This is a genomic window from Nocardioides sp. GY 10127 (assembly GCF_004919085.1).
Lineage (GTDB): Bacteria > Actinomycetota > Actinomycetes > Propionibacteriales > Nocardioidaceae > Nocardioides.
Window position 1 is genome coordinate 56,224 of the sequence record NZ_STGL01000009.1, and the last position, 56,175, is coordinate 112,398.

Consider the following 56,175-nt stretch of genomic DNA (forward strand, 5'->3'; position numbering starts at 1 on the left):
TTCAGGGTCTGACGCCCGCGGGCGGCAGATCACCCGGTCAGGACGCCGCGGAGCAGACATGTCTGCTCCGCGGCGTCCTGCGTGTCACTGCCCGCGGGCGAGCGTGACGGGGTTGGGCTTCACCGCGTAGGGCTCCGGGGCGTACCAGGAGTCGGTGACGAGCGGGGAGTCCTCCGTCGGACGGTTGGAGACCAGCCGCCGCTGCAGGTGGGCCCCGCCGTGGTCGTGCCGGGCGTAGTGGTCGACCAGCAGGTCGCCGCCCAGGTCGTTGGCGAGGTCGCGCCACACGGTGTGCACGTGCTGGCCCGCCGCCACGGCGTTGTCGGCCTCGAGCAGCAGGTGCTCGGTGGAGACGCGGTAGTAGTGCGCGGTGTCCGGGGCGAGCCCGCCGGCCCAGGCGAAGACCAGCTTCGAGGGGTCGCCCGCGAGGACGTCGCGCCGGTACTGCGCGGTGAGCTCGTCCGGCCCGGTCTCGACGTAGCGCAGCAGCAGCTCGCGGGCGGCCGTGAGCTGGTCGCCGGTCATGTCCGAGCCCCGCAGGCCCGAGGGCGCGGCCTGGACGAAGGCCAGCTTGCGACGGTCCTCGTCGGAGATGATGTAGCCGGGGATGCCGAGGTCGACGTTGTCCGACCACTCCTCCGCACCGACGCGCGGCACCTGCCGGGTCACGAAGTCGGCCGGGGCCACGTCGTGCACGTGGGCGGCCGCGCGAGCGTCCTCGCTGAGGGAGCCGAGCAGGTCGAAGGCCATCCGCCCGTTGAGGCCCAGGGGGTCCAGGACGCCGGCCGGGATCGGCATGGCGCCCATCGCGAACGGGGTGATGGTGAGGAAGCGCTGGGCGACCACCGTGAAGCTGAGCGAGAGGTGGTGGCCGGCGATGCGCCAGCCCCAGGTGTCCTCGAACGCGGGGCGGCCGAAGAAGCTGAGCCAGTAGCCGTCGGGGTCGCGGAAGTCGCCGGCCAGCACGCCGAAGCGTCGCTCGACGACCTCCATCTCCCGCAGCAGGTTCTCGGTGGCCATCACCGAGAGCACCTGGCTGTAGCCGCGCATGGAGAGGCCCGTCTTGATCAGCGTCTGGGCCAGGGTGCGCTGGTGGCCGACGAGCTTGGACAGCGGCACCCCGGCGCGGTCGGGCTTGGGGATGAAGTCCCAGTCGACGCGGCGCGGGTCCTCCATGTCGGGGCTGATCGCCTGGGCCCGCAGCGCGGGGTCCAGGGAGTCGAGCAGCGCCCAGGTGGCGAAGAGCATCTGCCGGATGGTCTGCGGCGCCTGGTAGGTCAGGCCCCCGGACGTCGCCGGGGCGGTGGTCTCGGGGCGGGTGTCGGTGGCGGTCATGCGGGTCCTCGCTTCGGTGGGCGGACGTCGGGAGGGGAGCGGGCTCAGCCCGGCAGCACCGCGAGCAGGTCGCAGAAGACCAGCGTCGGGCTGCCGGTGGCGGCCGGCAGGACCATGCGGGCCGGCCGGTCGTCGGGGTCGGGGAACATCGCCGTCCACTCCTCGTTGAGCGCGACCCGGTCGGTCGGGTCGGCGAGGTGGACGGTCATCCGCAACAGGTCCTCCGGGCCGCCGCCGGCGGCCTCGAGGACCGCCCGGACGTGGCCGAACACGTGGTGCACCTGCGTGGCCAGGTCGGGCGGCATCTCGTGGGTCCCCGGGTCGCGGCCGGTGATCATCCCGGTCGCGAGGACCCGGTCGATCACCGCCGCGACGGGGATGGGGTTGGCGTGCGAGAACCCCGGGAGGGACAGGCTGCGGCGGGGCATCAGGACGCGCTGTCCGGCTGCTGGGCGACCACGCGGTTCTCGATGACCCCCAGGCCCTCGATCTCGGCGCGGACGACGTCCCCGACCTTGAGGAAGTTGCCGGTGGGGGCGCCGATGCCGGCCGGCGTGCCGGTCGCCAGGACGTCACCGGGCATGAGCGTGAAGACCTGGGTCAGGTACTCGATCTGCTCGTAGATGTCGTAGATCATGTCGTCGGTGCGCCAGTCCTGGCGGATCTCGCCGTTGACCGTGAGCTGCATCTGCAGGTCCAGCGGGTCGGCGACCTCGTCGTCGGTGGTCAGCCACGGGCCCATGGGGCCGTGGGTGTCGAACGACTTGCCCAGGGTGAACGTGGGCGAGCGCTTGGCCAGCCAGTCGCGCACCGAGACGTCGTTGGTGACGACGTAGCCGGCGATGACGGAGCGGGCGTCGGCGGCCTTGACGTCCTTGCACCGCTGGCCGATGACGACCCCGAGCTCGATCTCGTAGTCGAGCTCGTCGGAGAGGTCCGGCTTCACGATGTTCTCGTGCGGGCCGACGATGCAGCTGACCTGCTTGTTGAACCACATCTGCGAGGTCGGCACCGGGATGCCGGCGGCGCGCGCCTCCTCGGCGTGCGCGGCGTAGTTCATGCCGATGCCGAGGTACTTCTGCGGGGAGTCGATCGGCGCCTCGAGGACGACCTCGTCGAGCGCGTAGCGGGCGCCGACGCAGGCCTGGGCCTCGGGCAGCAGGCCGTCGAGCACGGGCAGGACAGCGCGCAGCGACGTCCCGAGGACGCTGGTGACGTCGACGACCTCGTCGCCCTCGACGCGGCCGAGGCGGCTGGGGCCGTCGGGGAGGTGGAAACGGGCGATCTTCATGAGGCGTCCTCGGTGGTGTCGGTGCTGCTGTCGGTCGGGGTGCTGTCGGGCTCGTCGCCGCGCTCGGCGGCCATCGAGGCGAGCTCGGACTCGGTGGGCGGCCAGATGTGCTCGCCGTCCGGGGTCATCTGGAAGCTGAGGAAGCGCCAGCGGCCGTCCTCGCAGCGGCGCAGCACCTGGATGGCGGGGCCGGCGACGATCCGCTCGGTGCCGTCGGGGCTGGAGAGCCGGTTGACGATCCGGCCGGTCACGATCGCCACGTCGCCGACGAGCCGCACCAGGAGGGGGCCGCGGGTCATGTCGAGGTAGGCCTGCCGGGTGGCGACGTGCTCCATGAGCTGCGCCTTGTCGTGGGTGAGTCCGGGAGCGTGGACGTGCACGAGGCTCTCGTCGTAGAGGTCGTCCAGGGTCTCGAGGTCGACCTCGAGCAGCGCCTTGCGCCGGGCGGCCTCGACGGCCAGGACCTCGGCGCGCACGGCCTCGTCGGCCACCACGACGGGGCCGGGTGAGGTGGAGGTGGGGGTGGGCATCAGATCAGTCCTTCGTAGGAGCCGCCGTCGAGCTGGAGGTTCTGGCCGGAGACGTAGCCCGCCTGCGCCGAGCACAGGTAGGCGCAGGCGTCCCCGAACTCCTCGGGGGTGCCGAGGCGACCGGCGGCGATGGTGGAGGCGATGCGGCGGCGGGCCTCGGCGTGGTCGACGCCCTCGGCCGCCATCCGGCGCTGGATCATGAACTCCTGGCGGGGGGAGTCGATCCGCTCGGGCAGCAGGTTGTTGACGGTGACGTTGTCGATCGCGACCGCCTTGCTCACCGACTTGGCGATGGCGGTGAGCGCCGCGCGGGCCGACGTGGACAGGCCCATGTCGGCGGCCGGGCTCTTCACCATCGCGGAGGTGATGTTGACGATCCGGCCGAACCGCCGCTCGCGCATCCCGGGCACGTAGGCTCGGATGAGCTCGACGGCGGGCACGAGCGTGGCGTCCACCGCCCCGCGCAGGGCCTCGGCGTCCCAGTCCTCCAGCGCGCCGGGCCGCGGCCCCGCGTTGTTGGTGACCAGGACGTCGGCCGCCGGCACCGCCTCGAGGATGGCCGCGCGCCCGGCGTCCGTGACGAGGTCGGCGGCCACGTGGGCCACCACCGCGCCCGGCAGCTCGGCGCGCAGCCGCGCCGCGGCGTCCGCGAGCTTCTTCTCGTCGCGACCGTTGAGCCAGACGTGCGCCCCCTCCCGGGCCAGCGAGCGCGCGCAGGCGAGCCCGAGGCCCTGGGAGGAGGCCGCGACGAAGGCGGTGCGGCCGGTGAGACCGAGGTCCATGCGGGGCGGGCCTCAGCGGGTGGCGGCGGCGTACTCGGTGCGGAAGCCGGTGGTGTCGCCGGCCTCGTAGCCGGGGCGCGGCTGGCCCACGAGGGAGTGGTACTTGCTGAAGATGGCGTCCGCCTCCTCCATCGGCAGCACCTCCTCGATGTCGCTGAAGGGCTTGCCCTCGGTGCGGTCCTCGACCATCCGGCGGATGACCTCGTAGCCCTCGCCGCGGTGGGCCATGACGATGCCGTTGACGACGTTGATGCGGGCCGACTCGAAGGCCTTGAGCGCGGCGTCGACGTCGTCGGTGGCGGCCAGCGCGGAGGCCAGCGCGCCACCGTCGACGATGGCCTGGCAGGCGCCGTTGCCGCCGCGCGGGTACATGGCGTGCGCGGCGTCGCCGATGAGCACGACGCGGCCGTCGATCCAGGTCTCCAGCGGGTCGTGCCGGATGAGCGGGAAGAGGTAGACCTCGCGGGCGTTGCGCATCATCTCCTGGACGTCCAGGAACGGGAGGTCGCAGTCGTCGTAGTAGCCGAGGATCTCCTCGACGGTGCCGCGCTGGTTCCAGTCCTCGACCGTCTCGTCGCGGACGGCCTCGACGACCCAGTTGACCAGCACCTTGCCGGTGCCCTCGAAGTTCTCCGCGATCGGGTAGACGATCATCGAGGAGCTCTGCGGGGCGCCGATGTGCAGGATCGTGCCGCCGGAGGCGAAGGGCTCCATGAGGGTGGTGCCGCGCCACATGGTGATGCCGGAGTAGACCGGGTCGGACGACTCGGGGTGCATCTGGGTGCGGATCGCGGACTTGATGCCGTCGGCGGCGATGACGAGGTCGGCGGTCACCTGGGAGGTGGTGCCCTCGCGGTCGACCATGTCGAGCGTGACGCGGCCGTCGGGGGTGTTCGTGTACCCGGTGCAGCGCAGGCCGTTGACCACGGTGTCCTCGCCCATCCGCTCCAGCACGGTGCGGTAGAAGAGCATCTGCAGGTAGCCGCGGTGCACGAAGCGCTGCTCGTGCAGGTAGCCCATGTGGACGCCGCACAGCTCGGCGTAGATCTCCTGGCCGTACTTGTTGTAGAAGATCGACTCCTTGGCGTCGACCGACATGGTGCGGAACTCCTCGAGCAGGCCGAGCTCCTCGATCTCCTTGGAGCCGTAGACCTTGACGTCGATGCCGACGCCCAGCGGCTGGAGCTCGGGGACGGTCTCGTAGATGGTCGGGGAGTAGCCCTGCTGGTGCAGGCGCAGCGCGGCGGCCAGGCCGGCCGGGCCGGCGCCGATGATCGCGATGTCGAGGCTGGTGTCGGTCATGGGAGTCCTCGGTTCTTGTCCGTGGTGCGGGTGGGTGGTGCGGGTCGGGGTCAGGCGTCGAGCTCGGCCAGGAGCTGGGTGAGCGCGGCCCAGGAGCGCTCGGTGGCGCGGGCGGAGTAGGCGGTGACGCCGGGGTGCGGGTGTGCCGCGGCCCGGGGGCTGGTGAAGGCGTGGACCGTGTCGCTGTAGACGTGCAGCTGCCAGTCGAGGCCGGCGTCCTCGAGGGAGCCGGTGAGGGCCTCGCGCTGGGCGGCGGTGGCCATCGGGTCCTCCTCGCCGGTGCAGAGCAGGACGCTGGCGCTGCCGTGCGCCGACCAGTCGTCGGCGAGCAGGTCCAGACCGCCGTGCACGCTCACGACGCCGTCCGCGTCGCCGCCGGTTCGCAGGTACTCCAGCGCGCCGGAGCCGCCGAAGCAGAAGCCCAGCAGGCAGACGGGGCGCCCGGCGGTCTCCGGCTGCTCGTCGAGCTGGGCGCGGGCGGCGCGGACGCGGGCGAGCCACGTCTCCCGGTCGCCGGCCAGGCCGCCGATCATCGGGCCGAACTCCTCGGGGCTCGTGGGCTCGGCCCGCTCGCCCCAGACGTCCGCCACGAGGACGGGGTGGCCGAGGGCGGTCAGGCGGTCGGCGACAGCCAGCATGTCCTCGCCGGCCCCGTAGGCGTCCGGGAGGACGAGGACGGCGGTGGCCCCCTCGGGCGTGGAGGCGGGCTCGACCACGTGGCCGCGCATGAGCGCGCCGTCCACCGTGTACTCGAGGTCGCGGCGGGTGCTCCCGGGGTGGGAGACCTCGCGGCTGAGCAGGTCGTTCGTGGCCATGTCGTCCTCTCGTGCGAAGGCGTGCCGGCGACCGCGGAGGGCGGTGCTCGGCGCTTCCTGCCCCGCGTGGCGGGGCCTTCCGGACGTCCGTGCACGGGTGACCGCGGTCACCCGGAGACGGACGCAGAGGGACCCTAGGCCAGATCGTGTACGATCTCAAGCACGATTTGACAGGCTCGAATCTGGGACTTGCATCACAGGAAATCGCATATATGGTTTCGTACACGATCGTCCCGAGTGAGCGCCGTCACGCTCCTCGCCGGCCCTGGGCTGACCGCCCGGGACCCACCCGGAACAGCCCCGGGCGCCCGACGCCCGACCCGCACGCACGCCACTCCCGCTCTCGCGAAGAGGAGCCCCACGCATGTCCGAGCAGTCCTCCGCCACGGCCGTCGCGCCGCCGGGCAAGCCCGACCCGGCCCCCGCCCCCGCCCGGTCCCCGCACAGCGGCGCCGGCTGGTTCGCCGCGCGCTTCGCCGTCATCGGTGTCTGGCTGCTGCTGGCCGTCCTCTACGGCGTCCTGCGGCCCGAGACCTTCCTGACCGCCGGCTCCTTCAAGGTGGTCTTCGGCTCCCAGCAGGCGCTGGTGTTCCTCACCGCCGCCCTGCTCTGCACGATCGTCGTGGGCGAGTTCGTCGACATGTCTGTCGCCTCGAACTTCGGCCTCGCCGCCGTGCTCGTCACCGTCCTCAACGTCCAGCACGAGTGGGGCGTCTGGTCCGCCGCGCTCGCCGCCGTCGTCGCCTCGACCGCCGTGGGGTTCGTCAACGGCTGGCTGGTGGTGAAGATGGGGGTCAACACCATCGTCGTCACCCTGGGCATGGGGACGTTCCTGCTCGGCGTCTCGCTCTGGCTCACCGACCTCATGCCGGTGAGCGGGCTCCCGTCCGACTTCAAGATGATCGCCCTGCAGCAGGTGGCGGGCCTCCCGATCAGCTTCTTCTACGGCCTGGCCCTCATGCTCGGCTTCGCCTACGTCCTCCAGGTCACCCCGCTCGGCCGCAACCTGCGCTTCGTGGGGGAGAACCGCGAGGTCGCCCGCCTGGCCGGCGTCCGCGTCACCCGCGTGCGCTGGGGCGCCTTCACCACCGCGGGCCTCATCGCCGGCCTCGGCGGCGTCATCTCCGCCGCGGCCACCGGCGGCTTCGACCCCAACTCCTCCCAGGCCTACCTGCTGCCGATCTTCGCGGCGACGTTCCTGGGCACCGCGATCCTCCAGCCCGGTCGGTTCAACCCCATGGGCACCTGGATCGCCGTCTACTTCCTCGCCACCGGCGTGCTGGGTCTCCAGCTGCTGGGCGCGACCTCCTGGGTCTCGAGCGTCTTCTACGGCGGCGTCCTCGTGCTCGCCGTGACCCTCTCGACCCGCCTGCACCAGCGGGCCCGCTGACGCCCTCGGAACGTCCGGTCCCGTCGCTCCACCCGGCACCACGCACCACCGGCTCCACCCAGCACGTCTCAGCACGACCCAGCACCACCCGTCACCGCGCGTCCCTCGTGACGCACAGCTGAAGCACCCAGAAAGGGCCCTTCCGATGACCCACCTCGCCAGGCCGAAGAAGTCCGGCCTCGCCCGCGCCGCCGTGGCGGCCGTCGCGCTCACCACGCTCAGCCTCTCGCTCGTCGCCTGCGGCAGCGACTCCGGCGCCGACGACTCCTCCAGCGCCTCCGACGACTCCACGATGTCGGCCGAGCTCGAGGCCCTGACCAAGCCGGTCGACTCCTACGACCTGCCCTCGGAGAGCCTCGACGCCTCCTCCCTGGCCGGCGAGACGATCTACTACATCCCGATCACCTCGCAGTCGCCGCAGTTCGCCGTCACCCAGGCCGCGCTGAAGAACGCGCTGGACGCCGTCGACATCTCGCTCCAGGTCTGCGACGGCAAGGCCACGCCGACCGACGTGAGCGCCTGCGTCACCCAGGCCACCGAGGCGAAGGCGGGCGCGATCATCACCGACGCGATCCCCTACGCGCTGGCCGCCAACGCCTTCGACGACGCGCAGGCCGCGGGCATCCCGATCGTCAACACCAACCAGCTCGCGAGCGACGACTACCCGGCCTCCGACACCCTCGCCTACATCGAGGCCAGCGGCTCGGCCATGCAGGAGGCGCTGGCCGAGTGGGTCATCGCGGACTCCGACGGCTCCGGCCAGGTCCTCATCAACCAGGGCACCGACGGCCCCGCGCCGGCGGTCTTCGTCGCCGCCGGCCAGAAGGTCTACGACGACTCCTGCGACGGCTGCAAGGTGACCGTCAACGAGGTGTCCTCGGCGAACTTCTCGCTCATCACGCCCTCCACGAGCGCCGCGCTGGTCAAGGACCCCTCGATCACCTACGTGGTCTCCCAGTTCGAGCAGTACCTCCAGCCCACCGAGGCCGGCGTCCAGCAGACGTCGCGCACCGACATCAAGGGCCTCACCGGCTCGGTCCAGCTCAGCGGCCTCAAGGCGCTGGCGAGCGGCGACTTCCTCTACGCGGCCGCCGGCCAGGCCTCGGCCTTCTCCGGCTGGGCCGACGCGGACGTCGCGATGCGGCTCATGCTCGGGATGGACGTGCCGACCTACACGATCCCGGTCCGCCTGTTCACGCGGGACACGATCGACGACGTGACCCTCACCGACGCCGCCGAGGCCTCGGGCGAGTGGTACGGCCCGACCACCTTCCCCGAGGACTTCGAGAAGCTCTGGGGCGTGAAGTGACCTCGTCGGCCGACGCCACCCCCGCCGGCCGCGGTGCCCAGGCACCGCGGCTGGCGGTGGAGGACCTGTCCATCACCTTCGGGCGCACCCAGGTGCTGCACGACGTCGCCTTCGACGTCCGCCCCGGGGAGATCCACGCGCTCGTGGGCCAGAACGGCTCCGGCAAGTCGACGGTGGCCAAGATCCTCACGGGCCTCTACAGCCCGGACGCCGGCAGCCGGGTGAGCGTGGACGGCCACGCCCTCTCGCTGCCGGTCCGCCCGGACGAGGCCCGCTCCCGCGGGGTCGCCGTCGTGCACCAGAGCCTCGGCCTGGTCAAGGACGCGACCGTGCTGGAGAACGCGCGCGTCGGTCGACTCACCGGCTCGAGGTTCCTGCGGCGCATCGACTGGAAGGCCGAGGCGGCGGCGACGGAGGCGGTCTTCGAGCGCCTCGGCCGCCGCATCCCGCTCGACGTCCCGGTCGGCAGCCTGCGCGAGGACGAGCGGGCGACCGTCGCGATCGCCCGGGCGCTGCAGGACATCTCGCCCGGCACCGGGCTCATCATCTTCGACGAGTCCACCCGCTCGCTGGGCCGCGATGCCCTCGAGCAGTTCTTCGCCATGCTGGACGGCGTGGTCGCGACCGGCACGGCCGCGCTGCTCATCACCCACCGCCTCGAGGAGGTCGTGGACGCGGCCGACCGCGTGACGGTGCTGCGTGACGGCCGCGCGGTCGTCGCCGGCCGCGAGGTCGCCGGCCTCGACAAGCCGGGGCTGGCCTCCCTCATGCTCGGCCGCAACGCGGCCGACCTGGAGGAGCGCGAGCCGGCCCACGTCCGCACCGAGGAGAAGCCCGTCGAGGTGCGCCGGCTCACCGGCCTGCGCGTCCGTGACGTCTCCTTCGACGTCCGGCCCGGGGAGGTCCTCGGCCTCACCGGCCTCGGCGGCTCCGGCTACGACGACGTGCCCTACCTGCTCACCGGCGTGAGCGCCGCGACGGAGGGCACGGTCTCGCTGCCGCGCGGGCCGGTGCGGGTCAAGAAGCTCTCCCCGGCCAAGGCGGTCGACGCCGGCATGGCGCTCGTCCCCGAGGGCCGCGAGCACGCGGGCCTCGCGGTCGCCATGACCGTGGCGGAGAACATCGCGTTCCCGCAGACGGCGCCGCGCGCCGGCGTCCTGCCGCTGGCGGCGCACGCCGAGCGCACGCGCGCCGAGGAGTGGATCGAGAAGCTGGACGTCCGTCCGCCGCTGCCGCACGCGGTCGTCGGCAACCTCTCCGGCGGCAACCAGCAGAAGGTGCTCCTGGCGAAGTGGCTGGCCACCGACCCGGACCTGCTGGTCCTGCACGAGCCCACCCAGGCCGTGGACGTCGGCGCCCGGCAGATCATCGTCGCCGCCGTCCGGGCGGCCGCCGCCGAGGGCCGGGCCGTCGTGGTCGCGGGCTCGGACGAGAACGAGATCGCGCTGCTGTGCGACCGCGTGCTCGTCTTCTCCGACGGCGTCGTCCGCGAGGAGCTGACCGGCGAGATCATGCCTCAGGACGTCGTCTCCGCGATCTACACCGACGCCCCCCGCAGCCGCCTGCGCGAGCGCAGCGCCGCGGCGGGCTAGGCCCACCGGCCGCCTCCACCCGCAGCTCCACCCGCCGTCACCACCAGTCGTCACCACCTCCCCGACGCCGCGACGACGCGAGCGCCAGCACCCAGGCTCGAGAACGAGCGAAGAGAGAAGGAACCACCGTCATGACCGTGGTCGACATCAACATCCACCACCTGCCCGAGGACCTCTTCAGCAACCCCAAGATTCTCAACGGCTTCCTCGACAGCGCCCCACGCGGGTTCGGCGAGATCGCCCGCGTCGAGGAGATCGCGGACGGCCGCCAGCAGCTCATCCTCGAGAAGCCCGCCGGCTACCAGAACCTCAACTACGTCGACGGCGACTACTCCGCCGAGGCCAAGCTCGCCGCCATGGACGACGCCGGCGTCGACTACGGCATCATGCGCGTGCCCGTGTGGCAGGAGTGGCTGGGCCTCGACACCTGCCGCGAGGTCAACGACAACGCCTCCGAGATCGTCAAGCGCTCGAACGGTCGGCTCTTCTCCACCGCGTGCGTCCCGCCGTGGGGCGGCAAGGAGAACATCTACGAGCTCGAGCGCTGCGTCGGCGAGCTCGGCGCCGTCGGCGTCCAGCTCGCCTGCCACTACGGCCAGCTCTACCTCGACGACCCGGTGTTCGAGCCCTACCTCAAGGTGATCGAGAAGCTCGACATCCCCGTGATCGTCCACCACACCCCGCTGCCGGTGGAGTGGAAGTCGGTCATCGACTACCAGAACCTGCGCCGCGAGTACGGCCGCATCGTCGACCAGGCCACGGCCGTCGGCCGCGAGCTCTTCAGCGGCATGTTCGACAAGATGCCCGGCCTGCGGTTCGTGCACACGATGTTCGGCGGCAACTGGTTCGCCAACACCGCGCTGCTGACCCCGCACCAGTCGAACAAGAAGGAGGCGATCAACCGCCTCGACCCGACCGGCGGCGACAAGATCGCGCAGTACCTCGAGAACAACCTCTACTTCGACATGACCCACCCCCACTCGTGGGGCAAGGACCAGGTCGAGTGCGCGATCAAGGTCAACGGCGCCGACCACTACATGTTCGGCTCCTCGTTCCCGGTCTTCTACGGCTGGATGAGCCAGGGCGTGGACTTCCTCAAGAACACCATCGAGGTCACGGACGCCGAGCGCGAGGCGATCCTCTCCGGCAACGCCGCGCGGCTGTTCAACCTGCCCATCTGAGGCTGCTCCCGCGAGGGCCCCGCGGCGTCGGCCACCGGCCGGCGCCGCGGTCCCGCCGCACCTGATCCACGCGTGCCTGATCCACACGCACCTGACAGACCTGCACCAGACCGAGAGGAGGACCCGATGGGGTCCGCACCCGAGGAGGACATCGACGGCTTCTTCACCACGGCCCGCACCGCGGGCCGGGCGGAGGCCGTCGAGCTGCCGGAGGGCAGCTACCTCACCTTCCTGCACGACCTGGACGACCCGATGCTCGCCGACGTGCGGGGCATGTCCTACGAGGAGTTCACGGCCGACCGGTACCAGGCGCCGTTCCTGCGGGAGCTGCTGGAGTACTGGGACGGGCTGTACGCCGAGCCGTTCGTCGGCCTCACCAGCGACGGGACCGTCCTCGAGGGCGTCTACCCGCTGCCGGCCGAGCCGGTCGCCGACGCCACGCAGGCCAAGGCGGCCGAGGCGCTGCTCGACGTCCTCTCCCCGGAGGAGGCGGAGCGGCTGCGGTACCCCTTCGACGCCCCGGACTGGCGCGGGTGGAGCAACCCCGAGTTCGTCTTCCACCGCAACGGCCTGCGCCTGGAGGACCTCGACACCGAGAAGCAGGACGCCGCGATGGCGCTCGTGCAGGCCTCCCTCTCGCCCGCGGGCTACGCGCGGGTCGTGGAGGCGATGGACCTCAACGGCTACCTCGGCGAGCTCGTCGACCTGCCGACGATCATGAACAACCGCAGCTACTGGTTCTCGCTCTTCGGCGACCCGGACCCGCTGCGCCCCTGGGGCTGGCAGCTCTTCGGCCACCACGTCGCGCTCAACTTCGTCTCCGTCGGCGGCCGGCACGTCATCGCGCCGGTCTTCCTGGGCGCCGAGCCCGCGCTCACCGAGGGGCAGCGGCCGCCGCTGTTCGAGACCCGCGAGGAGACCGCCCTGCGGCTCGTGGCGTCGCTGACGCCCGCGCAGCGCGAGCAGGCCGTCGTCTTCGACTCGGTGCTCGACGAGGCGATGCCCGAGGGACGCATCCACCCCGCGGACGAGCGGCACGTGGCCGGCGCGTTCCGCGACAACCGGGTCGTCCCCTACGAGGGCGTCCGGGTCGCCGACCTGGACGCCGAGCAGCAGGCCCTGGTGCGCGCGGTCGTGGAGGACTTCCTGCTCCTCCTGGTCGACGACCAGCGGGCGCTCACGATGGCCGACTACGACGCCCAGCTCGGCGAGACCTGGTTCTCCTGGTACGGCGGCACGGACGGCAGCAAGCCCTTCTACCTGCGCGTGCAGAGCCCGGTCGTCATCGCCGAGCTCGACCACCACGCGGGCGTGTGGCTCTCCAACCGCCTCCCGGCGCGCTTCCACGTCCACACCACCCTGCGCCACCCGAACGCGGGCGACTACGGGACGGCCCTGGCCCGCGCCTGGGCCGAGCAGACGGACTGATCAGCCGTGGTCGACGTCGAGCCCCGCACCGGCGGGCACAGCAGCACCGGGGGAGGCGCCCTCGGCACGGGCGACCGCCTCCACGGTGTTGATCTCGTGCTGCCGGGCGGCGGCCTCGACGGCGGCCGGGTCGGCGCCCGCCTCGATCAGCTCGAGGATGCTGTCGTGCTCGGCGACGGCCGCCTGGGCGCGTCCGGGGGCGTACCAGAAGGCCGAGCGACGGATGACCTCGAGCCGGGCCCACTCGTTGCGGACCATGCCGAGCAGCCGCTCGTCGCCGCAGCGCGAGGCCAGGAGCAGGTGGAAGTCGCGGTTGAGCCGGCCGAAGCGGGCCGGGTCGAAGGCGGCGAGCGCCTCGTTCATCTCGCGGTTGAGCCCGCGCGCCTCGGCGAGCTGCTCGGGCGAGAGGTGCGGGGCGGAGAGCGCCGTGGCCCAGCCGCCGATGCGGGCCAGCAGGTTGAGGCCGCGGGCCCAGGCGTCGGTGTCGAAGGTGCGGACGAGGGCGCCCACGTTCGGCACGATCTCGACCCAGCCCTCGGCCTCGAGCCGTCGCAGGGACTCGCGCCACGGCACCGAGGAGATGCCGTGAGCCCGCACCAGCTGGTCGATGACCAGGCGGTGCCCGGGGGAGTAGGTGCCGTCCATGATCCCCGCCTTGAGGATCTCGAAGCACTGCTCGGCCTTGCTGGCCACGAGGTCGGCCTCCCCTCCGGGGGCTCGGCCCCTGCTCGTCGTCCGCGCGGACCTGCGGCCCGCGACCGGCGCGAGGGGCGGAGAGCGTCGGCGCTCGCACTCTAGCGGCCGTCCGTGCCGCCGCCGCGCACAACCGGCGCACAACTTCTCCGGACACCAGACACGATTTCGTATACGATGCACGACCATGGAAGGCGGAGCACCCCGATGACCCCCCCGACTCAGGCCGACGAGGCCACCACCGTCCTCGTCGACGCGGCCTGGCCGCGGCCCGGCAAGATCCTCGCCGTCCACGCCTCCTACGCCTCGAAGGCGGCCGAGACCGGCCGCCACCCGGCGCAGCCCTCCTACTTCCTCAAGCCCGGCAGCTCGCTGGGCCTGTCCGGCGGCAGCGTCGAGCGCCCGGCCGGCACCGAGCACCTGCGTGCCGAGGGCGAGATCGCCCTCGTCATCGGCACCACCGCCCGGCACGTCTCCCTCGAGGACGCGTGGTCGCACGTCGGCTGGGTGACCGCCGCCAACGACCTGGGCCTCGCCGACCTGCGCGTCGCCGACGGCGGCTCGCTCGTCCGCTCCAAGGGACGCGACGGGTTCACCCCGCTCGGGCCGGTGCTGCTGCCGGCCGACTCCCTGGCCGGCGCGGTGCTGCGCGTGCGCACCTGGGTCAACGGCGAGCTCCGCCAGGCCGACACCACCGACGGGCTGGTGTTCACGCTGTCGCGGCTGGTCGCCGACCTCTCCCAGCACCTCACCCTGGAGCCCGGCGACGTCGTGCTCACCGGCACCCCGGCGGGCTCGTGCGTGGTGCACCCCGGCGACCTGGTGGAGGTCGAGGTGGACGCCCCCGACGCGGTCGGCACCCCGACGTCCGGACGCCTCACCACGCGCGTCGAGGCGGGCAGCGTCCCCTTCGACCCCGCGCTGGGTGCCCTGCCGGTCGCGCCGCCCGCGCCCGTGCTGACCCCCGCGCTGCGCGAGAAGCTCGAGCAGGCCCCGGTGGCCGGGCTCTCCGCGCAGCTGCGGAAGAAGGGCCTGGACAACGTGACGGTGGACGGCGTGCGACCGCTCGTCGCCGGGCGCCGGTTCGTCGGGACCGCCCGGACCCTGCGCTTCGTGCCCGGCCGCGAGGACCTCTTCAAGGCCCACGGCGGCGGCTACAACCCGCAGAAGCGCACCTTCGACTCGGTCGCCGAGGGTGAGGTCATCGTCATCGAGGCCCGCGGCGAGACCGGCTCGGCCACCCTCGGCGACGTCCTCGCGCTGCGTGCCCACGCCCGCGGCGCGGCCGCGATCGTCACCGACGGCGGCGTCCGCGACGCCGTGGCCGTCGGCGAGGTGGGCATCCCCGTCTTCACCGTCGGGGCCCACCCGGCCGTCCTCGGCCGCAAGCACGTCGCGTGGGACGCCGACCTCACCATCGCCTGCGGCGGCACCACCGTGCAGCCCGGAGACATCCTCGTCGGCGACGACGACGGCGTCATCGTCATCCCGCCCGCGCTGGCCGAGGAGGTCGTCGACGCGGCCCTCGCCCAGGAGGACGAGGACGCGTGGATCGCCGAGCAGGTGCGGGCCGGCCACCCGGTCCGCGGGCTGTTCCCGATGAACGCCGCCTGGCGGGCGCGCTACGAGGCCGAGCGGGCCGCGCGATGAGCACCCCCGCCCCCGGCGTCTCCTCCGCCGCGGCACTGAGCAAGTCGCAGCAGGCGTACGAGTGGATCCGCGCGCAGATCGTCGCGGGCTCGTTCGGCGCCGGCTACCGGCTCGTCCTGACCGACCTCGCCGACCAGCTCTCCATGAGCGTCGTGCCGATCCGCGAGGCGATCCGCCAGCTCACCGCCGAGGGTCTCGTCACCTTCGAGCGCAACGTCGGCGCGCGCGTGGCCAGGGTGGACGCCGAGCAGTACCGGTGGGCCATGCAGGTGATCAGCGTCGTGGAGAGCGCGGCCACCGCCCTCGCCTCGCGCCACCTCACGCCGGACGACCTGCGCACCGCGCGGGAGATCAACGAGCGGCTGCGGGCCGGCGTCGGCGACGCCGCGCCCCGGGCGCTCAGCGAGCTCAACCAGGAGTTCCACCGGACCCTCTACGGGCCCTGTCCCAACCCGCGGATGCTCGAGCTGGTCCAGCGGGAGTGGGAGCGCCTCGGCGCCATGCGGCACTCGATCTTCACCGCCGTCCCCGGCCGCGCCGCCATCTCCGTCGCGGAGCACGACCGCCTGCTCGACCTCATCGAGGCCGAGGCGCCTCTCGAGGAGGTCGAGGAGGCCGTCCGCAGCCACCGCGTCAACGCCCTGACCGCCTTCCTGACCTCCACCCGAGGAGCGTGAGCCGTGCTGCCCACCGAGACCCTCTCCGCGCTCGCCGCCGAGCTGGCCGAGGCCGACCGCACCCGCACCACCGTCCCCCGCATCACCGCGCGCCACCCCGAGGCGACCGTCGAGGACTCCTACGCGATCCAGGGGGTCTGGCGCGACCAGAACCTCGCCTCGGGGCGCCGGCTGGTCGGCCGCAAGATCGGGCTGACCTCGCGGGCCATGCAGGCCGCGACCGGCATCACCGAGCCCGACTACGGCGTCATCTTCGACGACACCGTGTGGGAGAACGGCTCGACGATCCCGTTCGACCGGTTCTCCAACGTCCGGATCGAGGTCGAGCTGGCGTTCCTGCTGGCCGAGCCGCTCAAGGGCCCGCACTGCACGCTGTTCGACGTCCTGCGCGCCACCGAGTACGTCGTCCCCGCCCTCGAGGTGCTCAACAGCCACATCGAGATGCAGGGGCGCACCATCGTCGACACCATCGCCGACAACGCGGCCTACGGCGGGCTCGTGCTCGGCGGCAACCCCGTGAAGGTGGAGGACGTCGACCTGCGCTGGGTCTCCGCACTGCTCTACAAGAACGAGACCATCGAGGAGACCGGCGTGGCCGCCGGCGTCCTCAACCACCCGGCCAGCGGTGTCGCCTGGCTGGCCAACAAGCTGCACCAGCACGACACCCACCTCGACGCGGGCGAGATCATCCTCGCCGGCTCCTTCACCCGGCCGATGTGGGTGGAGCGCGGCGACTCGGTGCTCTGCGACTACGGGCCGATGGGGACGATCTCGTGCCGGTTCCTCTGAGCCTCGCGGGCGCCACGCCCGTCCAGCAGACCATGCGGGCCGCCCTGGCCGGCACCGAGCGCGCGCTCGCCGGCATGTGGGTGTGCAGCGGCGACCCCGTCGTGGCCGAGGTGTGCGCCGGCGGCGGCCTCGACTGGCTGCTCATCGACATGGAGCACGCGCCGAACGGGCTGGAGTCGGTGCTCGCGCAGCTCCAGGCGGTCTCGGCCTACCCGGTCGTGCCGGTGGTGCGCGTGCCCACCGGCGACACCGTGCTCATCAAGCAGGTGCTCGACCTGGGCGCGCGGACGATCCTCGTGCCGATGGTCGACTCCGCCGAGCAGGCCGCCGAGGTCGTGGCCGCGGCGCACTACCCGCCCCGTGGACGCCGCGGCGTCGGCTCGGCCCTCGCCCGCTCGGCCCGGTGGAACCGCATCCCCGACTACCTCGGTGACGGCGCCGACCACGTCTCGGTGCTCGTGCAGGTGGAGACCGCCGCCGCGGTCGAGGCCGCGGGGGAGATCGCCGCGGTCGACGGTGTCGACGGGGTCTTCGTCGGCCCCTCCGACCTCGCCGCCTCGATGGGGCTGCTGGGGCAGCAGTCGCACCCCGACGTGGTCGCCGCCGTCCAGCGGGCCTTCGACGCCGTCCGCGCCGCCGGCACCCCCGTGGGCGTCAACGCCTTCGACCCGGCCGTCGCCGACGCCTACCTCGAGGCCGGAGCACGCTTCGTGCTCGTCGGGGCGGACGTCGTCCTGCTCGCCCGGGGGAGCGAGGCCCTCGCCGCCCGCTTCGTCGACCCCTCCGCCGACGAGGTGCGGGTGTCGTACTGAGCTCGTCTCCGGCTGCGGCTGTCCGCTGTCCGCTGACCGCTGTCCGCTTGGCTGCTCGGCTGCTCGGCTGCTCGGCCGGCCGGCAGTGGGACGTCATACGAAGCGGTGCGTCTGCGGGCCGGGGTGTATGACGTCCGGGGGGCAGCCGTGGGACGTCATACGAGGCGGCTCATTGTGGGGCCGGGATGTATGACGTCCGCCGCCCGCCCGCCCGCCCGCCCGCCGCCCGCCCGACAGCCGCCGGCGGGGGCACCGGCGATCAGGCCGCCCGGCGGTCCCGGACGGCCCCGACGGCGCGGCAGCCGAGGTAGGTCGCGAACGCGATCGTCGTGATGTACGGGCTGATCGGGAGCGAGCCACCGAGCGCGAGCAGGATGCCGCCGACGGCCGCGACCAGGCCGAACAACGCCCCGAGGAGCGGCACCGCCACGGTCGAGGCCGAGACGCGCAGGGCCGAGGCCGCCGGGGTGACCAGCAGCGCCAGCACGAGCAGCGCCCCGACCACCTGGACGGCCACCGACACCACCAGTCCGAGCGCCAGCATGAACAGCATCGAGACCACGCGGCCGGGGACGCCGCGCGCGGCAGCCACGTCGGGGTCGAGCGAGTTGAACAGCAGCGGCCGCCAGATGGCGACCAGGATCGCCAGCGCGACGACGCAGATGCCGACCAGCCACCACAGCTGCGGCCCGTCCACGGAGATGATCTGGCCGGTGAGCAGCCCGAACTTGCTGGAGGCGCGTCCGTCGTAGAGCGCCAGGAACAGGATGCCGAGGCCCAGTCCGAAGGGCATGAGGACGCCGATCGCGGAGTTGCGGTCGCGCGCCCGGGCGCCCAGCAGGCCGATGGCGAGGGCGGCCAGCAGCGAGCCGGCCAGCGCGCCGACGACGACGCTGGACCCGAGCAGCAGCGCGCCCGCCGCGCCGGCGAACGACAGCTCGGAGACGCCGTGGACCGCGAAGGCCATGTCCCGCTGCATGACGAACACGCCCAGCACGCCACCGACCACGCCGAGGACCGCCGCGGCGATGATCGAGTTGCGCACCAGCGCCATGAGCTGGCCGTAGTCGGAGAAGTCGATGACCTGGTGCCACCACTGCGCGTGGCCGGCCAGGATCGTCAGTGCGTCCAGCCCGCTCATGCGCCCTCCTCCCAGTGATGGGGGTCGAGGTGCGCGGGGGCGCCGAGCACGACGATCCGGCCCGCCACCTCGGCCACGTCCACGCGGGTGCCGTAGAGCTCGGAGAGGACGTCGGAGCGCAGCACCTCCTCCGGCCGGCCGAGCCGGTGCGAGCCGGCGGCCAGGTACAGCACGCGGTCGGTGGCGGGGAGGACGGGGTTGACGTCGTGGGTCACGAAGACGACGGGGGTGCCGTGGCTGCGGCGGCGCTGGTCGACCAGGGAGACGACCTCCTGCTGGTGGTGCAGGTCCAGGCTGCCGAGCGGCTCGTCGCACAGGAGGAGGGCCGGGTCGGAGACGAGCGCCTGGGCGACCCGCATCCGCTGCTGCTCGCCACCGGAGAGCTGACCGATCGGGCGGCGGGCGAGCTCGGTGCCGTCCACGGCGGCCAGGGCGGCGTCCACCCGGGCCCGCAGCGCCCGCCGCCCGCGGAGGCGGACGCCGGGGCGGTGCCCGTCGACGCCGAGGGCGACCAGGTCGCGCCCGCGCATCGGGGTGCCGGTGGGGATGAGCCGCTGCTGCGGCACGTACCCGACGCGCCGGCGGCCGCGGGCGACGCTCTCGCCCTGGATGCGGATGGTGCCCGAGCCCAGCCGCTGCACGCCGAGGAGCGCCTTGAGGAGCGTCGACTTGCCGGAGCCGTTGGCCCCCAGCACGGTGAGGAACTCGCCGGGCCGGACGTCGAGGTCGAGCCCGGACCACAGCGTCCTGCCGTGGAAGGCGAGGGTGGCGCCGCGCACCTCCAGGACCGGCGCCGGGTGCGCAGGGTGCGCAGAGCGGTCCGGGTGCGAGGAGGACGCGGCGGTGGGGGCGTCCTGCGTCACTGCGCAGGACGCCCCGTCCCGCCCGGTCACGACGCGAGCGCCGAGGAGAGGCTCTTCAGGTTGGCCTTCATCCACGTCACGTACGAGGTGCCCTTCGGCAGGGTCTCGGTGAAGTCCACGACCGGGACGCCGGCGGCCTCGGCGGCCATCTGGACGTGCACGGTCGTGGTGTCGGCGGCCTGGGTGTTGTAGGCGAGCAGCGCGAGGTCGTCGCTGCCGATGATGTCGAGGAGCTGCTGGAGGACGCGGGCGGGGACGTCGTCGCCCTCCTCGACGGCCTCGCTGAAGGCGGAGGGGGTCTTGTTCTTCAGGCCGACGGCCTCGAGCAGGTACAGCGGCACCGGCTCGGTGATGATGGCCGACTCGCCCTTGTACGACTTCTTGAGCGTGGCCTCCGTCTTCTCCAGGCCGTTGAGCTGGGCGACGAACGCGCTGTAGTTGGCGGCGTAGTCCTCGGTGTGGTCGGGGTCGGCGTCGGAGAGGTCGTCGCGGACGGCGGCGGCGATCTTCTCCACCGCGGCGACGTCGTACCAGACGTGCTCGTTGAAGCCGTCGATCTCGTCGGTGGTGTCGCTGCCGGCGGGGGCGAGGCCCGACTCCTCGACGGCGTTGAGGACGGTGGCGTCGGTGCCGGAGGCCTTCACGAGCTTGTCCATGAAGTCGTCGTAGCCGCCGCCGTTCTCGATCACGAGGTCGGCCTCGGACACGGCGAGCTGGTTCTTCACCGTCGCCTCGTACTCGTGCGGGTCCTGGTTGGCGTTCGTGATGAGGCTCGTGACGGTCGCGTCGTCGCCGGCGATCGCCGAGGCGATCGAGCCGTAGACGTTGGTGGACGCCACGATCGAGAGGGGGGCGCTCTCCTCGGAGGACGACGAGGAGGAGCAGGCGGAGAGGGCGCCGAGCAGCAGCCCCGCCACGGGGAGCGCGACGGCGAGTCGCAGCGTTCGGTTCTTCATGTCCGCCACTCTACTTGGGAATGATTATCATGTGAATGTGAGCCATCACTCGTCCGCGAGGCGGAGGGGAGTGGGGGGTCGCCGGGGTAGGTTCCCGCGCGCGCCTGTGACCTTCCTGGGCGAATGCTGAGCGGCGCCCACACCCCGAGCTGCGCCCGTGTGTGAGCCCGGAACGGGCTCGTTTCTTTGCTGTGAGCGCCCCGGACAGCGACCGTTCCCGCCCGCGCCGCCCGGTAGATTGGTCCCCGGTCCGTCCCCGGCCCCAGGGACGGGACGTCCACCGATCCCTGCGGTGGCGGACGGCGGACCCGGAGGAGAGACGTGTCCGCAACCAGGTCGGCGGTGGCGCCGGGCTCGCAGACCGCCCTGCGCCGGGCCAACAAGCAGCGCCTGCTCACCGAGCTCGACGCCGGCACCTCGCTCAGCCAGGCGACGCTCGCGCGCGCCACGGGACTCTCCGCCGCCACCGTCTCCAACCTCGTCGCCGAGCTCGAGCGCGACGGCGAGGTCGTCGTCACCCACGGGACCACCAACGGCCGTGCCAGCCGCCTCATCGACCGGCACCCCGAGCGCCGTCCCCTGGCCCTGGGCCTCAGCCTGGGCACCAAGTTCGCCCGGGTCGCGGTGGGCACGGGCGAGACCGTGCTCGACGTCCGGAGCGAGGACCTCCGCTCCCCGGGGCAGCCCGCGGTGCTGCAGGAGGTCGCCGACCTGGCCCGCCGGGCGCTCACCGACGTCGGCGGCCGTCTCGAGCAGGTCTCGGGTGCGGTGATGGCCCTGCCCGCCCCGGTGCACCGGGGGCGGATCGCGGCCGTCCAGGTGCCCGCCGCGTGGCGCGGGGTCGACGTCGTCGCCGAGATGAGCGAGCTCATCGGCGTGCCCGTCCGGGTGGCGAACGACGCCAACCTCGGCGCGGTCGCCCTGGCCCACCACCTCGGGACCGACGCCCCGGTCGCGTTCGTGAAGTGGACCAGCGGCATCGGCGCCGGGCTCGCCGTCGGCGGTGCCGCCCTCGAGGGTGGCGGCGGGATGGCCGGCGAGATCGGGCACCTCACCGCCCGCCGGCCGGGTGGCCGGGTCTGCCGGTGCGGCCGGACGTCCTGCCTGGAGTCCGTCGCCTCCGTCGAGGCCATCCGCGAGAGCGCCTCGATCGCGGTCTCCGAGGAGCTGGACGAGGCGGGGCTGATCGCCCGGCTGCAGGCCGGCGACCCCGTCGTCCGCCGCGTCACCCAGGAGGCCGCCGAGGCCCTCGCCGAGGCCATGGGCACCCTCACCGTGCTCTACAACCCCTCGGTCATCGCCGTGGCCGGGCCGCTCGTGCACTACGTGCCGGACCTCGTCGACGAGCTGCGGCTGCACCTGCGCCGCGCCGTCACCCCCGCGCTGGAGCAGGAGACCGAGCTCGTCCTCAACCCGCTCGGCGGTGAGGCCGAGGTCCGCGGCGCCCTCCGGGTCGCGGCCGCCCCGGAGCGGGCCCTGCTCAGCTGAGATCGGGGTGGATGCGGTGCATCCGCTGCACCGCGTCCACCCCGATCCCCCCGTTCCTGCTGCCTCGGGCGGCCTCAGACCGCCGCGGCCTGCCGACCCAGGTGCGCGGCCAGCGCCATCTCGGGCGGACGCAGCGCGCTGCCGCCGTCCACGACGAGGTCGCGCGCCAGCAGGCCGAACGCCGGCGCCAGCTTGAACCCGTGGCCCGACAGCCCCGCGATCGTCACGACCCGCTCCTCGGGGTCGAGGTCCACCACGGGCACCCGGTCCGGCGTCCACGTGTCGTGGTGGCTCGTGGCGCGTGCCGGGAACGGGTGCATGCCGGAGAAGAAGTGCGGCAGCTGCTCGCTGAAGGCGGCCAGCAGGTCCTCCGGCACGAGCGCCGGCACGTCGTCCACCGACGCCAGGTCGTCGTGCTCCGGGGTGCTGAAGCTGACCTTCACCGTGGCCCCGTCCAGGCAGGGCGCCCCGTAGGCGTGGAACCCGTCGAGGTCGCGCATGAACACCGGGAACACCTCGGGGCGGAACGCCGACGGGTCCCGGGGCAGGAACCACGTGAGCGGGATGTGCCGGGTGGTGAGCAGGCCCGCGAGGTCGGGGCGCAGGGCGGACGTCCACGACCCGGCCGTCACCACGACCTTCCGCGCCCTCAGCACCTCGTCCCCGGCCCGCACGAGCACGCCGTCGTCGGTGCGCTCCAGCCCGGTGACCCGGCAGTGGTGCACGACGGTCGCGCCCCGCGCCTGGGCCGCCTCGGTGGCCGCCAGCACGGCGACCTCCGGACGCAGCCCGCCGCCGAGCGGGTCGAGGATGCCCATGTCGCCGGCCCGCGGGACGTGCTGCGGGTACTGCGCGGCCAGCTCGGCGTCGTCCAGCACTCGCGAGGGGAGGTCGTGCTCGGCCATCGTGGCCAGCGTCGCCTCGAGCTCGGGCTGGCCCACGGGGCCGATGCTCAGCGCCCCGACCGGCAGCAGGATCTCCCGGCCGGCCTCGGCCTCGAGCTCCTGCCACAGCTCCCTGGCCCGGCGCAGCAGGGGCACGTAGAGGCTGCCCTCCTTCACGGCCATCCGGAACAGCCGCGACTCCCCGGAGTACGAGCCGTGCAGGTGGACCGGCCCGAAGGCCTCGACGCCCACTACGTCCAGGCCCTCGACGCCGCTGAGCTGCCACAGCGCCATCGCGCCGGTGGTGCCGAGGCCGACGACCGCGACGTCGACGACGCGGTCCGGCAGGCGTCCGGTCATGCCCTCACCGGTCATGCCCTCACCGGTCATGCCCTCACCGGTCATGCCCTCACCGGTCATGCCCTCACCGGTCATGCCAGCACCGGGCTGTCCCAGAGGTTCAGCGGGACACCGAGGCCCTTCTCCCGGGCGGTGGCGACGCAGCGGGTCGCCCACGCGACGTCCTCGACCGGCATCCCGCCGATCGAGAACAGGACGATCTCGTCCTCGTCGCGGCGCCGGGCCTCGCCGGCGTGCAGCAGGAGGCCGATGTCCTCGATCTCCTCCTCCTTCATCAGCCCGTCGTGCACGAGGTCGGTGAAGTGGCAGCCGATGATCGGGATCTCGTCGTAGGTCGGGTAGGGGAACTCCTCGGCCCACGCCTCGTAGAGCTTGCGGTGGTCGACGAGCTTGCGCACGCCCTCGCCCATGAGCGCGTCGTCGGGCGCCAGGGAGGACGGCATGGCGAGGAACGCGCCGGGCTTGACCCAGGACTTCTCGATCGCCGGGTAGTTCGACTTCGCCCCGCCGCTGGTCGTGCAGTAGGTGACGATGTCGGCGTCGCGGACGGCGGCCTCGTTGCTGTCCACGATCTCCACCTCGAGCTGGGGCAGGGTGGCGGCCACCCAGTCGGCGAAGGCCCGCTCGCCGCGGCTGCTGCGGCCCTTGACCTTGACCTTGCGCAGGCCCGGGCGGGCCACGACGAACGACTCCAGCGCCGTCCGCGCCATGACGCCCGGGCCGACGAGCCCGACGACCTCGGCGTCCGCGGGGGCGAAGTGCCGGGCGCCGACACCCGGGATCGCGCCGGTGCGCATCGCGCTGAGCAGGTTGGCGCTCATCAGGGCCACGGGGGCACCGGTGTCGGTGTCGTTGAGGACGAAGAGGTGGATCGAGCGGGGCAGGCCGGAGGCCTTGTTCTCGATGTTGGAGCCGTACCACTTCACGCCGGCCATCCGGAACGCGCCGCCGAGGTAGGCGGGCATCGCCATGAAGCGTCGGTCCTCGGTGTGGTGGGGCATGCCGGGGAAGACGGGGTGCTCGGGGAAGCCCACCATGGCGCCGTGGGAGGCGGCGTTGCTGCCGGCCATCCGGTAGTCGCCCTGGCCGATGACGGAGAACATCTCCTCCATCGTGTCCATGCAGGCGCCCATGTCGGTCACGCCTGCGGCGACCATGTCGGGCTCGGAGAGGTAGAGGAAGTCGATCCGGGTGTCGCTCAACGTGCGGCCTTTCTCAGGGACGGGACGGGGCCGGCCGGCGCGACGCTGCGGGGTCGGCGAGGGACGCCCGGGGGTCGGGGAGACCCGGGCGTCGCGTGCGGGGGAGGGCGCCGGCGGGCCGCTGCCCCCGGCGGTCAGCGCTGGGCGCTGCGCTTCCAGCTGGCGCCGTAGCGGCGCAGGTGCAGCCGCGTGCGGTCGGCGCGGAAGAGGTCGGTGCCGAGCTCGATCGGCAGGCCGTCGGCGGTGCTGGCCACGCGCCACACGTGCAGCACCGGCTCGCCCTCGGCCAGGTCGAGGTGGGCGGCCGCGTCGGCGTCGGCGCCGCGGACGTCCACCTCCTCCTCGGCCTCGACGGGGGAGGCGTCGTAGCCCGAGCCGAGCAGCTCGTAGAGCGAGCCGGACAGATCGCGCTCGAGGATGCCGGGCACGCGGACGGCCGGGAACGTCGAGCGCTCGAGCGACCACGGCCGCCCACCGGCGTCCCGTCGACGGCGCACGCGCACGACGACGCCGTCCTCGGGCAGCCGGAGGGCCCGGCGCTCGGGCGGGGTGGCCAGGCCGAGGTCGGCGCGGAGGACCACCGTGGTGAGGCCGACGCCCTGCTGGCGCAGGAGCGCGGGCACCCCCTCGATGGTGTTGAGCCGCCGCTCGATCCGACCGTCGCTGGCGTACACGCCGCCGGAGCGGCCCATGACGCGCCGGACCCGTCCGGACCCGGCGAGGACGTCGAGGGCGTCGCGCAGCGCGGAGCGGGTGACGCCGAGGGACTCGGCCAGGCCACGCTCGCTGCCCAGCCGCTCACCCGGCCGCAGCCCCTGCTCGGCGAGGAGCCGCTCGATCCGGGCCACGAGCAGCGCGCGGTCGGGGCGGACGTCGGGCACGGGCCCGAGCCTAGTGGCGCAGCCGGCGCCGCTCGCGGCCGGTGCGGGGCCGGGTGCGGGGCCGGCTGGGGGACCGGCCGCAGGCGCCGGGTCACCGCCCGCCGTCGGTTCCCCGCGCGCGACGGAGCGCGGCGGTGGCGTCGAGGAGCGCGCCGTCCAGGGCCTCGACGGCCTCGTCGGCCTCGGCGAGCCCGAGCACGAGCGGCGGCCGGATCTTGAGCACGTGGGCGAGCGGACCCGCGACGGAGAGCAGGACGCCCCGCTCGCGCATCGCCTCGACGACGGCGAGCGCGAGGTCGCCCGACGGCCGCCCGGTGTCGGGGTCGAGGACGTCGACACCGGTGTACTGCCCGATCCCCCGGACGGTGCCGACCGAGGCGTGGGTGCGCCGCAGGTCGACGACGCCCGCGCGCAGGTGGTCGCCGACGATCTCGGCGCGGCGCGGCAGCTCCTCGGCGCGCAGCGCGTCGAGGACCGCCTGGGCCGCGGCCATGGAGACCGGGTTGCCGCCGAAGGTGTTGAAGTACGGCTGGTCGTCGGTGAAGGCGCCGAGGACGTCGCCCTGCGCGGCCACGCCGGCCACCGGCATCCCGTTGCCCATCGGCTTGCCCATGGTCACCAGCTCGGGGACCAGCCCGAGCCGGGCGAAGCCCCACAGGGGGACGCCGACGCGACCGAAGCCCGGCTGCACCTCGTCGGCGATCAGCACGCCGCCCGCCTGGCGGACGATCCGGACGGCCGCGTCGAGCGTCCCGGGCTCGCCGGGGAAGACCCCGTCGGAGGAGAAGACCGTGTCCACGAGCAGGGCGGCGACGCCCGCCCCGGAGGCCTGGAGCTGCTGGGTGGCGCGGCGCACGTGGTCGGCGAACCAGGCGCCCACGTCGCGCTGCCCGACGGCCGCCGCCAGGGCCGGGTCCGGCGGCGGCACGATCCGCACGTCCGCGCCCAGCGGCTGGCCGCCCCCGAGGGCCGGCGACAGGCCGCTCACCAGCTCGGTGTTGCCGTGGTAGGCCTCGCTCGTGACGATGATGCCGCGCCGTCCCGTCGCCCGGCGGGCCACGCGGGCGGCCAGGTCGTTGGCCTCCGACCCGGTGCACACGAACACGGCCCGGTCGATCTCGGCCGGCATCGTCGAGAGCAGGTCCTCCGCGTAGCCGACGATGCCCTCGTGCAGGTAGCGGGTGTGGGTGTTGAGCGTGCCGAGCTGCCGCGTGACCGCCTGGGTGACGGCGGGGTGGGCGTGGCCCAGGCCCGGCACGTTGTTGTAGAGGTCGAGGTAGCGGCGGCCGTCCAGGTCCCACACGCGGCAGCCCTCGCCGCGCACGAGGTGCAGGGGCGTGGAGTAGAACAGCCGGTACCCCGAGCCGAGGACGTCGCCCCGCCGGCGTGCGACGTCGCGGCTGCGCGGTCCGAGTGCCTCGAGGTCGGTCCCGCCCGCGTTGGCGTCGAGGATGCTGGAGCCCTGCTTCGACGCGGCCTTCTCCGACGCAGCCTGCTCCGATCCGGCCTGCTTCGATCCGGTATGGGGCGGTAGGACCTGGGACATGCGGACCTCGGGTGGACGAGCGACGGGGACGTCCTCATCCTGCTCGCCCCGCAGGGGCCCGCGGGATGCCTTTCGGAGTCGTCCGGGTTACCGATCCGGCCCGCTGGATGAATGGTTGGTTTCGTCGTCCTGGGCGCCGCGACGATCCCGTCACGCGGGGCCCCGCAGCGGCGCACGGCTGCCTACCCTGCGCCCATGACCGCACCCGCGAGCGCCGACCCGCTGGCCGTCTTCGCCGCCCTCGAGCGCGGGGCCGCCGCGCCGACGTGGCTCGCCCGCGGGATCGCCGAGGCCTGGCTGCCGCACGGCGACGCGGGCGGGGAGTCCGACGTCCGGCTCCTCGCGGTGTCGGAGAACGCCACCTTCGTCGTCCGGGTCGCGGGGGCACCGACCCTCGTCGTCCGCGTGCACCGGCCCGGCTACGTCGACCTCGACCAGGTGCGCTCGGAGCTGTGGTGGGTCGACGCCGTCGCCGCCGAGACGCCGGTCGCCACGCCGGCGCCGGTGCGGGGCCTCGACGGCGCCCTGGTGCAGGAGGTGCGCGACGACGCCGGCACCACGTGGACGGCGATCGGCTTCGCGTTCGTGCCGGGGCTCATGCTCGAGGACGTGCTGGGCGAGGGCCCCGACGACGCGGTGCCGTGGTTCGGCCCGATCGGTGAGGTCGTCGCCACGCTGCACGCGCACGCGCGCTCGTGGGAGCGTCCGGCGGGCTTCAGCCGGTTCACGTGGGGCCTGGACGACCTCGTCGGTCCGGCCGCCCGCTGGGGCAGGTGGCGGGTGGCGGCGCTGGACGCCCCCGACCTGCGGGTCCTGGAGGAGGCGGAGCGCAGCGCGCTCACGCTGCTCGCGGACGTCCCCCTCGACGCCCGGGAGTGGGGGCTGGTGCACGGCGACCTGCGCCCCTCGAACCTCATGGTCGCCGCCGGCACCGAGGGCGTCGCACCGGACGCCGGTCGGCTCACCGTCATCGACTTCGACGACTGCGGCCTCGGCTACTACCTCTACGACCTCGCCGCGGCGGTCTCGTTCTACGAGCACCTGCCGCAGGCCCCCGCGATGGCGCGGGCGTGGGTCGAGGGCTACACCGCCCACGCCCCGCTCACCCGCCGCGACCTCGACGTCGCCGGCGCGCTGTCGATGCTGCGCCGGCTCACGCTGCTCGGCTGGACGGTGACCCACCGGGAGGACGCGCTGCCGCCGGACCTGGCTGCGGCGATGCTGCCCGGCACCGTCGAGGTGGGGGCGCGCTACCTGGCCGACCCGCGGTGGCTGCTGGGCTGAGCCGGGACCAGTGGGCCAGCGACCGCGGAGGTCGTGTGCCCGGACGGGGCGCTGGGCGCCGATCCGGGCACACGACCTGCGCTCACGCCGTGCGGGCGGGGTGCTCGATCCGCAGCGCCAGGGCCGGGCAGACGCTCACGGCCGTGCGGGCGGCGTCCTCGTCGACGGGGGCGTCGGTGAGGATCGGGAACCCCCACTCGTCCAGGGTGATGGACTCCGAGAGCAGCCGGGCGCACAGCCCGTGCCCGTCGCAGCGGGTCCAGTCGACGGCCAGGCGGGTCATCGGACACCTCCGGTGGTGTGAGTGGTGGGCAGGACGCCCAGGTCGGCGCGGCCGCAGTGGTGGCCGGCGCGGTGCCGCGCCACGTCCTCGGCGAACACGGTGAGCGCGCTCGCGACGAAGCCGGTGGCGCCGGTGGGGTGGTGGCAGGCGCCGCGGCCGCGCACCATCCCGACGCGGGCCTGGAGCCGCTCGAGGTCGACGGGTCGCGCCTGCGCGAGCGCCTGGACGTCGTCCGCGACGGCCCGCAGGCCGAACACGCACGGCCCGCACTGACGGGCGGAGGCCTCGGCGAGCCAGTCGGTGACGCGGGCGACCTCGGCGACGGGGCAGGTGTCGGCGGGCAGGACGGCGAGCACGCCGGCGCCCCAGCCGATGGCCCGCTCGCGCAGCTCGACGCGGCTCACGCGCGCGCCGGTCGGCACCGCCCACGTGCCGTGGTAGCCGCCGACGAGGACGGGGCCGTCGTCGTGGCCGACGAGGTCGCGCAGCGCGGTGCCGTGGGGCACCTCGACGACGCCGTTGACCGGGGTCGCGCCGAGCACGGTGGTGAGCGAGGTGCCCGGCTCGTGGGCCGGGCCGACCGCGGCGTAGCCCGCCGGTCCGAGGGCGGAGAGCAGCGCCAGCTGGGCGAAGGTCTCCACGTTCGAGGCGAACGTCGGGCGGCCGGCCAGGCCCCGCTCGGTGGGCAGGACGCGGCGGCCGTCGGGGCGCGGTGCGCGCCCCTCCATCCCGTTGACGAGGGCGCCGATCTCGCCGCCCACGAAGCCGTGGCGGGTGAGCCGGACGTCGAGCTCGGCGCCCGCCCGGCCGGCGGCCTGGGCCAGCGCCTGGGCCGAGGGCTCGTCCTCCACCGCGACGACGGCGGGCCGGCCGCTGCCCAGCGCGGCCGCGACGAGCCGGATGCCGGCGACGACGAGGTCGGGGCTGTGCCGCATGAGCGCACGGTCCTTGAAGGAGGCGGGCTCGCCCTCGCTCGCGTTGACCAGCACGCGGGCGCCGAGCGGCACCGAGGCGAGCTTGCGGGCCACGGGGAAGGCCGCGCCGCCGCGGCCGAGCAGCCGCACGTCGGTGGCGGCGTGGACGAGCCACGCACGGTCGCGCGACGGCACCGCCGGCGGGGCGGCCGCCAGCAGCCGGGGCTCGCCCAGGGTGAGCAGCGGCGGGGTGGCGGGGAAGAGCGCGGGCAGGGTGCCCGGGTCGGTGACGGTCATCGTGCGACCTCCTCGAGGCGACGGGGGGCGAAGGTGCCGTCCGCGGTGCGGGCGACGGGGCGGCGGGCGCGTCCGACGAGGCGGACGACGAGGGCGGCGACCACGAGGGCGGTGCCGACCGCGTAGGTGGCCAGCGCCCAGGGCTGGGAGGTGTCGGTGCCGGAGAGCAGGCCGTGGCCGAGGCTGAGGGCCCAGCCGACGTAGGCCGCCAGGTGCAGCCGGCGCCAGGTGACCTCGGTGGCGTGGTTCACGAACCAGCGGCGGCCCCAGCCGACCCCCGCGGCCAGCAGCAGCGCGTACATGCCGAGGGTGCCCACGCCGAGCGCGAACGGCTCGTAGTCGGCGGTGAAGGGCACGAAGACCGCGGTCAGGGAGGTGTCGACGTACGCGTCGAGGACGACGAGCACCAGGTGGACGGCGAGGGTGACCAGGCCGAGGACGGCGGTGCCGCGGTGCAGGAGCTGGCGCACGGTGCGACGGTCGACCGCCGCGTCCGAGCGACCCCCGACGGCGCTCGTGGCGCCGAGGAAGGCGGTGACGGTGAACGCCACCCAGGAGACCATCCCGAAGGACCGGATCAGGTACCACATGGTCTCGTTGCTCATGAGGCCACCTCTGCTTCCTGTTGCTCGTGGCGCGGCTGCTGCGCGCGTGCCTCGTGGGTGGTGGGGGCGGGCGACTCCTCCGGCCAGCCGTCGCGGACGTGGACGCCGCCGCGGCTGTCGACCAGGCGGGTCGGCAGCCCGGGTGCGGCCGTCGCGGCGTCCGCGTCGACGAGGAGCCAGGTGCTGCGCGTGTTGGCCGTGAGGCACGACGGCGCCCACACGCTCGCGGTGCGGTAGCGACCGCTCGCGCTGCGGCCCGTGCGCGGGTCGAGGAGGTGGTGGACGCCGGCCCAGCGCCGCCCCGTCGTCGACGAGGTCGCGAGGCCGCCGGAGGTCAGGCTGACGGTGCTGCCACCGCTGCCCTCGACCTCCTCGACGCTCAGCTGCCAGCCGCCGTCGGGCGCGCCGTGGACGGCGAGGTCGCCGCCGATCGAGACGAGGAACGGCGCCCGCAGCTGGGTCGCGCCGCGGCGGACCGCCTCGTCGACGGTCCACGCCTTCGCGGTGGCGCCGAGGTCGAGGCCGTGCCCGGAGGGGACGCCCACGAGGCCGACGCGGTGGTCGGTGCGGACGCGGCGCCACGCACCGGCCTCGCGGCCCTCGCGGGCCCCGCCGCCGAGGTGCAGCGGCACCACGCGTCGCCGGACGACGGCGAGGTCGGCGTCGTAGCCGAGCGCCTCGAGGTCGGCGGCGAGCAGCGGGTCGACCGCACCGTGGGTGTGCCGCGCCGAGGCCAGGGCGACGTCGACGAGGTCGAGCGTGAGCGGGCGGACCGGGACGAGGTGCCCCGCGGCGGCGTTGACGCGGGACAGGTCGGAGTCGGGACGGAAGCGGCTGACCGCGCGCTCCACGTCGCCCATGAGGCCGCGGACCAGCGGCTCGAGCACCCCCAGGTCGCGGGCGTCGACGGTGGTGACGCGGACGCTGCAGGACCAGTCGGTCCAGCGCGCCGTGTGCCGGCCGGTCATGACGAGTGCGTCCCGCCGTCGGTGCCGCCGTAGGTGCTGGTGCCGCCGGAGATCCCGGTGCTGCCGGAGCTGGTGCTGCCGGAGCTGGTGCTGCCGGAGCTGGTGCTGCCGGAGCCGCTCGAGGAGGAGCCGGAGGACGAGCTGCCGGAGGTGCCGCTGGAGGAGCCCGAGGACGAGCTGCCGGACGAGCCCGACGACGAGGAGTCGCTGGACGAGGAGCCGGACGAGGAGCCGGACGGGGAGCCGGACGACGTGCTGCCAGAGTCGTCGCCGGACGTCCCGGACGAGGTGGTGCCACCGGTGTCGGTGGTCCCGGAGGTGGTGTCCGAGGTGGAGTCGGTGGTCCCGGAGGTGGACGAGGCGTCGGCCGCGGCGACGGTGAAGCCGCTGACGGCCGCGACGCCGCCCACGGTGAGGGCGGCGAGCCAGACGCGGCTGCGTCGGCGCAGTCGTCGGCCGACGGCCAGGGGTCCGGCTCCGGGGGAGCGGTGGTCGGTCATGGGTCCACCTTCCGGCGGGCCGCGGCAACGCCGCCTCAGCGCACCGTCAAGTCGACGTCAAGCGAGTCTGTGGATCACCTGGGTGCCGGTGACGGGGGTCACCGGAGGCGGGGGTGGAGCGGTCCCGGGCCCCTCAGCGCAGCGACGCGCCCAGGTGCAGCCGGACACCGCGGGCCCGCCCGTCCTCGCGCCCGCCCGCCCCCGGGTCGACGAGCTGGAGGTACCCGCCCGACCCCTCGGCCGTGCCGCGGGCGATGTCGAGGCCGAGGCCCGTCGACCCGCGGTCGCTCAGGCCGCGCCGGAGCGCCTCGGGCGCGATGCCCGGCCCGTCGTCCGTGACCTCGACGTCGACCCCGGGCTGCGCCGCACGCACGGAGACGGCGAACGCCGTGCCGTCGGGCGTGTGCGCGACGACGTTCTCCAGCAGCGAGTCCAGGGCGGTGGCGAGGTCCTCCTCGGTGCAGCGCACCCACAGCGGCCCGTCGGGCAGGTCGAGGGTGAGGTCGCGCCCCTGCTCGTCCGCGAGCGGCGTCCAGAAGTCCACCCGGTCGCGGGTCACGGCGACGGCGTCGCAGCGCGGGTTCACCCCTTCCGCGTTGCCGCGGCGGGCGGCGCGGATGACGCGGGTGAGCGCCCGCTCGAGCGCGTCCACGCTGCCCTCCAGCTCGGCGCGGCCCGGGGAGTCGGGCAGCGCCTCGACGCCGAGCCGCACCGCCATGAGCGGGGTCCGCAGGCGGTGGGAGAGGTCCGCGGCCTGCTCGCGCTCCTGGGTGAGGAGCTCGTCGATGCGGGTGGCGAGCGCGTTGAGCTCGACGGCCACGCGCGCCACCTCGGGCGGGCCCTCGACGGGCGCGCGGGCGGCGAGGTCGCCCTCGCCGAGGGCCTGCGCCGTGGTGGCGGCCCGCTGGAGCGGGCGGACGAGCCGGCGGCTGGTGATCTCGGCGGCCACCCACGACAGCAGGAGCAGGAGCACCGCCACGCCCAGCCCGGCCAGGTACTGCCAGCGTAGAGTCCCGCTGAGCTGGGTGTCGTCGATGACGGCGGCCACGCGCACCACGCCGTCGTCGGTCTGGCAGACGAGCTCGACCGCGGTGGCGTCGTCGGTGGTGACGACCGTGGTGGAGGTGATGCCGGTGGCGGCGGTGTCCCCGTCGCCGTCGGGATCGGTACCGCCGTCCGTGCCGCCGCGCGCCGCGCCGTCCCCGTCGTGGTCGGCGTCCCACTCCGGGCCGAGGGCGGCGCGGACCGTGTCGTCGAGGTCGGCGCCGACGAGGCTGCCGTCGGTGAGCAGGACGGTCACGGGGTAGTCGCTGCGGGAATTCGCGCGGTCGAGGTACTCCAGGAGCGCGTGCTCGTCCACGTCGCCGGTGGTGAGGTAGTCGGCCACCGAGTCGGCCGCGTAGGTGGCGTGCCGCTGCGCGGCGGTGTGCGCATTCCCGCGCAGGACCAGCGCGAGGGGGACGCCGGCGAGCACCAGCACGAGGGCGGTGGTGCCCACGACGAGCGCGATGATCCGGGCCCGCAGCGTGACCCGCTGCAGGCGGGTGCCGCCGGGGCGGGGCCGACGTGCCCTCACGCGCCCGGCTCCACGAGCTTCACGCCGACGCCGCGGACGCTCACGAGGTAGCGCGGGTGGGCGGCGTCCTCGCCGAGCTTGCGGCGCAGCCAGGAGAGGTGGACGTCGACGGTGCGGTCCGCGCCGCCCCACGGCTGCTGCCACACCTCGGCCAGCAGCATCGGCTTGGAGAGCACCTCGCCCACGTGCTGCATGAGCACGTGGAGCAGGTCGAACTCCTTGCGGGTGAGCTCGACGGGCTGCCCGTCGAGGGTGACGGCCCGGCCCACCGGGTCCAGCCGCAGCCCGCCGACCGCCAGGGTCGCCTGGCCGTCGTCCTGCGCGACGGCGCCGGCGCGCCGCAGCACCGCCCGCACGCGCGCATCGAGCTGGGCGGCCGAGAACGGCTTGACCAGGTAGTCGTCGGCGCCGGCGTTGAGGATGCGCACGACCTCGGCGTCGTCGTCGCGGGCGCTGGCCACCACGACCGGCGCGCCCTTGAGCATCTTGTTCAGCTCCAGCACGTGGGCGCCGTCGATGTCGGGCAGCCCGAGGTCGAGGACGGTCACGTCGGGCCGCTCCTCGCCCAGCGCGGCGACGGCCTCGGCGCCGGTGCCGACGGCCCGGACCACGTGGCCGTGCTGCCGCAGACCCCGGACGAGGGCGTCACGGATCGTCGGGTCGTCCTCCACCAGCAGCACGCGCGCCACGCCCCGGAGGCTAGCCGGTGGGGTGGCGCGCGTGCCGCGGCGAGAGGCTCAGCCGAGCGAGTCGCGTGCTCCCGCCCACAGGTCGATGCCGGACTCGACCGCGTGGTGGTCGATCGCGGCGAGCTCGTCCGCGGTGAAGGAGAGGTTCTCCGTGGCCGCCACGTTGGCCCGGATCTGCTCCGGGCTGGAGGCCCCGACGAGCACGGAGGTGACCCGATCGTCGCGCAGCGCCCAGGCCAGCGCCATCTGGGCGAGGGACTGCCCGCGGTCGCGCGCGAGGTCGTTGAGGGCGCGCACGTGGGTGATCGCCTCGTCGGTGAGCAGGCCCGGGTCCAGGGACTTGCCCTGGCTGGCGCGCGAGCCCTCGGGCACGCCGTCGAGGTACTTGTCGGTGAGCATGCCCTGCGCGAGGGGGGAGAAGGCGATGCAGCCCGCACCGACCTCGGCGAGGGTGTCGAGCAGGCCCGGCCCCTCGATCCAGCGGTTCAGCATCGAGTAGGACGGCTGGTGGATGAGCAGCGGCGTCCCCAGGTCCCGCAGGAGCGCGGCCGCCTCGGCGGTCGACTCCGCCGAGTACGAGGAGATGCCGACGTAGAGGGCGCGGCCGGAGCGGACGACGTGGTCGAGCGCCCCCATCGTCTCCTCCAGCGGGGTCTCCGGGTCGGGCCGGTGGTGGTAGAAGATGTCGACGTAGTCCAGCCCCAGCCGCTTCAGCGACTGGTCGAGGCTGGAGACGAGGTACTTCCGGGAGCCGCCGACATCGCCGTAGGGGCCGGGCCACATGTCCCAGCCGGCCTTGGAGGAGATCACCAGCTCGTCGCGCAGGCCCGCGAAGGTCGTCGCGAGGTGCCGGCCGAAGTTGGTCTCGGCCGAACCGTAGGGCGGGCCGTAGTTGTTGGCCAGGTCGAAGTGGGTCACGCCGGCGTCGAAGGCGGCGCGCAGGGTCGCGGCCTGGCGGTCGAACGGGGCGTCGTCGCCGAAGTTGTGCCAGAGGCCCAGGCTGACGGCGGGGAGCTTGAGGCCGGAGGCGCCGGTGCGCCGGTAGGGCATGGCGTCGTAGCGCTCGGGTGCGGGCTGGTACGTCATGGCGACCATCCTGCCCCGTCGTCCGCGGCGCACACGCTCACCCCGCGCGCGTCCTCACGCCTCGCGCGGGCCGGACGCAGGAAGGTCGTGGCGGGCGGCCCAGGCGCCCAGGTCGCGTCCCTCGATGGCGGCGGCCATGAGGTCGGGGAACAGGTCCGGGGTGCAGGCGAAGGAAGGGACGCCGACGGCCGCGAGGGCCTCCGCGTGGTCGGCGTCGTGCGCCGGGGCACCGGAGTCCGAGAGCGCCAGCAGCGCCACCACGGTGATGCCGGCCCCGACGAGGTCGCGGGCGCGCCGCACCATGGCGTCCCCGGCCCCGCCCTCCATCAGGTCGCTGACGAGCACGAGGACGGTCTCCGCCGGGGTGCGCACGAGGGACTGGCAGTACGCCAGCGCCTTGTCGATGTCCGTGCCGCCGCCCAGCTGCACCCCGAAGAGCACGTCCACGGGGTCCTCGGCGAGCTCGGAGAGGTCGACCACCTCGGTGTCGAAGGCGACCACGCTCGTGCGCACCGCGCGCAGCGAGGCGAGCACCGCGCCGAAGACGCTGGCGTAGACGACGGACTCCGCCATCGAGCCCGACTGGTCCAGGCACAGCACGACGTGCCGCTCCAGGCTCCGCGAGCGTCGCGCGTGCCCCACGAGCCGCTCCGGCACCACCGTGGAGTGCTCGGGCAGCCAGTGCTTGAGGTTGGCGGCCACGGTGGCGCCCCAGTCGATGTCGGCCGGTCGTGGACGCCGCGTGCGGGCCGCCCGGTCCAGCGCCCCGGTCACCGCCTGGAGCGTCTGCTGCCGCAGCCGCTCCTCGAGCCGGTCGGTGACCGTCCGCACCACCGCCCGGGCGGTCTCCCGGCTGTGCGGCGGGATCACCGCGTTGAGGCCGACCAGCGTCGAGACCAGGTGCACGTCCGGCTGCACCGCCTCCATCATCTCCGGCTCCAGCAGCAGCTGGTGGAGGCCGAGGCGGTCCATCGCATCGGTCTGGAGGACCTGCACCACGGAGGTGGGGAAGTACGTGCGGACGTCGCCCAGCCACCGCGCCACCCGCGGCGCCGAGCCGCCGAGACCGCCGCGGCGGGGGCTGTCGTAGAGCGCCGCCAGGGCCTCGTCGCGGCGGCGGTCGTCGGGGCCGAGCTCGCCCGGCCCGTCGCCCGGTCCTTCGCCCGGTCCTTCGCCCGGCCCCTCGCCGGGCCGGTCGCCGGGCCCCTCGCCGGGCCCGCTGCCCGGGCCGTCCCCGTCCCCCTCGCCCCGGCCGGAGCCGGACCCGGGACGCGGCTCGCGCCGGGTGATCCCGTCCGCGTCGCCGCCGCCCAGCACGAGCCGCCAGCGGACCAGCCTGTCGCGGGTCATGCGTCCGCCTCCTGCCGCGTCGGGGCCTCCTGCAGTGTCGGGGTCCGGCGCAGCGGGATGCCCAGCAGCGCGGCGACGGCCAGGGCGGGCGGCAGGCCGGTCTCGAGGTCGACGAGCGCGTCGAGGGCGTCCCCGGCGGTGGGGGCGGCCGGCCCGCGGCGCAGCCGGGTGCCCAGCTGCCGGCGCTCGGCGGGCTGGTAGCGCGAGAAGGTGCGCCGCAGCAGCGGCAGCAGGTCCTCGAAGACCTCGTCGCTCACGCCCGCGACCCACGCGTCGACGAGGCCGAGGAGCACCTCGTCGTGCAGGAGCAGCAGGGCGTCGCCGTCCAGGAAGCCGTCGAGCCAGGCGGCCCCGGCGGGCGCGGGCGCCGCGCGGGACAGCCGCCTGCCCATCCGCGCCGCGGCCTCGCCCGCGTCCAGGTGCCCGCCGTCGAGCAGCAGCCGGCAGGCCCGCCCCGAGACCGAGCCGTGCACGCGGTCGTCGCCGGCCACCGAGCCGAGGGCCTGCGTCCACGCCGGCCCGAGCTCGGCGGCGGTGTCGCCGGCCAGCAGCGCCAGCCCGCGGTGGGCGGAGTCCACGGCCGCGCGCAGGTCGGCGGCCGCCTCGTCGTCCAGGGAGGCTGCGGAGGCCCGCAGCCCGACGCAGGCCCGCAGCGTGACGGTGCGCAGGACGCCGGCCACCCGCTCGGTCTCCGAGCCCCGGACGTCGCCGTAGCGGCGGGTGCGGGCCAGCGGCTCGACCGCCCGCAGCAGCGCGAGGGTGTCGTGGGCGCGCACGGTGAGCGCGGCCAGCGCGTCGACGACGGCCGGCAGCGCCTCGGGCAGCTCGGCCACCAGGCACTGCTCGACGAGGCGGCCGAGCGCGCCGAGGTCGCCTGCTCCGGCCGCCTCCTCGACGACCTTGGCGGTGGCCGCGTCCAGCACCGTCGTCCCGTGCAGGCCGGCCTCGACCACGGCCACCGCGAGCCCCGGCTCCCACGCCAGCTCCCAGGTCTCGCGGAAGGTGCCGGTGCCGGTCGAGTCGACCTCCTCGCCCCAGTGCACCCCCAGCAGCCGGAGCCGGTGCAGCAGCAGCGAACGCGCCCGCTGGTTCTCCCGGCGCAGGTCGAGCACGAGGGTCTGGGGCGTGGCCGACGGCTTGAGCCGCACCGCCCGCTGCTGGCGGGCGAGGTCCTGCGCCAGCGGCGTCTGCGGGACGCGCTCGGGCACCGACCCGAGGTCGGAGCCGACCACGAGGCGCTCGTGCACGAGCCGCATCGGCAGCTCGGAGCCACCGCAGAGCACGGCGGTCGTGGCGTCGGTGAGCTCCGGGAGCCCGACGGAGGGGCGGCTGCGCAGCGCGGCCAGCGCCTCGGCCGCCCGCACGGTGTCGACGACGGAGGCCGGCGGTGCGTCGATGCCCTCCTCGCGCAGCTCGCGCGCGACCCGGGCGAGCCACCCCGCGACCACGTCGGTGCCGTCGCGCCAGGCGGCGAACAGGTGCTGGTACCAGCCGGGGCTGGTCACGCCCGCGCCGTAGCCGCTGCCGCGCGCCAGCCGCCCGGCCGACCAGGGCGCCCAGGTCGCGGTCACCTTCACCCTGGGCAGCTTCGCCAGCGTCCTGGCGTCGGCGGTCTTCGTCGGCCACGCGCCCTGTCGCAGCGCCGGCGCGTGGTACGCCCCGCACACCACCGCGACCACCTCGTGCGCGGCCGCGACCTCGCGCAGCACGCGCCGCATCGCGGCCTCGCGGCGGTCGTTCTCGGGGTTCGCCGCCGGGTCCTGCTCGGACTCCAGCGCCCGGACCTCGGCCATCGCCTCCGCGACCGCGTCGAACGCCTCCAGCGCCGAGCCGGCCGTGGCCGACCGGTGCTCCACCGCGTCCTCCCACCAGCGCTCCGGGTCGTCGTACCCGGCCGTCTCCGCCAGCACGGCCAGCGGGTCCAGGCGGGCGCGGCTGCGGGGCGGCGGGGGCACGGCGTCCTCGCCCTCGGCCTCCGCCTGCGAGGCGAGGGCGAAGGCGTGGGTGGCGGGCAGGTCCGCGAACCGCACGGGCAGCCCGCGGGCCACCGCCCAGCGCAGCGCGACCCACTCGGGGGAGAAGTCCGCCATCGGGTAGAAGGACGCCCGCCGCGGCTCGTCCGCGACGTAGACGAGCCCCGCGACCGGCGGCACGAGGTCGGGGTCCCCGGCGTGCGCGGCGAGGACGTCGAGCTCCGGCGGCCCCTCGATCACCACCGCGTCCGGGGCGAGCTCCTCGAGCGCGGCGAGCACCGAGCGCGCCGAGCCCGGCCCGTGGTGGCGCACCCCCAGGACGTGCACGCCCGCCCGGCGCAGCAGCGGCCCGGCCTCCGCGGCGCCGGCCACGTCCTCAGTCGAGGTCACGACAGGCCCGGTAGAGGTCGGCCCACTCGCGCCGGTCGCGGACGACGGTCTCGAGGTACTCCTGCCAGACGATCCGGTCCTGCAGCGGGTCCTTCACCACCGCGCCCACGAGCGAGGCGGCCACGTCGTCCGCCCCGACCCGGCCGTCGCCGAAGTGCGCGGCCAGCGTCGCGCCGTTGACGACGACGCTGATCGCCTCGGCGGTCGAGAGCGTCGCGGTGGGCGAGCGCAGCGCGGTGCGCTGGTCGTCGGTCGAGCCCGAGCGCAGCTCGCGGAAGACCTGGACGACGCGGGCGACCTCGTCGGCGTGCGCCACGTCGGCGGGCAGCGCCAGCCCGGTCGACAGCGAGGCCACGCGGGTGCGGACGATGTCGACCTCCTCGGCCAGCGTGTCGGGCAGCGGGAGGACCACCGTGGTGAAGCGGCGCTGGAGGGCGGAGGAGAGGTCGTTGACGCCCTTGTCCCGGTTGTTCGCGGTCGCCACGACGTTGAACCCCGGCCGCGCCTGCACCTCGGTGTCGAGCTCGGGCACGGGCATCGTCTTCTCCGAGAGCAGGGAGATGAGGGCGTCCTGCACGTCCGCGGGGATGCGGGTGAGCTCCTCGATCCGCGCGATCGCGCCGGACTCCATCGCCCGCATCACCGGGCTCGGCACCAGGGCGCCCCGGCTCGGCCCCTCGGCCAGCAGGCGCGCGTAGTTCCAGCCGTAGCGCAGCGACTCCTCCGGCGTTCCCGCCGTGCCCTGCACCAGCAGGGTGGAGTCGCCGCTGATCGCCGCGGCCAGGTGCTCGCTCACCCACGTCTTGGCCGTGCCGGGCACGCCGAGCAGGAGCAGCGCGCGGTCGGTGGCCAGCGAGGCCACCGCGACCTCCATCAGCCGGCGACGGCCGACGTACTTGGGGCTGATGACGGTCCCGTCGGCCAGCGTGCCGCCCAGCAGGTAGGTGGTCACCGCCCACGGCGAGAGCCGCCAGCGCGGGGGGCGGGGTCGGTCGTCCGCCGCCGCCAGCGCCGCGAGCTCGCCCGCGAACGCCTGCTCGGCGTGCGGGCGCAGCACGCCGTCGGGTGCCTGGTCGGTGGCCTGGTCGGCTGCGGGGTGCGTGGTCATCGGAAGGCCTCCGTGAGTGCGGGGACGAGGTCGAGCAGGGTGGCGAGGCGGTGCAGCGGGTGGGCCGGGCCCTCGGCCGGCGCGAGCCGACGCAGGGTGGTGGCCACCGCCGGGTGCAGGCGGTCGGCGAGGACGTCGACGAGGTCGGTGAGGACGTGGGGCGGCCGCTGGAGCCGCTCGAGCCGGGCGAGCACCACCAGGCTCGTCGCCTCGTCCCACGGGCCGGGGAGCAGCCGGACGGCCGAGGTCAGGTCGGGCACCGACGTCACGGCGCCGACCCGCGCGAGCACGAGCGGCCCGCGCTCGGCCTCGGGGAGGACGGCGGCGATCCGCGCGTCCCAGGTGCAGCGCAGGACCGCCCGCGCCCACTCCACGTCGCCGCGCAGCGCGACCGCCCGGAGCAGGCCCGGCAGCGCGTCGGAGCCCGCGGCGGCGAGGCTGCGCACGACCACCTCGGGGGTGACGCCGTCGGCGGTCCACACCTCCAGCGGCGCGCCCGCGGTGATCCGCTCCAGCCACCAGCCGCGGCGGGACCGGCCCCTCGGCGCGGGGCCGAGACCGTCGCGCGGGGCGGCCGCCGAGTCGTCCGGCAGCGCGACCTCGACGCCGCGGCGGAGCCGGCCCTGCGGCACGACCAGGGAGTCCAGGACGTCGCCCAGCCGCCGGGCGCGCGGCGAGCCGGGCAGCGCGTCGAGCAGCGCCAGCGCCCGCTCGCGCACCGCGGCCGACCGGTCGTCGAGGGCCGACTCGAGGAACGCACCGTCGGCCTCCGACAGCCCCGCCTCGAGCGCGGTGAGCAGCTCTGCCCGCACCTCGGCCCGGTCCTGGCGCCAGGTCGAGGTGAGCAGCGCGAGCCCGGCCGCCGGGTCGGCCGCGCGGAGGCGCCGCAGGGCCACCGCCCGCTGCGCCGACGGCAGCAGCCGCCACGCCGCCTCGTCCGGGTGGGCGGGGTCGACCGGGGACCCGCCGCGTGCCCAGGCCCACTCCTTCCGGCCGCCCGCGAGCCAGGCGCCCCGGGCGTCGAGCACCGGGAGCACGGCCGGGCGCAGCGACGGCTGCTGCGTGCCCGTCGTAAGCAGGCCGACGAGCGTGGGGTGCGGCGCGCGGACGCCGCGGGTCGCGGCCGCCTCCAGCCACCGGCGCAGCGCGTGCGGGGTGAGGGCGCCGACGGGCGATTGGGTGAGCAGCAGCGTGAGCAGCTGCCCGGCGCGGGCGGGCGCAGGGTCGAGGACGTCGGGCGGGCTGGGCTCCGGCCACGCCTCCGCCTCCGGGGGGACCGCCGCGGCCCGGCGCAGCACCGAGCCGGCCGCCGCGGCGTCGAGCAGCGCGGTGGCGGGGTCCGCGTCGGGGCGGACGGGCAGCGGGGAGGCCAGGTCGGGCGGCAACGGTCGACGGGCCGTCCCGACGAGCGCGCTCGCCTCGACGGCCTCCCACCAGGCGCGGACGCCCGCCGGCGTCGCGGGCGCGCTCATGCGCCCGCCCCCGCCGCCGAGGGGGAGCCCACGGTGTCCGTGGCGCCGGGCAGGTCTGTGGCGTCCGGCAGGTCCGGCGAGACCGCCAGGGCCCGGAAGCCGCCCGCCTCCAGCTCGCCGAAGACCCGTGCGGGCCTGCCGCCGGTGGCCGCGGCCAGCACCCAGGGGTCCTCGCCGTCGAGCAGGGGCACGGTGCGGCCCGCGGCGTCCTGCACCGCGGAGGCGCCGACCCGCGCGTCCTCGAGGACGACGGGCACCCGCTCGCACCACGGGTTGCGCCGCCAGGCGGCGGCGAGCAGGCGCCGCGCGCCGTCGAGGTCGGTGCCGAGACCGGGGTCGACCGGCAGGGGAGCCGCCGGCTCGACGAGCACCGGCTCGGCGGCGAACAGCGCGCGCCGCGGGCTCGACCCGGGATAGAGCGCCACCGGCGCCCCCAGGACGCTGCCGGCCAGCCCCGCGGTCGGCAGGGCGCCCCCACCGGCGGCGAACTCCAGCAGCCGGACGGTCTCGCCGCAGCGTCGGCCGTGCAGCCACGTCCGCTGCTCCTGCACCCGGCCGCGGTCGGTGCGGTGCGCGCCCAGCACCACCCACTCGTCCTCGATCGCCTCGCCCGCCCGCACCTCGGCGCTCGGCAGCGCCCAGCCCACGTAGGCGCGGAGGTCGGCGGCGAGCTCGCCCGGCAGCTCGGCGCGGCGGCGCCAGGCGTGCACGGCGGTCCACCACCGCCCGACCTCGTCGAGCAGGGCGTCGGGCCAGTCGGGGCGCCGGAGCACCTCGGAGCCGGCGTCCCGGACCCGCTCGGCCAGGCCGCCGAGCTGGGCGTCGACGAGCCGCGCGGCGGTCTGCTCCCACCACGACGTCGGCCGCGACCGCGCGTCCGCGGTGCCCGCCCGCGCGAGGTCGAGGAGCCAGGCGGCGAGGTCCTCGACGCCGTCGTCCATGAGCGCGAGCCGGGCCGCCAGCCGCTTGGCCTGGGCCTCGGTGTCCACCGGCTTCGCGGGCGCCGCGTCGCGCACGGCCGCGGCTCGCGCCCGCTGCTCCGCCCACGCGCGGGCGGCCGGGTCGGCGGCGGCCGCGTCGGGGCCGGCGTCGCCCTCCAGCAGCCCCCGCACCCACAGGGAGAGCAGCGCGAGGGCGTGCTTGCAGGGGAACTTCCGGCTCGGGCACGAGCACCGGTACGCGGGGCCGGTGAGGTCGACGCTCACCTGGTACGGCGTCCGCCCGGACCCCTGGCACTGCCCCCAGACCAGCGTGTCGGTGGCGCCGGTGGCCGACCACGGGCCCGACCCCGGCGGCAGCGTCAGGCGGCGCGCCGCAGCCCACGAGGACGCGTCGGGCGCCGCGCGCTCGACGCGCTCGAGCGTCCACTCGTGGTCCGGCGCTGCCATCGCGGCCATCCTCCCCCACGACGCCGACAGCCCCCACCGCCGAGGCGGTGGGGGCTGTCGGGACGGGGCTTCTCGCCCGGGCCGTCAGTGCGCGGCGTTGGCCTTCTCGAGCAGGTCGACGAGGCCCTGCTTCACGGCGGCCGGGTCGGAGCCGGGGGCGAAGCCGAGCAGGCGGCCGACGGGGATCGCACCCATCATCTCGGCCATGTCGGCACCGAGGCTGGCGTCGTCGTTGCCGCTCTCGGCCATCCCCTTGGCGAAGGGCAGGGCGTCGGTGATGCCGGCGCCGGCCACCGGGTCGGCGAGCACCTCCTTGAGCGTGGACTCCAGCGTGAGCGGCAGCAGCACCGTCTCGCCGGCGAGCTCGACCGAGCCCTCCAGCGGCAGGTCGCGGCTCGAGGCGCCGACCCACACGGAGTAGGCGCCGGGCTCGAGCACGAAGTGGTCCACGCGCGGGTCCCACACCTCGAGGTCGCGGTTCTCGATGCGGATCTCGACGGTCGCGCTCGCGCCCGCCTCGAGGTCGACCGAGGCGAAGCCGCCGAGGGTGCGGACGGCGCGCTGGTAGGCCGAGCCGGGGAGGCCGACGTAGGCCTGGACGACCTCGCGGCCGGCGCGGTCGCCGGTGTTGGTCACCGTGACGGTGGCGGTGAGGCCGGCGTCGTCGGCGGCCAGCGAGAGGCCCTCGGTCCGGAACGTCGTGTAGGAGAGGCCGTGACCGAACGGGAAGGCCACCTCCATCTCGCGGGCGTCGTACCAGCGCATGCCCACGAAGAGGCCCTCGCCGTAGCGCACGTGCGAGTGCTCGCCGGGGAAGCAGAGGTAGGCGGGGGTGTCCGCCAGGCGCAGCGGGACGGTCTCGGTGAGGCGGCCGGACGGGTTGACGGCGCCGAGCAGGACGTCGGCGATCGCCTTGCCGCCACCCTGGCCGAGCAGCGCGGCGTCGAGGATCGCGGGGACGCCGGCCAGCGGCGCGACGTCGACGACCGAGCCGTGGGTGAGCACGACGACCGTGCGCGGCTGCGCCGCGGTGACGGCGGCGAGCAGGGCGAGCTGGTCGGCCGGCAGGGAGAGGTCGGTGCGGTCGTAGCCCTCGGACTCGATGCCGTCGGTGAGCCCGAGGAAGAGCACGCAGACGTCGGCGGCGGACGCGGCGGCGACCGCCTCGTCGACCAGCGCCTGGTCGGGCTCCATCGAGGCGGCCCAGCCGGCGGCGAAGGTGACCTGGGCGCCGGGGGCGGCGGCCACGACCTCGTCGAGGGGGACGTCGAGGCGGGTCGGGTTCACGTGCGAGCTGCCGCCGCCCTGGAAGCGCGGGGTGCGGGCCTGCTCGCCGACCACGGCGATCGAGCCGGTGCCGGCCAGCGGGAGCAGCGGTGCGCCGTCGACGGCGTCGTTGCGCAGCAGGACGATCGAGCGGGCCGCGGCCTCGCGGGCGAGCTCGTGGTGGGCGTCGACGTCGAACGTGGCGTCCGGGCGGGCCGCGGCGTGCGCGCGGGCAGCGAGGCCGGCCACGCGGGCGGCGGCGCGGTCCACGGCCGCCTCGTCGAGCTCGCCGGCCTTCACGGCGTCCACGACCGCGGCGTCGGAGAGGCCGCCGTCGGCGGGCATCTGGAGGTCGAGCCCGGCGCCGGTGGAGGCCGGGCGGTCGGCCACGGCGCCCCAGTCGGAGACCACGAGGCCCTCGTAGTCCCACTCGCCCACGAGCACCTCGGCGAGGAGGAAGGCGTTCTGGGAGACGAGCACGCCGTTGACCCGGTTGTAGGAGCACATGACGGTCCACGGCTGGCTGTCGCGGACGGCCCGCTCGAAGGCGCGCAGGTAGATCTCGCGCATCGGGCGCGGGTCCACGTCGGAGGAGGACCGCATCCGGTCGTCCTCCTGGTTGTTCAGCGCGAAGTGCTTGAGCGAGGCGCCGACGCCGCGGCTCTGGATGCCGTTGATCCAGGCGGCGCCCATGGAGCCGCTGATCAGCGGGTCCTCGGAGTAGTACTCGAAGCTGCGGCCGCCCAGCGGCGAGCGCTTGATGTTGACGCCGGGGCCGAGCAGCACGTGGACGCCGGCGGCCTGGCACTCGTCGCCGAGGGCCTCGCCGACGCGGTGCACCAGGTCGGTGTCCCAGGTCTGGCCGAGCCCGGCGGCGGGCGGGAAGCAGGTGGCGGGCAGCGAGCCGCCCATGCCGAGGTGGTCGCCCTTCTCCTCCTGCTTGCGCAGGCCGTGCGGGCCGTCGCTGACCACGACGTCCGGGATGTCGCCGACAGCCTTGGTGCGCCAGAACGAGGCACCCGAGCCCAGGGACGCCTTCTCCTCCAGGGTGAGGCCGCTGATGGCGGCGAGGTCGGTGTGCGGGCTGTCGGTGGGACCCATCCGGGGCTCCTTCGCGTCGGGGAGAGGTGCGTGCGCGGCCACCACCCGCCGGGGAGGCGGTGTGACCGGGGCTACCAAAAAACAGTACAGCGTTCTGTTTCTTGGCGGAAGATCCCGTTACAGTGCGGCGCATGACGGGCCGGCGGCAGTACGCGAAGGGCGCGGCCAAGCGGGAGGAGATCCTGCAGGTCGCGCTGGAGGTGGTGGGTCGTGCGGGGCCGAGCGGGGCCACGGTGCGCGAGATCGCCGCCGCCGCGGACATCAGCCCGACCGGCCTCATGCACCACTTCGGCTCCAAGGACGAGCTGTTCGCCGCCGTCCTCGCCGCCCGCGACGCCGACTCCACGCGGTTCATGCCGGCGGCCGGCCCCGCGCTGGACCGCCTCACCGACGGGCTCACCGCGCTCGTGCGCCACAACGCGGACGTCGCGGGCCTGGTCGAGCTCTACGTCCAGGTCCTCGCCGAGGCCATGGGCGTCGACCACGCCGCCCACGCCTACGCCGCCGAGCGCTACGTCCGGGTGCGCGCGGCGATGTCCGGGGCGCTGGCCGCGGCGGTGGCCGAGGGGGACCTGCGCGCGGACCTCGACCCCGACGTGGCGGGCGCGCTGCTCGTGGCCACGATGGACGGCCTGCAGAACATGTGGCTCTACGACCGGTCGCTCGACATGGCGGCCCACCTGGAGTCGCTGCTGCTCTCGTGGCGGGCGCCCGTCGGCGCGGACGTGGCGAGCGCCGGCGTTGACACGTGACGCCCACCACCTCACCATGTGAGCGCTAACAATGCGGTCCGGAACCCTGCCGGCCGCCCGCCCCGAGGAGCCATCGCTGATGTCCCACCTGCCCGACACCCTCCTGTTCGGTGCGGCGTACTACGCCGAGTACCAGCCCCACGGCGCGGCGCCGGACCGGATGGAGCGCGACCTCGACCTCATGGTCGAGGCAGGCGTCACGGTCATCCGCGTCGGTGAGTCGGTGTGGTCGACGTGGGAGCCCGAGGACGGCCGCTTCGAGCTCGAGTGGCTCGGCCCCGTGCTGGACGCCGCGCACGCCCGCGGCATCAAGGTCGTGCTCGGCACCCCCACCTACGCCATCCCGCCGTGGCTGGTGCGCCGCTACCCCGAGATGACCGGCGAGCGGGCCACCGGCCAGCGGATCGGCTGGGGCGCCCGTCAGGAGGTGGACCTCACCCACCCCGCGTTCCGGTTCCACGCCGAGCGCGTGTGCCGCGCGATCCTCGCGCGCTGGACCGACCACCCCAGCGTCATCGGCGTCCAGGTCGACAACGAGCCGGGCGCGGAGATCCTCTTCAACGAGGGCATCTTCCAGCGCTTCGCCGACGAGCTGCGCCACGAGTACGGCACCGTCGAGGCGCTCAACGACGCCTGGGGCCTCGTCTACTGGTCCCACCGGCTCTCCACCTGGGCCGACCTGTGGCGCCCGGACGGCAACGTCCAGCCGCAGTACGACGTGGCCTGGCGCGCGTTCCAGGGCCGCCTCGTCGACGAGATGATCGCCTGGCAGGCCGACCTGGCCCGCGAGTACACCTCGCCCGACCAGTTCGTCACCACCTGCCTCGACCAGGCCCGCCCCGGCCTGGACGACGACCTCGTGACCGAGTCGCTGTCGGTGAACTCGGGCAACTCCTACTACGGGATGCAGGACGACCTGGCCCGGCCCGACCACCGCGACCCCGACCAGTCCTGGACCCGGCACGGCGCCTGGTCGCTCTTCCAGTCCGGCGACCGGCTGTACTCCTCCAAGCGCGAGCCGTTCCTCGTCACCGAGACCACCGCGGGCCACATCGGCTTCCCGTGGGACACCCGACCCGCCTTCGACGGCCAGTGGCGCCAGGCGGCCTGGGCGCTGGTCTCGCGCGGCGCCCGGATGATCGAGTACTGGCACTGGAACACCAACACCTTCGGTGCCGAGACCTACTGGGGCGGCGTCCTGCCGCACACCGGCGAGCCGGGCCGCACCTACCGGGAGCTCGCCGGGATCGGGGCCGAGCTCAAGGCCGCGTCCGGCGTCTTCGAGGGCTACCGCCCCGAGGCCGACGTGACGATCCTCTGGGACGTCCCGAGCAAGTGGCTGTTCTCCAAGTACGCCGTGCTGTGCCGTCCCGACGGCTCGCCCGACCCGCACTCCTACTCCCGGCTCGTCGACCCCTTCTACCGGGGCACCGTGGACGCCGGCGGCCAGTCGACCATCGTCCACGCCCGTCGGCTGCTGGCCCAGGACCCGGCGCAGGCCGCGGCCGAGCACCCGCTGCTCGTGGTCTCGGGCTACTACCTCTCCGACGACGCCGCCCCGGCCTGGTTCGACGCCTACGCGGCGGCCGGCGGCCACCTCGTGCTCGGGCCCCGCTCGCTCTACGCCGACCAGCTCTCCCGCGCCCGGGTGGCGCGCGGCCCGGCCGGGCTCACCGCGGCGGCCGGCGTCTCCTACGACGAGTACTCCAACCTCGTGGCGCCCCTCGCCGTCGCGCCGGTCGAGGGCGGGATCGCCCTCACCGAGGGCGGTGCGGCGGCGAAGTGGGTCGACGGCCTCGAGCTGGAGGAGGGCTCGGACGCGCAGGTGCTGCTCGGCTACGACCACCCGCACTTCGGCCGCTGGCCCGCGCTCACCCGCCGTGCCCACGGGGCCGGCACGGTGACGACGGTCGGGACCCTGCCCGACCCGGTGCTGGGCGCCGACGTCATGCGCGACCTGCTCGGGCTCGTCGGCGGGCCGGTCTCCGGCTGGCGCGACCTGCCGCCGAGCGTCACCGTCCACACGGGGCGGAACGCGGCCGGCGAGCGGGTGCACGTCGTCCACCAGTTCTCCTGGGAGCCGACGGAGGTGACGGCCCCGGCCGCGCTCGTCGACGTCCTGGGCGAGGGCACCACCGGCGCGGTGGCAGCGGGCGAGACGCTGCTGCTGGGCCCGTGGGACGTGCGGGTGCTCGTCGAGCGGAGGTGACCCGCCTCGACGCGTGAGCCGCGCGACGACGAAGGCCGCCCACCCCGTGCGGGGTGGGCGGCCTTCGTGCGTGCGGCGGGCGGTGCTGACCTGCGGCGGCGGTGCTGACGGGCGACGTTCAGCGGCCGCCGAGGCCGCTGGTGACGATGCCGCGCACCAGGTGCTTCTGGAGCAGGACGAGGAGCACGACCGTGGGCACCATCGAGATGACCGAGGCGGCCATGACGAGGTTCCACTGGCTGCCCTGCTGGCCGAAGAACGACTGCAGGCCCAGCGGGATCGTGCCGAACGTGTTGACGTCGTTGACCACGATGAGCGGCCACAGGAACGAGTTCCAGTAGGTGATGAACGAGAACACCGAGAGCACGGCCATGGTGGGCCGGGCCAGCGGCAGCATCACGAAGAGGAACGTGCGGATCGTGCCCGCGCCGTCGACCCTCGCGGCGTCCTCGAGCTCCTGGGGCAGCGTGAGGAAGAACTGCCGCATCATGAACGCCCCCAGCGCGGTGAAGGCCCACGGCACGATGAGCGCCTGGTAGGAGTCGACCCAGTCGACCTGCTGCATGAGCACGTACATCGGCACCACGAGGACGTCCTGCGGGACCATGAGGGTGGCCAGGAAGACCGCGAACACGAGGTTGCGCCCGCGCCACCGCAGCCGGGAGAAGGCGTAGCCGCTCAGGGCGGAGACAGTGAGGTTGATGGCCGTGCCGACGGCGGCGACCACGATCCCGTTGACCATGAACCGGGCGAACGGGAAGTACGTGAACGCCTCGACGTAGTTCTGCCAGCGGAACTCGCTGCCCCACAGCGACGGCGGGGTCGAGAGGACCTCCGCGCGGGGCTTGAAGGACGTCGCGACCATGTAGATCAGCGGCGAGAGGAACGCCAGCGCGACCAGGCAGAGCACGACGTAGGAGACGACGTGCCGCACGCGGTGGGAGCCGTCGCTGCGCGGGGCCTGCCCGGCGTGCGGGGCGGTCCCCCCGGGGGCGGGACGGGTGGCCAGGTCACTCATAGTGCACCCACTTCTTCTGGCCGGCGAACTGCGCGGCGGTGAGGCCGAGGATGATGACGAACAGGATCCACGCGGCGGCCGAGGCGAGGCCGAGCTGCTGGTACTGGAAGCCCTCGTTGTAGATGTACTGGACCAGGGTGAGCGTGGAGGAGCCCGGCCCGCCCTTGGTCAGGATGAACGGCTGGATGAACACCTGGAACGAGGTGATCAGCGTCATCGTGGTGGCGAAGAAGACCGAGGGCGAGATCATCGGGAACTTGATCTTCCAGAACAGGGTCCAGGCGCCCGCGCCGTCCAGCTGCGCGGCCTCGAGCTGGCTCTCCGGCACGGAGTCCAGGGCCGCCGAGAAGATGAGCATGTTGTAGCCGAAGCCCTGCCACACGCTCATGGCGACCACGGCGAGCATCGCGAAGCGGTCGTCCGCGAGGAAGTTCGGCGCGGAGACGCCGGCCACCGTCTGCGTGGTCGCGTCGATGAGGCCGTCGGGCTGGTAGAGGAAGCGCCACACGACGGCGTTCGCCACGATCGGCGTCACCGTGGGGATGAAGAAGATGACGCGGAAGACGTGGCGGTGCCGGATGCGCGGGGTCAGCCACGCCGCGAGCCCGAGCGAGACCACGAGGTTGAGCGGCACGTAGAGCAGCGTGAACACCGCGGTGTTGCGGATGACCTCGCGGAAGATCGGGTCACCGAGCAGCCTCGTGTAGTTGGCGAGCCCCACGAACGAGCGGTCGCCCAGCATCGGCCAGTCGAAGAGGCTGACCGTCACCGTCATGATGATCGGCAGCGCGGTGAAGACGGCCAGGCCGATCAGGTGCGGGGCGGAGAACCCCCAGCCCCACCCGCTGGAGGTCCCCTCCCGCCGTCGGGGGCGGCCGCCGTGGGCGGGGCCCCCCTTCCGCGGGGCGCCCGAGGGGCGGCCCCCCGTCGTCGTCGGTCTCGTGGACTGGGGCGTGGACGTCGCCACAGCACCTCTCCCTCCGGTACGGGCCCCGGGGGAGGCGTGCGTGCGCCTCCCCCGGGACGGGTCGATCAGTGTGTCTGCTGCAGCCTCAGGAGCCGAGCTGGGAGGCGATGGCCGACATGGCCTCCTCGCCGGTCTGCTGGCCGTTGATGGCCGGCGGGGCGTACTGCGCGAACAGCTGCGAGAGCTGGTCGGAGTCCGCGTTGCCGGGCAGCGGGACGGAGGTGGACAGCGCGGTCTTCAGGACGTTGTCGAGACCGTCGATGCCGGCGGTCTCGAACCAGGCCGACTGCGCCTTGGTCCGCGACGGCAGGGCCCGGCCCTCCTCGGCGAGCGAGGTGAGGACCTGCTCGCTCGTCATCGTCTGGATCGCCTCGAACGCCTGCTCGGGGTACTTGCACTGCGAGGAGATGCCGAAGCCGGAGCCCGCGCTGAAGGTGCCGGCGTCGGAGTCGCCCACCGGGATGGTGGTGACGCCGAGGTCGAAGTCGACGACGCCCTTCTGGTTGATGATCGACCAGGGGCCGTCGATGTACGTGCCGGCCTGGCCGTTGACGAAGGCGGTGTCGTCGGCCGTGCTGTCGGCCTGGGCCTGCGTGGCGTAGCCCTTCTCGACCAGCGAGTTGATCCAGTCCAGGCCCTCGGCGAACTTCGCGTTGGTCGCGTCGAGGTCGCCGTCCTCCGTGATCACCCGGCCGCCGTTGTAGGCGAGGATGAGCGACTCCAGGTTCAGGTCCTCGTCGGAGGTCGCCAGGATCTTGTCGCCGTTGGCCTTGAGCTTCGCCGCCGCGGCCTCGAAGTCGTCGACGGTCCAACCGGGCTCGGGGGTGACGCCGGCGGCCTTGAACATGTCCTTGTTGTAGAACATCAGGAGCGGCCCGGTGTCGTAGGGCAGGGCGTACAGCTTGCCGTCGACGGTCATGCCGTCGAGCGCGGTGGTGTCGAAGCCGGACAGGTCGACGCCGTCCTCCTTCACCAGGTCGTCCAGCGGGATCAGCTGGTCGGTGTAGTTCGCCGCACGGAGGCTCTGGACCGTGACGATGCAAGGCGCGTCGCTGGAGCTGAGCTGGGTGCGCAGCTTGGTCCAGTAGTCGGTGAACGGGGCGCCCTGGATGGTGACGGTCGGGCCGCCGTCGTCGGAGACGGCGTCGGCCACCTCCTGCCACGCGTTCTGGTCGGCGGTGCCCGAGATCCACATGGCCCAGGTCAGGTCGTCGGCGCTCTGCGAGCTGGCCGACGATCCCGAGCTGCAGGCCGACAGGGCGAGGACGGCCGCCGAGGCGACGGCCGCGAGGCGGACTGTGCGGTTCTTCATGAGTTGACCACTCCACTGTTGTGAGGACCTGACGCCACCGTCGGCGACAGGGTGGGGAGCTGGTGCTCGGTGGAGGTCCACTCCGCACCATCGGGGTAGGAGAAGCGCGAGAGCGACTCCGGGTCGATCTCGGTGCCGGCCCCCGGCGCCTTGGGCGCGCGGTAGTGGCCGTCCTGGATGTCGACCGGCTCCAGGAAGTGCTCGTGGAGGTGGTCCACGAACTCGATGCACCGGCCGTCGAGGCTGCCCGAGACAGCCACGAAGTCGAGCATGGACAGGTGCTGCACGGCCTCGCAGAGGCCGACCCCGCCCGCGTGCGGGCACACGGGGACGCCGAACTTGGCGGCGAGCAGGAGGATCGCGACGTTCTCGTTGACCCCCGCGACGCGGGTGGCGTCGATCTGGAGGACCTGGAGGGCGTCCGCCTGGAGCAGCTGCTTGAACATGACGCGGTTGGCGACGTGCTCGCCGGTCGCGACCGGGAGCGGGGCGATGCCCTGCGCGATCCGGGCCGCGCCGAGGATGTCGTCGGGGCTGGTCGGCTCCTCGACCCAGGCGATGTCGAACTCCGCCAGGGCGTTGACCCAGGTGATGGCCTCGTCCACGTCCCACCGCTGGTTGGCGTCGATGGCCACCCGGATCTCGGGGCCGACGGTGCGGCGGGCGATGGCCAGCCGGCGGCGGTCGTCCTCGACCGAGAGGCCCACCTTCAGCTTGATCTGGCGGAAGCCGCTCTCCACGGCCTCGCGGCACAGGCGCTCCAGCTTCTCGTCGGAGTAGCCGAGCCAGCCGGGCGTGGTGGTGTAGGCGGGGTAGCCCTGCGCGAGCAGGATCGCCTCGCGCTCCTCGCGACCGGGCTGGGCCCGCTCCAGGATCGACAGCGCCTCGTCGGGGGTGAGGGCGTCGGAGAGGTAGCGGAAGTCGACCAGGGCCACGAGCTCGGCCGGGCTCATCCGGGAGAGCAGCTGCCACAGCGGGAGCCCGGCGCGCTTGGCCTTGAGGTCCCACAGGGCGTTCACGACGGCGCCGATCGCCATGTGCATGACGCCCTTCTCGGGGCCGAGCCAGCGCAGCTGGCTGTCGTGCACCAGCCGGCGCCACGTGCCGCCCATGTCGGCGAGCAGCGACTCGACGTCCTCGCCCTCGAGCATCGAGCCGACGAGGGAGACCGCGGCGGCCTCGACGTCGTTGCCCCGGCCGATCGTGAAGACGAAGGCGTGCCCCTCGAGGCCGTCCCCGGCGTCCGTGCGCAGGACGACGTAGGCGGCCGAGTAGTCGGGGTCGGCGTTCATCGCGTCCGAGCCCGACAGGTCCCGTGAGGTCGGGAAACGGATGTCGCGGGTCGCGATCTGGGTGATGCGGCTCAAGGGTCACTCTCCTGGGGTCCGTGGAGCGGGCGTCATCTAAACACCGGATGTTTCCGGGTGTCAACCGTCACATTTCGGCCCTTGTGAGCGTGGACTAGCGAGTTAGACATCGGATCTATACGCTGCTCCTCGTTGTGACCCAGCCGACATGAAAGGGTGAGACCCCATGGCGATGTTCAAGAACGACTCGTACCGGCCGGAGGCCTACCAGCACCTGGAGCACCCGGTCCCCGAGTGGTTCGCCGCGGCGAAGCTCGGGATCTTCGTCCACTGGGGGGCCTACTCCGTGCCGGCCTGGGCGGAGCCCTTGGGCGAGCTCGGCTCCGAGGAGGACCCGGGCGACTTCGCGCGCAACCCCTACGCCGAGTGGTACGCGAACACCATCCGCATCCCCGGCAGCCCGGCCGCCGAGCACCACGCGGCCACCTACGGCGACGCGGACTACTACGACTTCCTCGACCAGTGGAAGGCCGAGAGCTTCGACGCCGACGCGCTGGCCGAGCTCGTCCGCAGCACGGGGGCGCGCTACTTCGTGCCCACGAGCAAGCACCACGACGGCATCACGCTGTGGGACGCCCCCCGCTCCGAGGGGCTGAACACGGTCGACCGCGGCCCGCACCGCAACCTCGTGGCCGAGATGGCCGAGGCGATGGAGAAGGTCGGCGTCCGCTTCGGCGCCTACTACTCCGGCGGCCTGGACTGGCACTTCACCGGCCTGCCGGCGCTCACGGAGAAGCCTGCGGAGGTGGGGGCGGACTTCCCGGGACGTCCGAACGACAAGGCCTACGCCGACTACGCCTACGAGCAGACGCTCGACCTCATCGAGCGCTACAAGCCCGCCGTCCTGTGGGGCGACATCGACTGGCCGGACGCCGGTAAGGAGCCCGGACCCACGTCCCTGCTCGCGCTGTTCGACCGCTACTACGAGGTCGTGCCCGACGGCGTGGTCAACGACCGCTGGGGCGACACCCACTGGGACTTCCGCACCAGCGAGTACCAGGAGTCCCCGGAGCTCGGCGGCGAGGTCTTCGAGAACTGCCGCGGCATCGGCTACTCCTTCGGCCACAACACCCAGGAGACCGCCGCGCACACGCTGGACGGCGGGGGTGCCGTGCGGCACTTCGTCGACATCGTGGCGCAGGGCGGCAACCTGCTCCTCAACATCGGCCTGACGGCCGACGGGAGCGTGCCGCCGCTCCAGCGGCAGACGCTGGAGGCGCTCGGCGCGTGGAACGCCCGGAACGGCGCGGCCGTCTTCGGCACCTCCGTCGCCGGCCCCGAGCTGGTCGACCCCGCCGGCGCAGCCGAGGGCTGGGTGCGGTTCACCCGCGGGGACGGCGTGCTCAACGTCGTCCTGGGCGAGCCCGGCGAGGTCGTGGTGCCGGTCGTGGCCGGTGCGGTCGACCCGGCCGGTGCCGCCGTCCTCGGTGGCGGCGACGTCACCGCCGAGGTCGTGGACGACGGGCTGCTGCTGCGCGTCACCGGCGTCGGCGAGGACGGCCTGCCGGTCGTCGTCACCCTGCCGCTGACCTGAGGGCCGGCCTCACGGACGCCACGGCCCGTCGGTCCGGGACGGCACCCGGATCGCCGGGCCGTGGCCCGTGCAGCCCTAGTCGAGGTGCCACACCTCGGTGAGCGTCTTCCACTGCTCGCCCTCGGGCGTGCCGGGCAGGCGCTCCTGGAGGGGGTCGGTGTGCGTCCACCACTCGCGGGTGAGCGGGTCCTCGCCGACCCGGGCCAGGGCCCGGGCCACGTCGTCCGGGCCGCCGTCGACCTCGAAGAAGGCGAAGAGGTCCTCGCCGTCGAGGAAGATCGTGTAGTTCCGGACGCCGGCCGCGGTGAGCGTGGCCTCGACCCCGGGCCACACTGCCGCGTGGAGCTCCAGGTACCGCTCGCGGTGCTCCCTGGGCAGTCGGATGCGCTGGCCGATCCTCATGTGCTCTCTCCTCTTTCGTCCCGGGTCGCACGACCCGCTAAAACATCAGATGTCGCGTCAAGCAGGGGGCCGCTCGGGCCCGGGGAAGGTCCTAGGGTGACAACGTGGCCGTGACAGACACCGCGATCCGTCGGATCAAGCAGATGATCACGACGGGCGAGCTGAAGCCGGGCGACCGGCTGCCCCCGGAGAAGGACCTCAGCGAGCGGCTGGGCATCTCCCGCAGCTCCATGCGCGAGGCCGTGAAGGCCCTCGAGGTCATCCGGGTGCTCGACGTCCGCCGAGGCGACGGCACGTACGTGACCAGCCTGGAGCCGGCGCTGCTGCTGGAGGCCGTCTCCTTCGTCGCCGACCTGCACGACGACGACACGCTGCTGGAGATCTTCGGGGTGCGGCGCATCCTGGAGCCCGCCGCGGTCGCGCTCGCGGCGGCCCGCATCACTGAGGAGGACGTCGCGGAGCTGCGCGCCCAGCTGGCGCTGGTCGACGAGGACACGCCGGTCGACGAGCTGGTCCAGCACGACCTGGCGTTCCACGCCTCGATCGTGCGTCTGGCCGGGAACACCTACCTGGCCACGCTGCTGGAGTCCCTCTCGGTGCGCACCGTGCGTGCCCGGGTGTGGCGCGGCCTCACGCAGGACAACGCCGCCGAGCGGACGCTGGCCGAGCACGCCGCCATCGTGGACGCGCTCGAGATGCGCGACGGCAGCCTGGGGGAGTCCCTCACCACCGCGCACATCTTCAACGTCGAGAAGTGGCTGCGCGGCTATGACGGCCCGCTCTCGGACCTGATGCCGCCGCTCGGCAACGAGTAGACACGGGCGGCCGTCCCGCCGAGGACGGCGGCGCGCTCGGCCGGGGCGAGCTCGTCCGCCAGCGCGAGGAGCGGCGCGCAGGACTCCGCGTAGCCGCGGCGGGCGGTGTCCATCGGCCAGTCGCTGCCCCACAGCAGCCGGTCGGGGCCGAACAGCTCCAGCGCGGTCTCCCACAGGGGCCGCAGCCCGGCGGCGTCGTAGGGGTCGACAGCGTCGGCCAGACCCGACACCTTCGCCACGACGCCCGGGTGGCGCGCGGCCGCCGCGAGCTGGGCGAGCCAGGTCCCTCGGTCCTCGCCGCGCGGAGGCTTGGCCAGGTGGTCGACCACGACGGTCAGGCCCGGCACCTGCGCCGCGACCGCGGCCACCTGCTCCAGGTGCCGCGGGAACGCGTCCGGGACGTCGAGGGGCAGGCCCAGGTCCGCCAGCAGGGCCAGCGACTCCAGCACCGGGGGCAGCAGCAGGAAGTCGGGCCGGGGGTCGTCGTGGACGAGGTGCCGGACGCCGACCAGTCGGCCGCGACTCCTCCGCTCCGAGCCCCCGCTCACCTCCCGGGCCACGGCGTCGGTGCACGGCGCCAAGCGACCCGCCTCGAGCCGGCGGGCGAGACCGTCGGCGGTCTCGCCCGGGGAGGCGAGGTCGAGCCAGCCCA

The 56,175-nt window shown here is 74.3% G+C and carries 51 protein-coding genes (2 of these 51 cut by a window edge); 16 read left to right on the forward strand and 35 right to left on the reverse strand.

Annotation, left to right across the window (positions count from 1 at the left end; genetic code table 11):
- Positions 1–12 carry the final stretch of a methyl-accepting chemotaxis protein gene (locus E8D37_RS16980; protein WP_240770521.1) on the forward strand. 1,638 nt of this gene lie to the left of the window's left edge, so the window shows 12 of its 1,650 coding nt (coding positions 1,639–1,650); its start codon lies beyond the left edge, outside the window; the stop codon is at positions 10–12.
- Between the two features lie 72 nt (positions 13–84).
- On the opposite strand, the gene E8D37_RS16985 is transcribed toward E8D37_RS16980, so the two are convergent.
- Genes E8D37_RS16985 through E8D37_RS17015 form a run of 7 tightly spaced genes read right to left on the reverse strand, consistent with a single transcriptional unit; the run spans position 85 to position 6,055 of the window.
- A complete protein-coding gene (locus tag E8D37_RS16985; RefSeq protein WP_136571021.1) occupies positions 85–1,335 on the reverse strand; it encodes a DUF3500 domain-containing protein in 1,251 nt (416 codons plus the stop codon).
- 44 nt (positions 1,336–1,379) lie between these two features.
- Positions 1,380–1,763, reverse strand: a complete 384-nt coding sequence (locus E8D37_RS16990) for a RidA family protein (protein ID WP_136571022.1) — start codon at positions 1,761–1,763, stop codon at positions 1,380–1,382.
- Positions 1,763–2,626: a fumarylacetoacetate hydrolase family protein gene (locus tag E8D37_RS16995; protein WP_136571023.1), complete on the reverse strand. Its 864-nt coding sequence runs from the start codon at positions 2,624–2,626 to the stop codon at positions 1,763–1,765. Before E8D37_RS16995 ends, E8D37_RS16990 begins: the two co-directional genes overlap by 1 nt.
- Positions 2,623–3,156, reverse strand: coding sequence for a nuclear transport factor 2 family protein (locus E8D37_RS17000; RefSeq protein ID WP_136571024.1), 534 nt, complete (start codon positions 3,154–3,156; stop codon positions 2,623–2,625). The genes E8D37_RS16995 and E8D37_RS17000 overlap by 4 nt, the downstream gene beginning before the upstream one ends.
- On the reverse strand, positions 3,156–3,938 hold the full coding sequence (locus tag E8D37_RS17005; protein WP_136571025.1) for an SDR family oxidoreductase: 783 nt from the start codon (positions 3,936–3,938) through the stop codon (positions 3,156–3,158). The genes E8D37_RS17000 and E8D37_RS17005 overlap by 1 nt, the downstream gene beginning before the upstream one ends.
- 12 nt (positions 3,939–3,950) lie before the next feature.
- A complete protein-coding gene (locus E8D37_RS17010) occupies positions 3,951–5,240 on the reverse strand; it encodes an FAD-dependent monooxygenase (protein ID WP_136571026.1) in 1,290 nt (429 codons plus the stop codon).
- A 50-nt stretch (positions 5,241–5,290) separates the two neighbouring features.
- On the reverse strand, positions 5,291–6,055 hold the full coding sequence (locus E8D37_RS17015) for a dienelactone hydrolase family protein (RefSeq protein WP_136571027.1): 765 nt from the start codon (positions 6,053–6,055) through the stop codon (positions 5,291–5,293).
- Positions 6,056–6,419: 364 nt separating this feature from the next.
- Between E8D37_RS17015 and E8D37_RS17020 the strand changes: the two genes are divergently transcribed.
- From E8D37_RS17020 to E8D37_RS17040, 5 genes are all read left to right on the forward strand, one after another.
- Positions 6,420–7,445 carry an ABC transporter permease gene (locus E8D37_RS17020; RefSeq protein WP_136571028.1) on the forward strand — a complete coding sequence of 342 codons (1,026 nt, stop codon included), beginning with the start codon at positions 6,420–6,422 and terminating at the stop codon, positions 7,443–7,445.
- A gap of 145 nt (positions 7,446–7,590) precedes the next feature.
- Positions 7,591–8,754: a substrate-binding domain-containing protein gene (locus tag E8D37_RS17025; protein ID WP_136571029.1), complete on the forward strand. Its 1,164-nt coding sequence runs from the start codon at positions 7,591–7,593 to the stop codon at positions 8,752–8,754.
- Positions 8,751–10,346, forward strand: a complete 1,596-nt coding sequence (locus E8D37_RS17030; RefSeq protein WP_136571030.1) for a sugar ABC transporter ATP-binding protein — start codon at positions 8,751–8,753, stop codon at positions 10,344–10,346. Before E8D37_RS17025 ends, E8D37_RS17030 begins: the two co-directional genes overlap by 4 nt.
- A gap of 131 nt (positions 10,347–10,477) precedes the next feature.
- On the forward strand, positions 10,478–11,527 hold the full coding sequence (locus tag E8D37_RS17035) for an amidohydrolase family protein (protein ID WP_136571031.1): 1,050 nt from the start codon (positions 10,478–10,480) through the stop codon (positions 11,525–11,527).
- 126 nt (positions 11,528–11,653) lie between these two features.
- The gene (locus E8D37_RS17040; RefSeq protein ID WP_136571032.1) at positions 11,654–12,955 is read left to right on the forward strand and encodes a DUF3500 domain-containing protein; all 1,302 of its coding nucleotides are present in this window, start codon (positions 11,654–11,656) and stop codon (positions 12,953–12,955) included.
- Here the strand turns inward: E8D37_RS17040 and E8D37_RS17045 are convergent, their stop codons facing one another.
- Positions 12,956–13,648, reverse strand: coding sequence for a GntR family transcriptional regulator (locus tag E8D37_RS17045; RefSeq protein WP_136571033.1), 693 nt, complete (start codon positions 13,646–13,648; stop codon positions 12,956–12,958).
- Positions 13,649–13,855: 207 nt separating this feature from the next.
- On the opposite strand from E8D37_RS17045, the gene E8D37_RS17050 reads away from it, so the two are divergent.
- From E8D37_RS17050 to E8D37_RS17065, 4 genes are read left to right on the forward strand one after another with little or no spacing between them, the layout of a single operon-like run.
- Positions 13,856–15,298: a fumarylacetoacetate hydrolase family protein gene (locus E8D37_RS17050; RefSeq protein WP_136571034.1), complete on the forward strand. Its 1,443-nt coding sequence runs from the start codon at positions 13,856–13,858 to the stop codon at positions 15,296–15,298.
- Positions 15,295–15,975, forward strand: a complete 681-nt coding sequence (locus E8D37_RS17055) for a GntR family transcriptional regulator (protein ID WP_136571035.1) — start codon at positions 15,295–15,297, stop codon at positions 15,973–15,975. Before E8D37_RS17050 ends, E8D37_RS17055 begins: the two co-directional genes overlap by 4 nt.
- Positions 15,976–15,978: 3 nt before the next feature.
- Entirely contained in the window at positions 15,979–16,764 is a 786-nt protein-coding gene (gene hpaH, locus E8D37_RS17060) for a 2-oxo-hept-4-ene-1,7-dioate hydratase (RefSeq protein WP_136571036.1), read from the forward strand.
- A complete protein-coding gene (locus E8D37_RS17065; RefSeq protein ID WP_240770522.1) occupies positions 16,749–17,576 on the forward strand; it encodes an aldolase/citrate lyase family protein in 828 nt (275 codons plus the stop codon). Before hpaH ends, E8D37_RS17065 begins: the two co-directional genes overlap by 16 nt.
- A gap of 259 nt (positions 17,577–17,835) precedes the next feature.
- Here E8D37_RS17065 and E8D37_RS17070 read toward each other — a convergent pair whose 3' ends face one another.
- The 3 genes from E8D37_RS17070 to E8D37_RS17080 form a co-directional block, all read right to left on the reverse strand.
- Positions 17,836–18,717 carry a metal ABC transporter permease gene (locus E8D37_RS17070; protein WP_136571037.1) on the reverse strand — a complete coding sequence of 294 codons (882 nt, stop codon included), beginning with the start codon at positions 18,715–18,717 and terminating at the stop codon, positions 17,836–17,838.
- On the reverse strand, positions 18,714–19,502 hold the full coding sequence (locus E8D37_RS17075; protein WP_206055845.1) for an ATP-binding cassette domain-containing protein: 789 nt from the start codon (positions 19,500–19,502) through the stop codon (positions 18,714–18,716). Before E8D37_RS17075 ends, E8D37_RS17070 begins: the two co-directional genes overlap by 4 nt.
- Before the next feature lie 104 nt (positions 19,503–19,606).
- Positions 19,607–20,536 carry a zinc ABC transporter substrate-binding protein gene (locus tag E8D37_RS17080; RefSeq protein WP_136571039.1) on the reverse strand — a complete coding sequence of 310 codons (930 nt, stop codon included), beginning with the start codon at positions 20,534–20,536 and terminating at the stop codon, positions 19,607–19,609.
- Between the two features lie 321 nt (positions 20,537–20,857).
- Here E8D37_RS17080 and E8D37_RS17085 point away from each other — a divergent pair, with 321 nt between their 5' ends.
- Positions 20,858–22,024: an ROK family transcriptional regulator gene (locus tag E8D37_RS17085; RefSeq protein WP_136571040.1), complete on the forward strand. Its 1,167-nt coding sequence runs from the start codon at positions 20,858–20,860 to the stop codon at positions 22,022–22,024.
- 74 nt (positions 22,025–22,098) lie between these two features.
- Here E8D37_RS17085 and solA read toward each other — a convergent pair whose 3' ends face one another.
- The 4 genes from solA to E8D37_RS17105 form a co-directional block, all read right to left on the reverse strand.
- Positions 22,099–23,343 carry an N-methyl-L-tryptophan oxidase gene (solA, locus tag E8D37_RS17090; protein WP_206055822.1) on the reverse strand — a complete coding sequence of 415 codons (1,245 nt, stop codon included), beginning with the start codon at positions 23,341–23,343 and terminating at the stop codon, positions 22,099–22,101.
- Positions 23,340–24,470 carry a tyramine oxidase subunit B gene (locus E8D37_RS17095; protein WP_206055823.1) on the reverse strand — a complete coding sequence of 377 codons (1,131 nt, stop codon included), beginning with the start codon at positions 24,468–24,470 and terminating at the stop codon, positions 23,340–23,342. Before E8D37_RS17095 ends, solA begins: the two co-directional genes overlap by 4 nt.
- 134 nt (positions 24,471–24,604) lie before the next feature.
- Positions 24,605–25,351: a GntR family transcriptional regulator gene (locus E8D37_RS17100; RefSeq protein WP_136571041.1), complete on the reverse strand. Its 747-nt coding sequence runs from the start codon at positions 25,349–25,351 to the stop codon at positions 24,605–24,607.
- A 91-nt stretch (positions 25,352–25,442) separates the two neighbouring features.
- A complete protein-coding gene (locus tag E8D37_RS17105; protein ID WP_136571042.1) occupies positions 25,443–26,897 on the reverse strand; it encodes an aspartate aminotransferase family protein in 1,455 nt (484 codons plus the stop codon).
- 195 nt (positions 26,898–27,092) lie between these two features.
- Here E8D37_RS17105 and E8D37_RS17110 point away from each other — a divergent pair, with 195 nt between their 5' ends.
- Positions 27,093–28,181: a phosphotransferase gene (locus E8D37_RS17110; protein WP_136571043.1), complete on the forward strand. Its 1,089-nt coding sequence runs from the start codon at positions 27,093–27,095 to the stop codon at positions 28,179–28,181.
- 82 nt (positions 28,182–28,263) lie between these two features.
- On the opposite strand, the gene E8D37_RS17115 is transcribed toward E8D37_RS17110, so the two are convergent.
- From E8D37_RS17115 to E8D37_RS17180, 14 genes are all read right to left on the reverse strand, one after another.
- The gene (locus E8D37_RS17115; protein ID WP_136571044.1) at positions 28,264–28,464 is read right to left on the reverse strand and encodes a ferredoxin; all 201 of its coding nucleotides are present in this window, start codon (positions 28,462–28,464) and stop codon (positions 28,264–28,266) included.
- Positions 28,461–29,675, reverse strand: a complete 1,215-nt coding sequence (locus tag E8D37_RS17120) for an NADH-ubiquinone oxidoreductase-F iron-sulfur binding region domain-containing protein (RefSeq protein WP_136571045.1) — start codon at positions 29,673–29,675, stop codon at positions 28,461–28,463. Before E8D37_RS17120 ends, E8D37_RS17115 begins: the two co-directional genes overlap by 4 nt.
- Entirely contained in the window at positions 29,672–30,280 is a 609-nt protein-coding gene (locus E8D37_RS17125) for a hypothetical protein (RefSeq protein WP_136571046.1), read from the reverse strand. Before E8D37_RS17125 ends, E8D37_RS17120 begins: the two co-directional genes overlap by 4 nt.
- Positions 30,277–31,248, reverse strand: coding sequence for an FAD:protein FMN transferase (locus E8D37_RS17130; protein ID WP_136571047.1), 972 nt, complete (start codon positions 31,246–31,248; stop codon positions 30,277–30,279). Before E8D37_RS17130 ends, E8D37_RS17125 begins: the two co-directional genes overlap by 4 nt.
- A complete protein-coding gene (locus E8D37_RS20155) occupies positions 31,245–31,748 on the reverse strand; it encodes a hypothetical protein (protein ID WP_206055824.1) in 504 nt (167 codons plus the stop codon). Before E8D37_RS20155 ends, E8D37_RS17130 begins: the two co-directional genes overlap by 4 nt.
- 133 nt (positions 31,749–31,881) lie before the next feature.
- Complete coding sequence (locus tag E8D37_RS17140; RefSeq protein ID WP_136571048.1) at positions 31,882–33,324, reverse strand: HAMP domain-containing sensor histidine kinase; 1,443 nt, start codon at positions 33,322–33,324, stop codon at positions 31,882–31,884.
- Complete coding sequence (locus tag E8D37_RS17145) at positions 33,321–34,013, reverse strand: response regulator transcription factor (RefSeq protein ID WP_136571049.1); 693 nt, start codon at positions 34,011–34,013, stop codon at positions 33,321–33,323. Before E8D37_RS17145 ends, E8D37_RS17140 begins: the two co-directional genes overlap by 4 nt.
- Before the next feature lie 48 nt (positions 34,014–34,061).
- On the reverse strand, positions 34,062–35,099 hold the full coding sequence (gene mgrA, locus E8D37_RS17150; protein WP_136571050.1) for an L-glyceraldehyde 3-phosphate reductase: 1,038 nt from the start codon (positions 35,097–35,099) through the stop codon (positions 34,062–34,064).
- Positions 35,100–35,153: 54 nt separating this feature from the next.
- Positions 35,154–36,449 carry a VWA domain-containing protein gene (locus E8D37_RS17155; RefSeq protein WP_136571051.1) on the reverse strand — a complete coding sequence of 432 codons (1,296 nt, stop codon included), beginning with the start codon at positions 36,447–36,449 and terminating at the stop codon, positions 35,154–35,156.
- Positions 36,446–38,812, reverse strand: coding sequence for a DUF5682 family protein (locus E8D37_RS17160; protein WP_206055825.1), 2,367 nt, complete (start codon positions 38,810–38,812; stop codon positions 36,446–36,448). The genes E8D37_RS17155 and E8D37_RS17160 overlap by 4 nt, the downstream gene beginning before the upstream one ends.
- Positions 38,799–39,920 carry an AAA family ATPase gene (locus E8D37_RS17165; protein WP_136571052.1) on the reverse strand — a complete coding sequence of 374 codons (1,122 nt, stop codon included), beginning with the start codon at positions 39,918–39,920 and terminating at the stop codon, positions 38,799–38,801. Before E8D37_RS17165 ends, E8D37_RS17160 begins: the two co-directional genes overlap by 14 nt.
- Complete coding sequence (locus E8D37_RS17170) at positions 39,917–41,392, reverse strand: DUF5691 domain-containing protein (protein WP_136571053.1); 1,476 nt, start codon at positions 41,390–41,392, stop codon at positions 39,917–39,919. The genes E8D37_RS17165 and E8D37_RS17170 overlap by 4 nt, the downstream gene beginning before the upstream one ends.
- Positions 41,389–42,780: an SWIM zinc finger family protein gene (locus E8D37_RS17175; protein WP_136571054.1), complete on the reverse strand. Its 1,392-nt coding sequence runs from the start codon at positions 42,778–42,780 to the stop codon at positions 41,389–41,391. Before E8D37_RS17175 ends, E8D37_RS17170 begins: the two co-directional genes overlap by 4 nt.
- Positions 42,781–42,864: 84 nt before the next feature.
- Positions 42,865–45,147 carry a glycoside hydrolase family 3 C-terminal domain-containing protein gene (locus E8D37_RS17180; protein WP_136571055.1) on the reverse strand — a complete coding sequence of 761 codons (2,283 nt, stop codon included), beginning with the start codon at positions 45,145–45,147 and terminating at the stop codon, positions 42,865–42,867.
- A gap of 131 nt (positions 45,148–45,278) precedes the next feature.
- On the opposite strand from E8D37_RS17180, the gene E8D37_RS17185 reads away from it, so the two are divergent.
- Entirely contained in the window at positions 45,279–45,899 is a 621-nt protein-coding gene (locus tag E8D37_RS17185; protein ID WP_136571056.1) for a TetR/AcrR family transcriptional regulator, read from the forward strand.
- Positions 45,900–45,978: 79 nt separating this feature from the next.
- The gene (locus E8D37_RS17190; protein WP_136571057.1) at positions 45,979–48,108 is read left to right on the forward strand and encodes a beta-galactosidase; all 2,130 of its coding nucleotides are present in this window, start codon (positions 45,979–45,981) and stop codon (positions 48,106–48,108) included.
- A 118-nt stretch (positions 48,109–48,226) separates the two neighbouring features.
- Here the strand turns inward: E8D37_RS17190 and E8D37_RS17195 are convergent, their stop codons facing one another.
- From E8D37_RS17195 to E8D37_RS17210, 4 genes are all read right to left on the reverse strand, one after another.
- Positions 48,227–49,126, reverse strand: a complete 900-nt coding sequence (locus E8D37_RS17195; RefSeq protein ID WP_136571058.1) for a carbohydrate ABC transporter permease — start codon at positions 49,124–49,126, stop codon at positions 48,227–48,229.
- Positions 49,119–50,093: a sugar ABC transporter permease gene (locus tag E8D37_RS17200; protein WP_206055826.1), complete on the reverse strand. Its 975-nt coding sequence runs from the start codon at positions 50,091–50,093 to the stop codon at positions 49,119–49,121. Before E8D37_RS17200 ends, E8D37_RS17195 begins: the two co-directional genes overlap by 8 nt.
- 85 nt (positions 50,094–50,178) lie before the next feature.
- The gene (locus E8D37_RS17205; RefSeq protein ID WP_136571059.1) at positions 50,179–51,405 is read right to left on the reverse strand and encodes a sugar ABC transporter substrate-binding protein; all 1,227 of its coding nucleotides are present in this window, start codon (positions 51,403–51,405) and stop codon (positions 50,179–50,181) included.
- The gene (locus E8D37_RS17210) at positions 51,402–52,772 is read right to left on the reverse strand and encodes an L-fuconate dehydratase (protein ID WP_136571060.1); all 1,371 of its coding nucleotides are present in this window, start codon (positions 52,770–52,772) and stop codon (positions 51,402–51,404) included. The genes E8D37_RS17205 and E8D37_RS17210 overlap by 4 nt, the downstream gene beginning before the upstream one ends.
- Positions 52,773–52,938: 166 nt before the next feature.
- Between E8D37_RS17210 and E8D37_RS17215 the strand changes: the two genes are divergently transcribed.
- The gene (locus tag E8D37_RS17215) at positions 52,939–54,306 is read left to right on the forward strand and encodes an alpha-L-fucosidase (RefSeq protein WP_136571061.1); all 1,368 of its coding nucleotides are present in this window, start codon (positions 52,939–52,941) and stop codon (positions 54,304–54,306) included.
- Positions 54,307–54,381: 75 nt separating this feature from the next.
- Here the strand turns inward: E8D37_RS17215 and E8D37_RS17220 are convergent, their stop codons facing one another.
- On the reverse strand, positions 54,382–54,708 hold the full coding sequence (locus tag E8D37_RS17220) for an L-rhamnose mutarotase (protein WP_136571062.1): 327 nt from the start codon (positions 54,706–54,708) through the stop codon (positions 54,382–54,384).
- A 104-nt stretch (positions 54,709–54,812) separates the two neighbouring features.
- Here E8D37_RS17220 and E8D37_RS17225 point away from each other — a divergent pair, with 104 nt between their 5' ends.
- Entirely contained in the window at positions 54,813–55,523 is a 711-nt protein-coding gene (locus E8D37_RS17225) for a FadR/GntR family transcriptional regulator (RefSeq protein ID WP_136571063.1), read from the forward strand.
- Here the strand turns inward: E8D37_RS17225 and E8D37_RS17230 are convergent.
- Positions 55,475–56,175, reverse strand: the 3' portion of a protein-coding gene (locus E8D37_RS17230) for an amidohydrolase family protein (protein WP_136571064.1). Its footprint extends 250 nt past the window's final position; 701 of the gene's 951 nt are visible here — the last part of the coding sequence; its start codon lies beyond the right edge, outside the window — the gene reads right to left on this strand; its stop codon occupies positions 55,475–55,477. The genes E8D37_RS17225 and E8D37_RS17230 overlap by 49 nt on opposite strands.

Coding starts and splice junctions, on each gene's coding strand:
- E8D37_RS17180 (WP_136571055.1), bottom strand. CDS start 45,147: ATGGGTCCCACCGACAGCCCGCACACCGACCTCGCCGCCATCAGCGGC.
- E8D37_RS17220 (WP_136571062.1), bottom strand. CDS start 54,708: ATGAGGATCGGCCAGCGCATCCGACTGCCCAGGGAGCACCGCGAGCGG.
- E8D37_RS16990 (WP_136571022.1), bottom strand. CDS start 1,763: ATGCCCCGCCGCAGCCTGTCCCTCCCGGGGTTCTCGCACGCCAACCCC.
- E8D37_RS17205 (WP_136571059.1), bottom strand. CDS start 51,405: ATGAAGAACCGCACAGTCCGCCTCGCGGCCGTCGCCTCGGCGGCCGTC.
- E8D37_RS17125 (WP_136571046.1), bottom strand. CDS start 30,280: ATGAGCAACGAGACCATGTGGTACCTGATCCGGTCCTTCGGGATGGTC.
- E8D37_RS17000 (WP_136571024.1), bottom strand. CDS start 3,156: ATGCCCACCCCCACCTCCACCTCACCCGGCCCCGTCGTGGTGGCCGAC.
- E8D37_RS17120 (WP_136571045.1), bottom strand. CDS start 29,675: ATGACCGTCACCGACCCGGGCACCCTGCCCGCGCTCTTCCCCGCCACC.
- E8D37_RS17050 (WP_136571034.1), top strand. CDS start 13,856: ATGACCCCCCCGACTCAGGCCGACGAGGCCACCACCGTCCTCGTCGAC.
- E8D37_RS17195 (WP_136571058.1), bottom strand. CDS start 49,126: ATGAGTGACCTGGCCACCCGTCCCGCCCCCGGGGGGACCGCCCCGCAC.
- E8D37_RS20155 (WP_206055824.1), bottom strand. CDS start 31,748: ATGACCGACCACCGCTCCCCCGGAGCCGGACCCCTGGCCGTCGGCCGA.
- solA (WP_206055822.1), bottom strand. CDS start 23,343: ATGACCGGTGAGGGCATGACCGGTGAGGGCATGACCGGTGAGGGCATG.
- E8D37_RS17035 (WP_136571031.1), top strand. CDS start 10,478: ATGACCGTGGTCGACATCAACATCCACCACCTGCCCGAGGACCTCTTC.
- E8D37_RS17040 (WP_136571032.1), top strand. CDS start 11,654: ATGGGGTCCGCACCCGAGGAGGACATCGACGGCTTCTTCACCACGGCC.
- E8D37_RS17155 (WP_136571051.1), bottom strand. CDS start 36,449: ATGACCCGCGACAGGCTGGTCCGCTGGCGGCTCGTGCTGGGCGGCGGC.
- E8D37_RS17005 (WP_136571025.1), bottom strand. CDS start 3,938: ATGGACCTCGGTCTCACCGGCCGCACCGCCTTCGTCGCGGCCTCCTCC.
- E8D37_RS17190 (WP_136571057.1), top strand. CDS start 45,979: ATGTCCCACCTGCCCGACACCCTCCTGTTCGGTGCGGCGTACTACGCC.
- E8D37_RS17115 (WP_136571044.1), bottom strand. CDS start 28,464: ATGACCCGCCTGGCCGTCGACTGGACCCGCTGCGACGGGCACGGGCTG.
- E8D37_RS17070 (WP_136571037.1), bottom strand. CDS start 18,717: ATGAGCGGGCTGGACGCACTGACGATCCTGGCCGGCCACGCGCAGTGG.
- E8D37_RS17025 (WP_136571029.1), top strand. CDS start 7,591: ATGACCCACCTCGCCAGGCCGAAGAAGTCCGGCCTCGCCCGCGCCGCC.
- E8D37_RS17130 (WP_136571047.1), bottom strand. CDS start 31,248: ATGACCGGCCGGCACACGGCGCGCTGGACCGACTGGTCCTGCAGCGTC.
- E8D37_RS17165 (WP_136571052.1), bottom strand. CDS start 39,920: ATGACCACGCACCCCGCAGCCGACCAGGCCACCGACCAGGCACCCGAC.
- E8D37_RS17110 (WP_136571043.1), top strand. CDS start 27,093: ATGACCGCACCCGCGAGCGCCGACCCGCTGGCCGTCTTCGCCGCCCTC.
- mgrA (WP_136571050.1), bottom strand. CDS start 35,099: ATGACGTACCAGCCCGCACCCGAGCGCTACGACGCCATGCCCTACCGG.
- E8D37_RS17175 (WP_136571054.1), bottom strand. CDS start 42,780: ATGGCAGCGCCGGACCACGAGTGGACGCTCGAGCGCGTCGAGCGCGCG.
- E8D37_RS17105 (WP_136571042.1), bottom strand. CDS start 26,897: ATGTCCCAGGTCCTACCGCCCCATACCGGATCGAAGCAGGCCGGATCG.
- E8D37_RS17010 (WP_136571026.1), bottom strand. CDS start 5,240: ATGACCGACACCAGCCTCGACATCGCGATCATCGGCGCCGGCCCGGCC.
- E8D37_RS17055 (WP_136571035.1), top strand. CDS start 15,295: ATGAGCACCCCCGCCCCCGGCGTCTCCTCCGCCGCGGCACTGAGCAAG.
- E8D37_RS17080 (WP_136571039.1), bottom strand. CDS start 20,536: ATGAAGAACCGAACGCTGCGACTCGCCGTCGCGCTCCCCGTGGCGGGG.
- E8D37_RS17020 (WP_136571028.1), top strand. CDS start 6,420: ATGTCCGAGCAGTCCTCCGCCACGGCCGTCGCGCCGCCGGGCAAGCCC.
- E8D37_RS17015 (WP_136571027.1), bottom strand. CDS start 6,055: ATGGCCACGAACGACCTGCTCAGCCGCGAGGTCTCCCACCCCGGGAGC.
- E8D37_RS16985 (WP_136571021.1), bottom strand. CDS start 1,335: ATGACCGCCACCGACACCCGCCCCGAGACCACCGCCCCGGCGACGTCC.
- E8D37_RS17185 (WP_136571056.1), top strand. CDS start 45,279: ATGACGGGCCGGCGGCAGTACGCGAAGGGCGCGGCCAAGCGGGAGGAG.
- E8D37_RS16995 (WP_136571023.1), bottom strand. CDS start 2,626: ATGAAGATCGCCCGTTTCCACCTCCCCGACGGCCCCAGCCGCCTCGGC.
- E8D37_RS17170 (WP_136571053.1), bottom strand. CDS start 41,392: ATGAGCGCGCCCGCGACGCCGGCGGGCGTCCGCGCCTGGTGGGAGGCC.
- E8D37_RS17215 (WP_136571061.1), top strand. CDS start 52,939: ATGGCGATGTTCAAGAACGACTCGTACCGGCCGGAGGCCTACCAGCAC.